The organism is Martinezella rhizogenes (assembly GCF_007002745.1).
In the GTDB taxonomy this organism is placed as follows: Bacteria; Pseudomonadota; Alphaproteobacteria; order Rhizobiales; family Rhizobiaceae; genus Agrobacterium; species Agrobacterium cucumeris.
Window position 1 is genome coordinate 1 of record NZ_SGNY01000012.1, and the last position, 57,671, is coordinate 57,671.

Sequence of the window (57,671 nt, forward strand, 5' to 3'; positions counted from 1 at the left end):
ATCTACATCAACGCGCCGATTGGCATAGAGCATGCGGACCTTTTCGGGATCTGCCTTGATATCCCTTTCGTAAGCATCCGCCATTGCTTTCAGCGCCGACCCGGCGTCCGCCTTCTCGACAAGGGAGCCGGTTGCGGCGAGCGTTTCCACGAGCTTCTTGTGATCGCCAGCCTGCAGGGCTTCCACAATGGAAGTCTGCGAAAAATGACGCTCGCTGCCTGCAGAGTCAGCGCCTTGCATTTTCTGGTCATTCGAAGCCATATTTTTTTCTCCTGAGTCTTTGGTCGATCGTTTCTCTGAGACGTTTGAGGGGGCGTTCGTTGACGACAATTCCCAATTTGATCCCGGATCATCTTCCCGGTGCGGTATTGGACCCACTCGGCCATCAGTACCGATGATATGATCGACGTCCGCATACGTCGGTTGAACTGTGTTGGTGACCGAGGTTGCCAGTTTCAATCGTTCGAACAGGGAAGTGATATCTTCAACTTCCTCGGCAGAACTAACTGAGTGACGGGCCATTTTTTTGCGAGAATCGATTTCTTCCTTTGCCGCCGCTCGTTTCCGTTTCTCGATCGCTATCCCCAGGTTTGTTACCGTTGCGATCGTGACTTGGTGGCTTTCGTGGGCTGAGGTGTTAGCCGTCGATTCCGACCCGCAGAATTCCGGTTGCATTTGCTCTTCAGTCGTGATGACAGAAGACTGGAAAACTTCGAAGTCAATGGCGCTCGGGTAAAGGTCCGCGCTTTCCGGCATTTCCACATCCGATGTGGATGGTTCGTGCAGCTGGTTCTCCCCGAAGGAGCTTTCTTGTCTGCCTTGGAAGGAAAGCGGCGTCGTTGGAGAGATTTCCATCTGGTCGAGCGGCCTTAGCAAGTGCGCGTTCGAAACCGACGAGCGCTCTTGGAAGGCAGCAGGTTCGAGCGCTGGGAATTGAATGGAATTATTTGGCGCGCTTTGCTGAGTGAGCTTTGCACTGAGAGCCTCAACATTGTTTGCCACGAGGGGAGAAGCAATGACGTCGAGACGACTGCGATGCCTCGTCAGGCCGACATAGGTCAGCTTATCTGAAAGAGCACCATCACAGAGGAGAATGGCGTGATCAACTGTGGCCCCCTGACTCTTATAAATTGTAGCAGCATAGCCGTAGGTAAAACCCTTAAACTCGCTATCGGTCCAAGTGACGGTTCGTCCAGATCCGTCTAACCTTGCAGTAATGCGAACCCCAGCAGATGTGCCATTCTCAGCTCGGGAAGCTTCTGTGCTATTAAGTCCGACTACAGTTGCAAAAGTACCATTGCGGATGTCCGCTTGCAGACGGTTTTCGCTGAATATAATCCTGTCTCCCAAGACGAGATTAATCCTTTGCTGAACGCGTCTCGACGAACCCTCATCTATTCCAGATTCCGAACTTCCACTATCTATTACGCTTGACCACACACTCATTTGCTGGTCTTGCAATCCGGATTTGTCAACAAACCTCTGATGAAGAGCGATATTGGCGCGATTAACGCTCCTGTTGGAGTGTGCCATCACAAGACGATCATACACCGGATATCGGTCGCAAACTCTATTCATCTCCTCCAGCATGCGGTCAGTGATCTGGTCTGACGCCCTGACGTTTGAGCCGCTAGGAGGAGCATATACGAAATGGACGAGGCCCATTTGTTCGAGCGCTGTGAGATAGTGCCCGACGGCGCTCTTGGCATCGCGTCGTATGTCACGTCCGAGCTTTTCTGTTTCTATTCGCGACCGCGCGTCGAGCTGTCGAAGCGGCTGGACGAGTTCATAGCAGCCGGCTTGCTCCATAATAATCGGAAGCAGATCACCAGGTCCAACAGGGGGCAGTTGCCGATCGTCTCCCACACATATCAGTTTCGGCCTTTCGGTTGGGTGATAGGAAGTGGCATTTGCAACTGTCTCGATTAGTTGCGCGATCTCCTGCGTCTTGGCCATCGACATTTCGTCGATCACGACGATGGTATTTTTTCCGATGGTGCGGTCTTTCGCCTTGAAAGTCGTCGCGACGTCGCGAAGACCTTTCTCACGAAGCTCCTGGGCCGCCCGGTTGGTGGGTACGAAGGCAATCAACTTTATTTTCTCGGTCGGGAGCGCTTCCTCGTTGAACCTGTCCACCGCTTCGTTCAGGGCTCCAAGTACACTTGTTTTTGCGGAACCCGCTACGCCCACCATAGTGGAAGCTCGATTTCGCCTAGACAGATAATGTAATGCTCCTCTGAGCTCCGGTGTGAAAATGCCTCTATCGGCGACCATATCAACAATGGTTCCCGGAACGCCGAAGCTTTCTTCTGCGGAAAGATTGGTGACATGACGTACAGTATTCTGTTCCGCAGCTCTCAGCTCTGTAGAGGTGTAGAGAGGTTGGCCATCTGGAGAATCAAGCCGGGTCAGTTTGTCGCTTGCGACGACCTGTTGGAATAGCAGGTCGATTTCTTGTACCGGCCGTTTGTAGTGCGTGAGTGCCCGAGCCGCCGAAATCTTAAGTTGGTCTTGTCCGAAGCACGCATTGCGATTTGCGGCGTGGTTTACGACCCATTCCACAATATTGCTCTCGTCCAGCAGGTTACTGAACTGGCGAAGATCTGTCTGGAAGCGCGTAGGGACAGACGTGTCAACAGCAGCCATTCCGGGATCGGACATTACAATGTCGTCGGTTGGCATGCTTGCCACTCCTATTCCCCTCGCTTTCCAATCGTGTGTGATCAGCCAGCCAGGATGGAAAGTTCGGTAACGGTGCTGATTTCAAAACTCAATGAGCATCCGGTGCGGTCTCAAAGCCATTGAGGGGACATGGTGTTCATCAAAACCTAGAAGTCAGTTAGATGGCCCGCGTGGCTCCAAGTATATCTGAGGAAGAATTGAATTCCTTAAGCTCAGATGAGCAATCTTTCTATGGTGGATCGATTGCGAGGACTATAACTTGATATCAGGAACGCTTCTACACATGAAAAATTCAAAATCGCTACAAATGAAACTTTGGAAATGTTTACCTTTAAGGGTTACGGTTTGCAGTTTGTAATCATTAACGTTGGGTCGCTGGTTCGATCGAGCCTGTTCGTTGAAACGCGACTTTCATGCCTTTAGGCGAAGCGCGACAACAGTCCGCCGACGTCTGCGTGCTGAACCGTATGCTTCGAGATCTTCTCACCGCCACCTACCGACAATGATGTGACCAACCATGTCGCTCGGCTTAACTCAAGGAACACGAATATTGCACCTCTGTGCGGATTTCGGTCTTATTGTCGTAATGACTCTGGGAAGCTTCATGATCGTCTCCTGGAGCTTGATTGCACCCCGTGCGACCACACTCTCGCAGAGCGCTGGGCGCAGTTCACGCCTGCGGAAGTCCAGAGTGGCGTCAAGCTGGCGAGCGAAACCGGTCAGGTGCTGAAGACCATCGAAGGCTATATCGTCACGGTAAATCATGACGCGGACTCGAGCGCGACGTCGGCACGCGAACAGTCGGTCCGCCTTGCCGAGGTCAATACGGCAGTCAACCTGATAGACCAAATCATCAGCAGAATGCAGCGATGGCAAAGCGAGCAACGCGGCGAGCGCCTCGCGCGCGGGGTGAGGCCGCACGGCTTTGCGATCTCGTCGGCCGGTCGGACCTCTCGCCCGGTTTGCCTCCCCAGCACCGCGGATGGCGTCGGGTGTGACCAAGGCCATTGCCGACAAAGCTGCCGTCAAGCAGGTGGCTAGGCAAGAGTTCCGAGTTGCCCTCCCCGATCCGAACGGTGAACCTTTCGCACTCGGGGTGATTCCAAGAGGCTCGCCCACCGAACGAGAGGGGAGCGTCAGGACAGCCCTCGGTGATCGCGCCTCAGGCTTCATTCTTGCCCAGGGTTCGAAGAGATTTTTGCCGAACTCTCGGCACCCTCCTTAAGCGCCACACCGCTCAACTGCAAGCGCAGCGCCTCCCGGACGATCCAGGCGATCTTATCCGCGGCAATCTCGTAGCCGAGCCCGTCGGCGTGAATATTCGAAATGCAGTTACGCTCGCTGTCGCGCCGTCCTGCCTGGGGGCGGAAGGTGATGTAGGCACCCAGACTGTCAGGCACGCTTAACCCCGGTCTCTCGCCGATCAGGACGATTGCAACCTCCGCACCGAACGCCGCCGCCGCCTCGTCGCCGAATGCTACCCGCGCCTGTTCGCCCAAAATCACCGGGGCGACACTGAAGCCGCCAAGACGCTTCATGCATGCCTTGAAAAGCGGAACGGCATGACGCTCGACCGCCGAGGCGGAAAGCCCGTCCGCGATGACGAACGCGATGTCATGGCTATCCCCTGGCATTGGAAGATCGGCTGCAAGCGGCTGGCGACCCAGATCCGGGCGCGACAAGTAGATGGTACGATCCGTGGCGCAGGACCTGATCCGGATCGTTGATACCGGTGCAAGCTGCTTGGCGAGGGCGACAAAATCCACTTGACCGTGCACGGCGTCCCTGGCCTTCGCATGGGCCAGCTGGAAATCCAGAATTGCCGAGGTCGGCAACGCGTCGCCCGCTCTACCGAGTCCAATCCGGGCGCGTGTCGAATGGCGGAAGCGCTCAAACGGGTCTCGACCCCAACTCATGCGGACACCCCGTAGCTCAAGAGATTGCGAGAGAATTGGCCCGAGGCGCTGGCGGGCGCCAGCCGGCCCGAGTGATCAAGCATGCCCATGCGATTGAGCCAAGCCTCAAATTCGGGCGCCGGCGGACGATTGAACTGATGCCTGAGGCCGACAATATCGTGATAAGACAGGCTCTGGTAGTTAAGCATGACGTCATCAGCGCCGGGCACGGCAATCATGAAACTGACGCCCGCGACAGTCAATAGCACCATCAGATTGTCCATGTCGTCCTGGTCTGCCTCGGCATGGTTGGTATAGCAGACATCGACCCCCATCGGCACACCGAGCAGTTTTCCGCAGAAATGATCCTCTAGCCCGGCGCGAATGATCTGTTTGGCGTCGAACAGATATTCCGGTCCGATGAAACCGACCACGGTGTTGACGAGCAGCGGGCGGAGTTCACGTGCGACTGCGTAAGCCCGCACCTCGACCGTCTGTTCATCCACGCCGTGATGTGCATCTGCCGAAAGAGCGCTGCCCTGACCGGTCTCCAGATACATCACGTTGTTTCCGACGCTGCCGCGCTTCATCGACAGCGCGGCGTCATTGCCTTCCCTGAGAACGGCGAGATCGACGCCGAAACCATTGTTGGCAGCCTCAGTGCCGGCAATCGACTGGAACACAAGATCGAGCGGCGCCCCGGCCTCGATCGCCTTGATGGAAGTGGTGACATGAGTCAGCACGCAGGATTGGGTGGGAATCTCGAACCGCTCGCGCAGCCGGTCGAAAAGGACCATCAACCTGGTGCAGGCATCGAGGTTGTCGGTGGCGGGATTTATGCCGATCACCGCATCGCCGATTCCGTAGAGAAGGCCGTCGAGTGTCGAACCGGCGACGCCTTCTGGATCGTCGGTCGGGTGGTTGGGCTGGAGCCGGCTCGACAGCCTGCCCGGCAGGCCGATGGTGGAGCGGAAGGCAGTGACCACGTTACATTTACCGGCAACGGTGATCAGATCGTGATTGCGCATGATCTTGGAGACCGCCGCGACCATTTCCGGCGTGAGGCCCGTCGCAAGTGCTGCCAGCCTTTCGGTTGTCGCGTCGTAGGAGAGAAGCCAATTGCGAAACTCGCCGACCGTCATATGTGAAACTGGCGCGAAGGCAATTGGGTCGTGGCGATCGATGATCAACCGGCTGACCTCGTCGACTTCGTAGGGGATCAACAGATCCTCCAGGAATGTCTTGAGCGGCATGTCGGCAAGCAGGCAGCGGGCAGCGACCCGCCGCTCGTTGCTTGACGCTGCAACCCCCGCAAGCACATCGCCTGACTTGAGTGGCGAGGCACAGGCCATGACCGATTTCAGGTCGGCGAAGACATGGCGCTCGCGTCCAAGTATGATCGAATACATTTTATCTCCGCTCGTGGGTATCAGGCAGCCCATTTCTTGCGCAAGGGCGAAGCTACCTTCAAGATTGTAAGTCCAGCCCGAACTGGGCAGTGCGGGCGCCATGCCTCCTGAAAGCTATGCACGATCCATGCCACTCCTGGCTTGGGCGCGCGCGGTCCATTCATCGAAGGGCTTGTGCTCCTAAGGTGCCTCCGGACGATGCAAGCCGTGACCGAAGCATTTCGGATCCGCCATGGATCATGAGGCGTTCGGAACTCGATTGCCCGAGGCGGCTTCAACTGACCGTTTGCCCGGCCTTCACTGTCGAGGCTGCCTTTCCAATGAGCCTGGAGAGATAGCTGCCAACCGCAGCTTGGTCATCCGCGGCCACCAGGAGGTCATTTCTCACCTCTATCATGACATTTGGAATACCGTTCGCGATGCCGTGCTCGACGAGCGTGTGCGTGACCCCATCGGCTGGACCGTATGGCTGGTTGCGCATGACGACATACTTGCGATCGGCCCCTTCGAATTCCGCGAGAATTGCATCTGCGAGCGTCGTGTCGCTGTCGTGCAATATCCCGATCTCGACCTCGCGCTTCTTGCCGAAATAGACGGGGGTGAAACTATGGACTGTGACGAGCATCGTCCCGCGCCCCTGGGCCTTGCGAGAGGCGAGAATTTCGGACAGTCCATCACGAAAGGGTAGATAAATCTCGTTGATCCGCGTCAGGCGATCTGCTTCCGGCATGCTCTGATTTCCCGGAACGTCATAGATCTCGCTTTTGCCAACAATTGCAGACACTGCCTCCGGCGGGCGATTGCAGTCGTAAACGAGCCGCGAAAAGCGCTGGTAATAGAGGACCGCATCGAGAGATGACGAAAGATATCGTGCGAGTTCCAGGGCGCCCGGATCCCAGGCGATATGACTTGAACGCGCAGACGCATCAAGGCCGAGGTCGCCGAGTGAAGGCGGGATCAGGTGTGAAGCATGCTCGCATACGATTACAAACTTGCCGAGCGCGGCCTTGTTTTCGATCGCGATTGCAGACTCGCCAGGGGCGAGCAACGACAATTTACCCATAACAGTCTCCGTTGATATCCACACAATAACAACGAAAACAATAAAAGCAACATGATATCAACATTGCATAAAGTAGCCCTCTGTCGCGGTGGAGGTTTCGCCACGTCACGGCCCCTCGTTCGCTACGCCGATTTCTAACTGTTGCCGAAAACATGGGCAAAATGCCTGCAAAATATGCCTTTTTGTAAGGCAGATCCTCAGAGCATTTTATCCAATTCCCATCCTGTGCCGACGCTTGTGCTGTCAGCCGCGATCACTCTCATGGCGATTTTCTTAGCTACGGAAATTGAAAAACCCTCATCGGGTGTGTTGACAAACGCAAAATATCCACATAAATCCACATTCCAAGGAGATCGCAATCGTGGATTTTTCAGTTCTTTCGCTCAGCTCAGCAATTGTTTCCGGCAAGCTCACATCCGAAGCGCTCGTTCAGGAATGCCTGGCGCGCATTGCGCGGCTGAACCCCATCGTCAATGCCTTCAGCCAGGTGTTTGAAGAACAGGCCCTCAAAGAAGCGAGGGCCTGCGATCGCGAGGCAGCCGAAGGTCGGTTCCGTGGTCCTCTTCATGGTATCCCGATGGGCGTGAAGGACCTCTTCTTCGTGGAAGGGCAGCTATGCCAGCGCGGATCTCGTGCCTATAAGGATTTCGCTCCCAAGATGACGGCGCCGATCGTCCAGAGGATGATTGACGCCGGATCTATCATCATCGGCAAGACGACAACTACCGAAATGGGGTGGTCCGGTTCCGGCTTTTCCGAATTCTATGGCCCGACGCGCAATCCATGGGACCCCAAGCTCACAAGTGGTGGTTCGAGCTCGGGTTCGGGTGCTGCGCTCGCGGCCCGAATGGTTCCCTTCACATTGGGGTCCGATGGTGGCGGTTCCGTGCGCATCCCGGCAGCTTTCTGCGGTGTGTTTGCCATGAAGGGCTCGCTGGGGCGCGTTCCGGCTTGGCCCTGGAGCGCGACGGAGATGCTGTCCCACGCCGGTCCGATGAGCGTCACGGCAAAGGATAGCGCTTTCTTGTTCAATATTGCCAAGGGGCCCGATCCGCGAGACCATCAGGCGCTGCCGGACGACGGAGCAGATTACACTGAAACGCGATCGACAAAGTCCCTCCGGATTGGTTTTGCACCAAGCCTCTTCGGGTTCAAAGTCGCGCCGGAAATCGACCGGGTCGTGCGCGAAGCGGTCGATGCGCTCACCAAGGCGCTCACTATCGATGTTCGTTCGGTTTCCCCGGACTGGGAAGATCCGATCCGTATCTTCGAGACACTCTGGGTTGCCGGCCGGGGCGTCGCCTATGGGTCCCAGTCGGATCTTTCCGATTTTGGCAGCGGTTTCCGTGCGCTCGTCGAAGCGTCGGCACGCTACGATCTTAAGGATTATCTCTCGGCTGCGAAAGCGCGCGCGGAATTTGCTGGTCGCGTGCACGCACTCTTTGAGGACGTCGACCTGCTCCTCTTGCCAACCATCCCGGTCGAGCCGTTTGCGGCGGATCGGGAGGCGCCCGAAGGGTTCCAATCGCCCTCGGAAGTCCTCGCGTGGACGGGCTGGACGCCCTTTACATATCCCTTCAATCTTTCCGGCAACCCGGCAGCCTCGTTGCCTTGCGGCCTGACCGTCAACGGGTTGCCCGTTGGCCTGCAGGTCGTCGGCCGTCGCCACGCCGATGCGCTTGTCATGGCATTCTGCCAGCAGGCCGAGGACCATCTTTTCAAAAACAACAATCCTCCACTTGTCGTTGCTGGCGACAAGATGGGGTGGGGAACGCCCAGCAAATCAACTGTGGAGATGTCGTCATGGAGTTCAATAGAAGATCGCTCTTAAAGAGTTCGGCGCTTGCGGGCATCGCACTTGGCATGCCTATCCTCAATACTAAGTTCCTGGTCAACCCGGCCAATGCCGCGGAAAACAAGGTCCTTAAATTTCTCTCGGCCGAAACTCTGACCGGCAACTGGGATCCGTCTTCTCACACGACGCTGGCGCAGATCAACCTTGAGAGCTTTGTGTTCGGTTATCTAACCCGCGCACCGATGACGCCGGAAAAGCCTGACGAGCTCGTCATGGAACTGGCGACCGAGATGAAGCTGATCGACGAGCACACGCTCGAATTCAAGCTGCGCGAAGGCGTCACCTTCCACGACGGCAAGCCGTTCAGGGCCGAAGACGTCAAGGCGACATTCGAGTATGCAAGTCGCCCCGACCGACCGGCCGCCTGGTATCCCGGTCCCTGTGAAGTCGAAGTCGTCAGCGATTACGTCGCGCGCGTCAAGACCGACAAGGCCGGCTACCCCGCAAGCCTTTTCTGGTTCCTGTCCTCCTTCCTGCCGATCATGTCGGCAAAGGACGTCGCCGACCCGAAGACGCTCTCTGCCCGGCCGAACGGCACCGGTGGTTTCAAGTTCGTCAAGCAGGACGGCAACACGACCGTTCTCGAGGCCTTCGACAATTTCTACCTCGGCAAGCCGACGATTCCCGGACTGCATTTCAGCTTCGTCGGCGATGCGACGACCCGGACACTGGCGCTTCTGAATGGCGAGGCCGACCTTATCGAACGCCTTGAAGCCGAACAGGTCGAAACGATCGAAAAGACCGGCGGCTTCCAGCTTCACAAGGCGATCTCGGTCGAGAACAAGTATCTTTGGTTCCGTTGCTCGAAGCCGCCCTTCAACGACTGGAGACTGCGTCGCGCCGTGTGCCACGCGATCGACCGGTCGGTGATCGACGATATTCTCGGCGTTTCCGGTCACGCGTCGAACTGCTACGTGTCTCCGGTCAAGTTCGGCTATGTCGATATCCCGAACTATCCGAAGTTCGATCCGGACCAGTGCCAGAAGCTTTTGGCGGAAGCCGGCTTCCCGAAGGGCGAAGGTCTGCCCGAACTCGAATACATCACGTCGGTCGGCTTCTACCCGAAGACCAAGGAATATGCCGAGGCCATCACGGCGATGCTTCAGGAACAGGGCTTCCCCGTCAAGCTCAACGTCATGGAAGTCGCGGCCTGGGGTGACGCGCTCTACGATCGTCCCGGCGGCGGGCCCGGTCATATGATCGACTGCGGCTGGTCGACGGGTTCGCCGGAACCCGATCTGGTGCTGAGGACCCATTTCCACTCGACGACGCACCGCATCTGCGGCATCCAGGATCCGGAAATCGATGCTGCCCTCGACAAAGAGCGCAACGCCTCAAAGCCCGAGGAACGCAAGAAGGTCATTCAGACCGAGCTGATGCCGTTGCTGGCGGAGAAGACGCCATCATTTTCTCTCTTCACGTCCGTTTTCATCCACGGCATGCGTGATGGCCTGAGTGGTCTCTACATCTACCCGAATGGTATGATGGACGCCAACAAGGCGACATTGGCCTGATCCAGCGCTGCGGCCACTGCCTGGCAGTGGCCGCCTTGGCCCCGACAGACTAGGGTAAGTACATGTTCCTTCTATCATTCCTGATGAGACGGCTTCTGCAGGGGGGCCTGATCATCCTTCTCGTCATATTCATCATCTTCACGCTGTTGCGTGTGGTGCCGGGTGACCCCGCGCGCCTTATCGTCGGCGGCATGGCCCCTGATGCGGTCGTGGCGATGAAGGCAAAGGAACTTGGTCTCGATCGGGCCATCCCGCTGCAATTCGTCTCCTATCTTGGCCATTTGGCGACCGGCGATCTTGGCACGTCGTTCGTCAGGCCGAAGAGCGGGGCGAGCCTGGCCGGCTCGGCCTATAACGACCCGACACGCGAAGAGCGGGCGAAGGTCCTAGATCTCATTCTCGATACACTCCCGATGACCCTGCAGCTCGCAGCCGTCGCACTGGTCATCGCGTTGCTCGTTGCTGTTCCGCTCGGCCTTGCCGGCGGGCTCTATCAGGGTCGCTGGCCCGACAAACTCGCGCTCGCATTGGGGTCGATCTTCGTCTCGACCCCGAACTTCTGGCTGGGCATCGTGCTGACGCTCTTTCTGTCGGTGAAGCTCAGGCTTCTGCCCGCGATCGGCTACAACGGCTTCGAATACACCATTCTGCCCGCGATCGTGCTCGCGGTGGAGATTGCGCCGTTCATCCTGCGTACGTTGACCGTTTCTGTCGCTCAGGTGTTGCGCGAAGACTTCATTCAGCTTGCTGCTGTTAGAGGCCTGAGCCGCGGGCGCACGATCTTCTCGCATGTGCTGGGCAATTCCGCGGTCCCGTTGATCAACTTGCTGGGTGTGCAACTCGGCATGCTTCTGGGCGGCGTCCTCGTGGTCGAGTTCATCTTCGACTATCCGGGCCTTGGGCTCCTGACGATCAATGCCGTTCAACAGCGCGACTTTCCGCTCATCCAGGGCGTCGCGATCTTCATTTCCGTGATGTTCGTGGTGATCAACATCCTGGTCGATCTTATCGCGATGACCATCGATCCGAGACTGGAATACTGAGATGACCGATATCGTAGAATTGAGCGCCACCGAGCGCACCGTCGTCAAGCGCGGCACCACACCGACCAGACGCATGTTGCAAATTGCCGTGGGGCGCCTCGACTTTCGCATTGGCCTCATCGGCTTCGGATTGCTGCTTGGACTTGCGATTCTCCTGCCATTTGTCAGTTCGGTTGATCCGCTCAAGATGGCCTACAGCCACAAGTTTATTCCGCCATTCCCTTCCGAGGGCTGGCAATGGCCTTATGTGCTCGGTACCGATCAACTCGGCCGTGACGTTCTGATGCGCTGTCTCGTCGGACTGTGTTATTCGCTGTTCATCGGCGTGACGACCGTGGTTCTGATGTTCATCGTCGGCTGCAGTCTCGGTCTTCTTGCCGGTTTTCGTGGTGGTTGGCTCGATACGGTCATCATGCGGCTGACCGATGCTCAGCTGTCAATTCCGATGATCATTCTTGCCATCACCATTCTCGGCGTGTCACGCCCGACCGTGCCTGCGATCATCCTCGTGCTTGGCCTCTCCGGCTGGCCGCTCTATGCCCGCGTCGCGAGATCCGTGGCGCTCGGCGAACGCAATCGCGGCTATGTTCTCGGTGAGAGGGTTCTCGGTGCCTCGGACCTTCGCATCATGCTGTTGTTTGTGGCGCCTGTCGTTCTGCCTCCGATCGCCTTCGTCGCTGTGCTCGATATCGCCCGCATGATGATCTTCGAGTCGATCCTCGGCTTTCTCGGTCTCGGGGTTCAGCCGCCGACACCGACATTCGGCAACGTGATCGCGGATTCACGAAAGTATCTGCTGAACGCATGGTGGATCGCGACGATGCCCGGTCTGTTCCTGCTGATATCGCTGACCTGCCTCAATCTGATGGGTTCGGCGTTGGAGCGCGCGCGCAATGCGGTTCTGAGAGGGGATGCGTAAATGAGTGATCCAATCCTAGCTGTCTCCAATCTCTCGGTCGATCTCCTGCGGGATGGCGGCAAACGGCGCATCGTCGACAATGTGGACTTTGCGCTCCAGCCAGGCGAAGTTCTCGGCCTCGTCGGCGAAGCCGGATCGGGCAAGTCGGTGCTGGCGCGTGCCATGGTGAACGCCATTCAAGCACCGCTGGAAATCTCTTCCGGTCAGGTGATTTTTGAAGGAAAGGACGTCCTCTCCCTCGATGCGCGGGGTCTTCGGTCGATCAGAGGAAACCGCATTGGCTTCATCGGTGCAAACCCCATGGGTTCGCTTGATCCGAGGCTGCCGATCGGCCATCAGATCGTCGAGAAGCTTCGATCTGTCCGGCCTGATATCGGTAAGGCGGAAGCGAAGGAAAAAGTTCTCGATCTCCTTGGCCGGGTGCATATTCCCTCACCGCGCTCTCGCTTCCACGAGGCGCCCTTCCAATTCTCCGGCGGTATGATGCAGCGCGTGATGATTGTCGATGCGCTCGTTTCCGAGCCATCGCTTGTTATCGCCGACAATATTACGCAGCCGCTCGATGTAACGGTCGCAGCCCAGATTATCCGGCTTATCGACAGCCTCAGGCAAAGCCTCGACACGGCGTTCCTGTTTATCTCTTCGTCGTTACCGGTGGTGTCACAGATTGCCGAGCGAACGCTCGTCATGCAAGGCGGCCGCATCGTCGAACGGGGCAAGACTGCCGATATTGCTGCCAACCCGCAGCAAGCCTATACGCGCGCCCTCCTCTCGCGCATTCCATCGATCTGGAAGAACGTGTCGGCGCCGGAAGCAAAAGACGGTGAGGCTGTCCTGACCGTCGAAAATGCAACCCGAACCTATAGCGTGCGCCGGCGCGATGCGTTCAATGCCTTCAACGAAGTCAAGGCGGTTCGGGACGTGTCCTTTACCGTCAAGGCGGGTGAAAATTTTGGCATCGTCGGGGAAAGCGGTTGCGGCAAATCCACGCTTACGCGCCTGCTTGCCTGGCTCGAACAGCCAAATGCCGGTCGCATTGCGTTCCTCGGGAAGAACCTCTCGAGTCTCTCTGCTCGTTCGTTGACGGAGATGCGCAAATCGTTCCAGCTTCTGCTGCAGGACCCCTATGGATCGCTGCCGGCGGGCATGTCGATCATACGCATGATCGAGGAGCCGCTTCTGATCCACGGCGTCGGCCGGCGTGATGCCGAGCAGCGCGCGCAGGAGGCCATGCGCGAAGTCGGCCTTCATGCGGACCTCGCCGAACGATTGCCTGTGGGGCTTAGCGCCGGGCAGCGCCAGCGCATCAACATTGCTCGAGCCCTGGTGCTGAAGCCGCGCCTCTTGATCCTTGACGAGACCTTGTCGGCGCTCGACCAGGTCGAGCAGGCCGAGCTCCTCGATCTCTTCAAACGGCTCCAGGCGGCACACGGGTTTTCCTACATTTTCATATCTCACGACCTGGCGCTGGTCCGTCGTATCTGTCACCGCGTGGCGGTCATGTATCTAGGGCGCATCGTCGAACTGGCTGACAACACGACGCTTTTTGAACATCCGCACCACCCGTATACGCGGGCGCTGCTGAGCGCCATGCCGACGCTGGAGGAAAACCGTTTCCCGGGCGCGCAATATCTGCTCGATGGCGAGCCCCCGAGCCCCATTCATCTTCCGGTCGGCTGCTCGTTCCGTTCGCGCTGCCCGCGCGCGCAGAGCGACTGCGAAAAGACCGATCCGATGCTTGTGGGTTCTGATGGCGGGAATTACGCAGCCTGCCTGCATCGGCATGAGGACGAGGCGGTCCATGTCCAGTGAGATCCGCAAGGAGATCATCCTGGAGCGTCTCGGCCGTGATCAGCGCGTCAGCGTTGTCGAGCTTTCAGCAGAGTTCGGCGTTTCGGGCGAAACCATTCGCCGCGATCTGAAGAACCTCGAAGCAGAAGGTGCTGTGCGCCGCGTGCATGGCGGCGCAATTCCAGCCGGCCGCACAGCCGACACGCCGATTACCGAGCGCATCAAGCTCAACTCGACTGAGAAGGATGCGGTTGCCGGCGTGGCGCGCAACCTGATCAATGACGACTGTGTGATCTTCCTCGATACCGGCACGACGACGCTTGCGCTCGCGCGCCGGCTGATCGGCTTCAAGAAGCTTCGGCTCTACACGAATTCCCTGATGATTGCACAAGCCGCCTGCCAGCATTTCGGCGTCAGCGTGCACGTGACGCCTGGAAATCTGCGACCGGTCGAGCAGGACCTGGTCGGCTATGACACGCTATCCTACATCCAGCAGTTCCACTTCGACATGGTCTTCATGGGTGCCGCGGCAGTCAATGTCGAATATGGCTTCATGGACTATGAAGAAGACGAGGCGCGAATCCGTCAGATCCTCATAAAGCGGTCCTCGCGAAGCGTCATGCTGGCCGATCATTCGAAGTTTGGAAGGGTCGGCAATGTGATCACCGCTCCCTTCGGGCAAATCGGTGCGCTTGTGACCGACCGGCGTCCGCCGGAAGACATCCTCGGCGCCGTTCGGGCAGAAGAACTGGAGATCATCCATGCTTGACGCGGCGACGACACGGCGGACGGATTTCGATGCGATCTTCGACCGAATTTCTGCCATCGGTGCTCATCCCGGAGCGGGAGTGACGCGCCTCGCGGCGAGCGCCGAGGACGGCATGGCGCGAGGTGTTTTTGCCGTGTGGATGGAACAGGCAGCCGTCCAGATCGCGAATGATGCGATCGGCAATCAGTTTGCCTGCTTCGATTGGGCCGGTCAGGATGCGCCCTGGATTTTTGCGGGCTCGCATCTGGACACCCAACCCCGAGGCGGTCGTTTCGACGGCACCTTGGGTGTCCTGACTGCCGGACAGGCCGCGCTCGCTATTCACGCCGAGGTGCAACGCGGACTGTGCAAACCGCGCTACAACCTCGCGGTGGTCAACTGGACGAATGAGGAAGGCGCCCGCTACCAGCCGAGCCTGACCGGCAGCACGGTCTTCTCCGGCGCATTGGCGCTTGGCGATGCATTGGAACTACGCGACGGAGACGGCGTATCCCTCAAGCGCGCGCTCGAGGCCATAGGCGTCAGCGGCAGTTCGGGAATTGTTCCCCCTCCCCCGAAAGCCTATGTCGAGCTGCATGTCGAGCAGGGACGGAAACTTCTCGAAGCGGGCCGAAAGATCGGCGTCGTCGAAGGAACCTGGGCGGCGCGCAAGAAGACCGTCCGCTGGATCGGCCGGGCAGCGCATACGGGTCCGACGCCGATGGCCGATCGCCGAGATGCGCTTCTCGCCGCAGCAAGAGGAATTGCCGCCTTCGAAGCAGTCGTCGCGGCCAGCCATCCCCTCCTCCACCGCTCCGCTGCGCGCCTCGTGGTCGAGCCCAACTCGCCGAACGTTGTCGTCGACCGGGCGACTGTGTGGTTCGAGCTCAGGGGGCCTGACGTGGCCGAACTCGACATGGCAGGTGAGCTCGCCCTTGCCGCGCTCGAAAAGGCGGCAGCCGAAACCGGCACGCAGCTGGAAATCGTCGCCGATACTTTGCGCGATCCCGCCAGCATGGACAGGCGGTTAATGGCACTCGTCGATCGCACGGCACGTTCTTGCGGTTTCGAGCCATTGACCATGCGTTCGGTTGCAGGCCACGATGCTGTCGCCTTGCAAAACAGTGGTATCCCGTCGGCGCTGATCTTCATTCCGAGCGTCGATGGCATCGCCCATCATCCCGACGAACTGACCGAGCCACAGGACGTGCAGGCGGGGCTGGCGGTGCTGACCGCCACGCTTCGCAACATCATTGAGGGAGAGTTCCATGCAGGATGATGCTGCAGTTCAGGCTGCGCTCGACGCGGTCGGCCTTTCCGGCGCCACCCTCTCAGCTCCGATTGGCGGAGTGGTGTCGCCCATTCACCGCGGCGTCGAAAATCTCTGCTTTTTCGCAAGCAAGGCGGATCAGCCGCGGGTTTTCGTCAAACGTCTCCACGATGACATGTCTCGGTTTGTTGCCCTGAACCATGTGGCGGAGGCCAGCCGCAAGGCAGGCGAACTGGGCATTGCCCCGCGGCTCATCCATGCCGCTCCCGAGGGCGGCGTCCTGGTATTCGAAGCGCTTGGCGAGGAATGGGCGTGGGGGCATGCCGATGTCCTTCGCCGCCCGCGGGTTCTCGAAAATCTTCTGACGGCAAAACGCAGCTTCCATCAGGCTGAGAGGCTTGGCGAAACGCGCAGCGTTTTCGAGCTCGTTGCCGCCTACCGGCAGCTTGCCGAAGGAGCGGATGTGATCTTGCCAGCACCGGTATTCACCGTCTCTGCTGCCGTCGAGCGCATTGCCGGCGCCATCGGCGCCGCAGGTGTCGATACGGTCCCGTGCCACGCGGACGGCATCTCGTCGAACGTCATGGTCGGACCGGACGACGGAGTTCGGCTGGTCGATTTCGAGTGGGCGCGCCAGGCGGACCCCGCGTACGATATCGGAACCGTGCTGGCCGAACTCCTCCCATTCGATGGCGAGGCGCTGCTGGCCATTGAAATCGCAACCGGAAAGCCGGATGCGAGCGTGCTCGCGCGGGCACGCCTTTATGGAGCGGCCGACGATCTCATGTGGGCGCTTTGGGGCTTCATCAATGCCGCACGCTCGCCGCGCAAGCATGTTGAATTCTTCAAATACGCCGAATGGCGGCTTCTGAGAGCCCGCACGGTCATCGAAGGACCACGCTTTGAAACATGGCTGAAACAGGTCTGATGGAGAGAGCGATGAGACTGAGATTGGGTGAAGGCGCATCGCAGGCCGAGCAGGCGATCGAGCAGGCCATCATAGCCGTGGCGGACTGGCGAGGCCTCGAGGTTTCCTACGAACCAGTACCCGGGGGCATCAGCAATCCCAACTGGCGGGTTTACGTCGAAGGTGCGCCGCACAGCTTCTTCGTGAAGATACCCGGCGCTGGGACCGAAATGTTCATCGACCGGAGAACTGCCAACGAAGCCGGCCGCAGGGCGCACGAGGCGGGCGTCGGCGCCCGGATCATCGAGTTCTTCCCCGAAACGGGGGTCGAGGTGAGTGAATTCGTCGAGGGGCTCAGAACATCGACAAACGCCGATTTTCTTGATCCTGTCATCCGCCTCAACGGTCTTCGTGCGCTGAAGGCCTTCAACGACACCGCACCGCTTTCGCAGCGAAAGACCACCTTCGACATGATCGACGAACATTTCCAGCAGGTCCTGGAGCTTGGCGGCGATTTCCCGAGCGACTTCGGCTGGATGAATGCGCGCTATCGCGAGGCGCGAGCTGCGCTCGAGGCATCGGGTCTCGATCTCGCGCCCTGCATGAACGACACACTGGCCGGCAATTTCCTCCTTCATTCCGATCGCCGGGTCATGCTTGTCGATTTCGAATACGCCTCCACCAATGATCGGGCGGCGGAACTCGCGCTTTGGTTCTGCGAGATGTGCTTCTCGCCGGAGACCGAAAAGGAACTGATCGAGGAATATTATGGCCGGGCGGATCCGGGCGTTCTGGCGCGGATCGCTTTGTTCAAGGCTCTCGTCGACCTCAAATGGTCGACCTGGGCGATGGTGCAGAACGAAGTCTCGCGTCTTGACTTCGACTTCTTCAAATATGGGTTCTGGAAACATATGCGCGCGCGTTTCGCAATGAGCAATTCGCTGTGGCCGCAATGGCTGAAGGCGGTCTGACACATGCAAAGCACTGAAGAGGTGATCTCTCCCGATTTTCTTCGCCGCCTCGCGGCAGTTGCCGCCCGCGAGACATTGCCCCGGTTCCGGTTGCCGGGAGCCGTCGTCAACAAGATTGCCGGCGGGTTCGATCCGGTCACCGAAGCCGACCGCGAAACGGAGAAAGCGCTTCGAGCGCTTATCCGTTCGGAATATCCCGATCACGGCATCCTGGGCGAAGAGTTCGGCAATGAAGGCGCGGATGCGGGCCTGGTCTGGGTCATCGATCCGATCGACGGAACCAGGTCGTTCATATCAGGTATCCCGCTCTGGGGCACGCTTGTCGGGCTGACCAGGGATGGTGATGCGGTGGCCGGCATGATGGCGCAGCCTTTTATCGGGGAATTGTTTTATGCGACGGGCAACGGCGCATACTACGAGGGCCAGCACGGACAAACGCGGCTCGCAACCAGCGCGACGAAGAACCTTGCCGACGCGACGCTCTTCACAACGACGCCGGCGATCTTCGAAGCCGACCGGAGAGCAAGCTACGACCGGCTCGAAAAACAAGTGCGGCTCGCGCGTTACGGGACCGATTGCTATGCCTATTGCATGCTTGCGGCAGGGCAGATCGACTGCGTCGTGGAAGCGGGCCTCTATCCCTACGACATCGTTGCCCTCATTCCGATCATCGAGCAGGCCGGCGGCGTCGTGACGGACTGGGACGGGGGACCGGCAGAAAATGGCGGCGGTATCGTGGCGGCGGCAAATTCCTCCCTGCATGCGCAAATCATGGCTTTCCTGCACGGGGATTGACCACGGGGCTTCCTCAGACGGCGGACACCGGTCTGACGCTTTCGGTATGGTCAACCGTGGATGATTTCGAGGTCGCCCCTTTTGGCGGCCGCCAATATATTTGCCGGGGGACGTTGATCGGTGACCAATGTGTTAACGCTGGAAAATGCGGCGGTAATGACATTGCCCGTCTTGCCGCACTTGGAATGATCGGCCAGCATGATGCTTCTGGCCGTCTGCTTCAGCAGAGCCTGGCGAATTCGCGCTTCATCCTCTTCATAGTCCATGAAGCCATACTCCGCCGCGATTGCCGCCGCACCCATAAAGACCATGTCAAAGTGGAATTGCTGGATGTAGGACAGCGTATCATAGCCGACCAGATCCTGCTCAATCGGGCGGAGATTTCCCGGCGTCATTTGGACCCGGACGCCGAAATGCTGGCAGGCGGCTTGCGCGATCATCAGGGAATTGGTGTAGAGCCGCAGCTTCTTGAAGCCAGTCAGGTGGCGCGCAAGGGACAGGGTGGTGGTGCCTGTGTCGAGGAAAATGGCGCAGTCGTCGGTTATGAGGTTGCGCGCCATCTGCGCGACCGCGTCCTTTTCGAGCGCATTGAATCTGATGCGGTCGGTAATCGGCACATCCGCGGTTCGGCCGGCCGGTATAGCGCCTCCGTGAACGCGCCGAACGGCTCCCTCGGCCTCCAGATCCTTCAGGTCGCGCCGAATGGTTTCACCCGAAACACCGAACTCTGTCGAAAGCTCCAGAACGCTGACGCGTTGATCACGATCGAGTCGTTCGAGAATGACTTCTTTGCGAACTTCACTCGACATTGACAGCTTCGTCCTCGGGTCGGTGCGGGGGTCGACAGCAACGCTGATGCTGACAATCCCTTAAAGCGGCAGATCTATCTCGCAAGCCTTCGGAAAAGGTTGCGAGATGCTTGTAAGGATGACGGTGAACCGGGAAGTCGACGACGTTGTCCTTGGATTTGTGTATTTATGTGGTGTTTGCGGATCTTTCAAACAAATTACGCGATCTTCCACCGCGCAATGACCATCCCGCCCGCGCGAGAATCGCTGCCTATGTGATCAGCAACGCGCTTGCCTTCCATACAAAATGAACCCTTCGATCGAAATCCTGGTCCGGAGTGAATGCGATTCTGTCCCTGCTCCATGTGGGAATGTTGGAATATTGAGGGCATATCACCGGAGAATTGAGCTAAAATCCACAAAAGCAACATCTGAAAACCTCAAGGTTCTTGAGGGCGTGCCTAAGCAACATATTGAAAATAGAAAGAAAGTTATGACCCGTAACGGATTTTTCAGAACTGTCGTCGATGATGATTAGCAACTGTTTGACTCGAAATGGATTCAAAATGCAGATTTTCCACAATGCTTTGCAATTGTCCCACCGCATGCGATCCATTAAGGCCAAGTTTGCCGTGGTGATCATAGGGACAGCGATCGTCTCTTGCGCGTCTGTCGGAGCATTGAGCTACCAGATCGGAAAGAACGGTTTGATCGAGGCGAGCAAGATCCGCCTTGAAGCGATTGCAGCCAATCAATCGAAGGCGCTCCGGGCCTATGATGAACGGGTCGAGCAGACGCTGACCGAGATCGCGCAGAGCCAGTCGCTCGGAGAGATGACGGAGCAGGCCGGAAAGGCCATCGCAATGTCTGATGCCAAGATAAGGGAGGCGTTCCAGGACATGTCGAAGAGCCCCGCACAAAGAGCGGCTTTCGACGGATCGACCGTCAAGATGCTCTATGCCGTCAAGCATAGCTCGGTGCATGGGCCACTCTTCAGCGCCTGGAAGAATGCCGATCTCAGCGATATCTTCGTCATCGATAACAATGGCCAGGTGGTCTATACGGTCACCAAGGGACCCGAGTTCATGGCGGCCGTCCAGGATTCGCAGAATGCCGCCCTGAAGTCCCTGTTTGCCTCATCCATCGCCGGACCGGCCGACCAAGTGTATCGGACGGGGTTCGTTTCGTTCAAAAGCGAGGAAAGCGATGTTTCGGCTTTTCTTGCCAAACCCCTTGCCAACGTTGTCTGGGGCTCTGTCGTCAAGCGCGGCACCGTCGTGATCCGTATCGCGCCGGCAAAGCTTTTGGCGCTCATTTCGCCCGAGGGCTTGGGACGGAGCGTCGACGAGGCGTTTCTGATTGCCGCCGACGGCACCTTGAGAGCAGGCAACGTCGCAGCGGAAAATGGAGTGCCGCCGGAGCTGCTCAAGGCCGCGAACGAGCAGAAGAATGGCTCCGTCTTCGCTGATGGGGCCCATGGTTCAAATTTTTACTCCTACGTCCCTGTCACCCTCTTTGGTCAGCCGCACCTTCTCGTCATCGGCCAGAGCAAGGCTAATGTCGTCTCCTCGGCAAACGAGCTTGCAAAGTGGGCCGCGCTGACCGCTCTCGCCGTCCTTTTCGGAATGGGTATCGTCGGGTACATCTTCTCCTCCCGTCTTACGAAGCCGCTCGCGGACATCACAGGCCTGATGAACCGCCTGAACAATGGCGATCAGGCAATCGAGATCCGGTCCGTCTCGCGTTCTGACGAAATCGGCATCATGGCGCGGGCGCTCGAATCCTTCCGCCAGGGGGCAGTCGACAAGGTGCGAATGGAGGAGGAGGCGATCCAGCGTAACCGTCAGATCGAAGAGGAAAGGCAACTCCGCGAGACGGACAGGGAAAAAAGCGCGGCCGAGCTGGAACATGCGGTCTCGGCACTCGCCGCCGGCCTGAAGAACCTGGCCGACGGGCGGCTCGATCATCGCATTGCGACTCCTTTCGCGCCCTCCCTCGACCAACTGCGGAAGGATTTCAACGGCTCGATGATGCGGCTGCAGGCGACGATGCGCCAGATCCGCGACAATGTCGAAATGATCCAGGGCAATGGCAACCAGATGGCCGAGGCGGCCGAGGATCTTGCCAAACGGACTGAGCAGCAGGCTGCTTCGCTCGAAGAAACGGCAGCCGCCGTCGACGAGATCACCGTCACGGTTCGCTCGTCGGCGGAACGTGCCAAGGATGCCGACCAGATCGTCCGCCAGGCCAAGCAGAGCGCCGACGATTCAGCCATCGTCGTCAACAATGCGATCGATGCGATGGGCCGGATCGAAGAAGCCTCCCGCCAGATCGAGCAGATCACCGGCGTCATCGACGAGATCGCCTTCCAGACCAATCTGCTGGCGTTGAATGCCGGCGTCGAGGCGGCACGCGCCGGCGATGCGGGCAAAGGCTTTGCCGTCGTTGCCCAGGAGGTGCGTGAACTGGCGCAGCGCTCCGCCAAGGCGGCCAAGGAGATCAAGGTCCTCATCAACAAGTCGACGGCCGAGGTCAATACCGGCTCGCATCTGGTCCAGGAAACCGGTTCGGTCCTTGCGAAGATCAGCTCGCAGATCGTCACGATCAGTCAGCATGTCGAGACGATCGCCCGCGGCAGCCACGATCAGTCGAGTGCGCTGCAGGGGGTCAACTCGACCGTCAATCAGATGGACCAGATGACACAGCACAATGCGGCGATGGTCGAGGAGACGACGGCCGCGAGCCGCGAACTCGCCTCCCAGGCTGACGGCCTGTTGGCGCTGGTCCAGCACTTTCAAATCGGAGGCGAAGATGAAGCGGCGTTGGCCCACAGTCGGGCGGCGTGATTTGCCGCAGTTGACATCGATTGACGCGGCGTCCCGTTCTTTCAAGGCCTCTTCTACGGCCGGTCCCGCGCATGTCGGGCTGGGATGGTGGCGGTGAACCCAGCCGCCACCACGGTCTTCAACTTTCCACCATGAAACGGGAGATGAATGGCAGGCTTGCAGCACCGACGGCCTTCGGCGTGTTCAATATGCCGCTCGGCATCACGGTCACTTCGGGAACCAGCTTTTGCAGCGAGACGCAGATGTTCCGATAGACGACATTCGGCACGAATGAAGAAACGATCACCGCTTCGAGCTCGACAAATTGCGCGAGCGACTTGACGATGCCCTGCATCTTTTCCGCCAGTTTGCCTTCCCATTCGAGAACCAGACTGTTCTCCGGCCATGGTGCGAGCGGCTGCCACAGGTGATCCGTTGGCGCGCCCACGGCGGTCAATACGGATTCCAAAGATGCCACGCCGACATCGAAACTGACCACCGAATTGCCGTGGTGGATCTGGTGGTTCAAGACCAGGCGGCTGTGGAGGTTCGCGCCGATATAAAAGTAGAGATAATCGGAAAACGGCTTGGCGACACCGAACATGCTTTCGCCGCTGGCCGCAGCCGTAATGTCGTTCTGCACGAACACCGAGTAGCCGGTAAGCTCCTCGACTTCCTTCTGGAGCGAGTCGAAGTAGGCCTTTTCCTCACGCCCCTCCGAAGCGCTCGACGGAAGCGCAAGGCCAATGCCGGCTAGACGCTTTTGAGCATTCTTGGGGACGATGTTCACCGCCTGACGAATGGTCTCGATGAACATTGTCTGGTTGCTGTCGCGTTCGGGCTGCGGATTAGGCAATTGCATATGATAGCGAACGGCGCCGGCAAAATCGATCAGAACGACGTCGGTACGCTTCAGGCCGACACTGATGCCGATCGAAAAGGCCCCTTCCGGATTGAGGGCAACCGGAACGGTCGGAGGCCCGACCCGTCCCTTCTGGGCTTCCCCCTTCGCAACCAGTCCTTCCTGCTCCAGCGACCTGACCAGCACCGAAATAGTCTGGGCTGAAAGGCCCGTCCGTTCGCCGATCTCCAATCGGGTGATCTCGCTGTTCTGAAGCAACAGCGACAGCAGCAGGCGCTCATTGTAACTGCGCACGCTGACCGCATTCAGGCCGGTTGCCCGATCGGCAATACGCAAGGGATTGGGTGGTGCAAAACGCATATCAGGCATCAATGCAATCCTCTTGGAGTAAGGCATAAAGATGTACTGGCATCCATTCGTAACGTCGCTGCGGCAATATCATCATCTCCAACCGATCGCCTCGACTTCCCTGGCGAGCGCCGTTCCCAAGGCTTCATGCGCTTCCCGATTGATGTGAAAGCCATCGCGCGGATCGCAAGCCGCGACGGTGGCGGCGTCAAAAAAATGTACTTCGAGCGAATCGGCAATGATTTCGAATTCGAGGGCGAGACGCCGGGATTTCTCCTGGGCGCCGAAAAATATGGGTTCCCATTCCTTGATATCGTCCAGCATCGGCGGTGGAGCAACCACCATGATTTCGGGGGGCTTGCCGGCCGGACCGGGCGCCAGCTCCCGGATATCGTAGACCAGGCAGCCAATCCCCATCGCCACTTCGGAGGGAGGCTGGTGGAAACGGGCTTTCAGGTCGTTCGTCCCGAGCATGATGATGACGAGATCGAGGATTGCGTGGCTCATGAGGCATGGCCGGAGGTAGGTTCGGCCATTCTTCATCGGGCCTTCGATCGGATCGTCTCGAACCGTCGTACGGCCGCTCAAGCCCTCCTCGACCACATACCACTTGCTTCCAAGCTCCCGTCTCAAAACGCCTGGCCAGCGCTCGTCCGGCCCATATCGATCGAGCGGCGAGCCGCCCGGAATCTGGCCATGCGTATTCGAGTCGCCGTAACATAAGACTGACCGCATTTCCTCCCCACCTTTATGGCAAATCATAAAGACGCATGAACATTCAACGGCGATTATGGCCTTTGTCGATCCATGGTGCAAGTTTATTGATATTCATTCAGTCTGAATAATTATTGACAGCCGTTTATCCGTGTGGCATTTCTATGAATGGGAGAGCAAGATTTTCCAGGAACTGAACATAGCCAGCCCAGTCATCCAATGGCTTTGGCCCGCGATTAAAGCCGCTTCAGCGGCCTGGATAAATGTGTCTCCGTGGCAATGGAGATCCGACGTCGAGAGGACGACGGTGTTTGAGCAAGGGAGGAAATCTCGTGAACGGCTATGTGAAATCTATCCTCGGGGCTACGCTTTTGATGGCGTCGACCGCGGGCCCGCTATGGGCGGATGAAGTCAAGTTTATGGACGGCATCACGCCGAAGGCTGGCGACAATCCGCAGACGGAAGCCGGGAAGTACAAGAAGGACTGCGGCTGGGTTATCGGCATGAGCGATTTTGGCGTCAACGCCAACACTTGGACCGTTCAGGTTGCTCACGAATCGGAAGCGGCGGCCGCAGCCAACAAGTGCATCAAGAAGTTCATCCTGCTCGACGCCGGCTTTGACCAGAAGAAGCAGGTTGCCGACATCGAAGACCTGATCGCCCAGAAGGTCGACGCGATCATCGTGCAGCCGGTCACCTCCACCTCCGCAAACGCCTCCATGAAGAAGGCGATTGCCGCCGGCATCCCGGTCATCGTTCATACCGGTCGCGTCGAAACAGAAGACTACACGACCGAGATCCAGGGCGGCGCCGAGCACTTCGGCAAGGTCATGGGCGACTGGCTCGTCAAGACCGTCGGCGATAACGGCAAGATCTGGGTTCTGCGCGGTCTCGCCGGTCATCCGGAAGACACCAACCGCTATAATGGCCTTCTGGAATCCCTCAAGGGCACGAACGTGAAGATCGTCGCCGAAGAGCACGGTGACTGGCAGTACGACAAGGGCAAGAGCGTTTGCGAAACGCTTTACCTGAACAGCCCCGATGTCGATGGCATCTGGTCGTCGGGTGCCGACATGACGCGCGCCTGCGTCGACGTCTTCAAGCAGTTCGGCGCCAAGATCCCGCCGATCTCCGGAGAAGGCAACAACGGCTTCTTCGGCCAGTGGATCCATGACGGCTTCCAGTCGATCTCGGCTGAATATTCGCCGGCCCAGGGCGCCGAAGGCGTGCATGCCGCTGTCGCACTGCTGGAGGGCAAGCAGCTCTACAAGCACTACGACTACAATCCTCCGGGCTGGGACCTGGAGAAGGTCAAGAAGTATTACCGCGACGATCTCTCGGCGAACGTCTGGTGGCCTTCCCAGCTCTCCGAGGACGACCTGAAGAAGTATTATACCAAGAACTAAAATAGCCTCCCAAGGCGCATCCGCCGGTTTCATTCCGGAACCGGCGGATGGTGACCGAGCGGAGCTGCATGGATTGGGAGGAACGAATGGCCAACCTTATAGAAATGTCGAACATTTCAAAGTCGTTTGGCGGAAGTCTGGCACTGGATAGAGTGTCGCTGGAGCTCTTGCCGGGTTCCGTCCATGCCCTGATGGGCGAGAATGGCGCTGGCAAATCGACGCTCATGAAGATCCTCGCGGGCGTTCACCAGCCTGATAGCGGCGAGATCTTCAAGAACGGACACAAGATCGCCTTCCTCAATCCGAAAGAGGCGCTCGACTTCGGCATATCGACGGTCTTCCAGGAGATGACGCTTCTGGCGAACCTGACGATCGCCGAAAACATGTTTCTCGGGCGCGAGCCCGTAACGCGCTTCGGCACCGTCGACTACAAACGGATGAATGCCGAAACCGGAAAGGCGCTGAAAGAGCTGTCGCTCGATCTTGATCCGCGGACGCTGGTTTCGAACCTCACGATTGCCGAACGGCAATTCGTCGAAATCGCCCATGGCATCAAAGCCGATGCCTCGATCTTCATTCTCGACGAGCCGACCGCCGCACTCAACGCCGCTGACGTCGAGATCCTCAACAAGCATATCCGCCGACTGCGCGATGCGGGCAAGGCCCTCGTCTACATCTCGCACCGCATGGATGAAATTTTCCAGATATGCGACACGGTCACGGTTCTGAAAGACGGCAAGCTGATCGGCACGCGCCCGCTTTCGGAAATGACGCCGACATCGCTGATCGCAATGATGGTCGGCCGGGAATTGAAGGACCTTTTCCCGGCAAGGAACGCCTCGGCAGCCTGCGAACCGATGCTCGACATCAAGCACTTCAAGATCGGCGCTTCGTCAAAGCCGTTCTCACTGCATGTTTGCAAGGGTGAGATCGTCGCACTTGCCGGGCTCGAAGGACAGGGTCAGCAAAAACTCCTCCGCTCGCTGGTCGGCAAATTCCAGCCGTTTTCCGGCACGATCACACTGAACGGAAAATCGCTGGCCTTGCCCGTGCCGAACGAGAACGGTGTGCGCAAGCTGCAGCAGATGGGCGTGGGCTTCATTCCTGAGGACCGCAAGGAGGAAGGCTTGTTCCTCAACCTCCCGATCGCGCACAATATCGAGATCGCGCTCCATTCGGCACGAGCAGGATTTTCCCCCGCGAAGAACTATCGCAAGCTCGTTGCCGACACGATCAAGCGGCTCAACGTTCGCACGATCAATGCGTCCGCGCCCGTCGGCGCGCTCTCCGGCGGCAATCAGCAGAAGGTCCTGCTTGGCCGCTATATCGCCGCCAATCTCGACATCCTCCTGATCGAGGAGCCGACGCGCGGTGTCGATATCGGCGCCAAGTCTGAAATCTACAAGCTGCTTCGCGACTTCACGCAGAACGGTGGGGCCGTGCTGGTCCTGTCGAGAGAAACTGTCGAGCTCATCGGCCTTTGCGATCGCATCTATGTCGTCCATGGCGACACGGTCGTTGCCGACATGCCCGCCGCCAAGGCGACCGAGCACGACATCCTCGACGCCGCCTTGAGCGCGTGAACGCCAACAGAGAACCAATCCGATGACCAAGACCCTCACAAGACTATTCAAGGGAAATCAGAGCCGCCAAGGTCTCTGGATCGTTCCCCTGCTGATCACGATCGTTCTCAGCATCGCTCTGATCATTCAGACGGACCAGTTCCTGAACCGGGAAAATCTGTTCAACCTGGTCGCGCAGGCAATGCCGCTCGTCATCACCGCGGTCGGTCAGCTGTTCGTCATCCTCGTCGGCGGCCTCGACCTGTCCGTCGGCTCGCTGATCAGCTTCACGACGGCCATCCTCGCGCTGGACGCTCCGGGCTACATCACGATCCCGGCAGTCTTCCTGCTGGCGGCCCTGCTCGGCCTGACCAACGGCATCGTGATCACTCGTCTCAACGTCCATCCGATCATCGCGACACTGGCGATGCAGTACATCGTCCTCGGCGCTGCGCGCATCTTGCGTCCGGTCTCCGGCGGGACCATTCCGGATGTCGTCATCAGCTCGGTCTCGGGGTCGTTCCTCGGCATCCCCATGCCGATATTCTGGGGCATTTGTGTCGCCCTGGTCGCCTGGAAACTGCTCTACGGCTCGCGGTTCGGCCTGCATCTCTTCGCGATCGGCGGCGGTATTGCCAGCGGCGTCGAAGACGCGACGCGCAACTTCGGTGTTGCCGACAAGCGCAACGTCATCCTCGCCTATGTTGCCTGCTCGTGCTTCGCAGCCCTTGCTGGCGTGTTCCTGGCCGGCCGCATCGTTTCCGGCGATCCAAATGTCGGGCTTCTCTTCGAACTCGACGCGATCACCGCCGTCGCCATTGGCGGCACGCAACTCTCCGGCGGCGTCGGCAGCCTGCAGGGAACGATTATCGGAGCCCTGGTACTGGCGCTCCTCTCCAACGGCATGAACCTGGTCAACGTTTCGCCGTTCATTCAGACGGCGATCAAGGGCGGCATCCTGCTCCTTGTCGTCGGTTTCCAGACACGCAAGAAGATGGGGCTCTAAGATGTCAGCCTTCGCAAAAAATCCCGCAATTCAGCGAATGCTTAAGATTGCGCCCGCCTATTATGTCTTTGCATTGCTGCTGATCGTCCTGTGGGTCTCGCGCCCGCAGATGCTGAACGCAAATGTCATGGGCATCTTCATTCGCCAGGTCGCCCCGCTCGGCGTCCTCGTTCTCGGGCAGTTGCTCGTCATGCGGGTCAAAAGTATCGACCTCGCCGGCGGCGGCGTCATCCTGCTCGTCAACTACTTCATCTCGTCCGGCCAGTTTCCCGGAATGTCGGCGACCGGTTTCGTGCTGCTCGCGCTCTTCACGGGCACCGCGATCGGGCTGTTCAACGGTTTCATGGTGGGCAAGCGCCGCGTCTCGGCTGTTATCGTGACGCTTGCGGTCAGCATCATCCTCGTTGGTGCCGTGCAGTTCCTGTCGAGCGGCAAGCCGCCGGGTAACGTGCCGAGCTACTTCAACGATATCTATAACGTCAAACTCGGCCCGCTGCCCCTCCCGGTCCTGTTCTGGGTGGTGCTGACCACGCTGCTGTCCCTGCTTCTGTCGAGAACGGTGTTCGGCCGTTACGTGACCTCGGTCGGCGCAAACGCGGAAGCAGCGCATTTCTCAGGCGTACCCGTCGAACGCACCGTCGTCGTGGCGCATACGCTGGCAGGCCTGATCGCCGGCATCGCGGCTCTCGTTCAAACGGCTTCGATCGCAGTCGGAAGCGTTCGCGTCGGCCTGGATCTGCCGATCCTTTCTGTTGCCGCAACCATTCTCGGCGGCGTGGTCTTCGGCCGCGGCGAAGGCGGCGTCTGGGGACCGTTCTTTGGTGTCCTTTCGTTCGCGCTCCTCTTTGTCGTGATGACGTCGTTCGGCGTCAGCGACTCCGGGAAGCTCATCGCGCAAGGCCTCATCATTCTCCTTGCGGCCATTTTCTACGGCCTCAAGGCGCGTACCAACTAGTCGTCATCGGAGGAGTAATGACATGGCAGAAAGCCGCTCGATATTGTGTTTTGGGGACTCACTGACATGGGGATGGATTCCGGTACCCGAGTCGTCGCCGACACTCAGATACCCCTTTGAACAACGCTGGACCGGCGCAATGGCCGCAGCACTCGGTGACGGCTATACGATCATCGAGGAAGGCTTAAGCGCCCGCACCACGAGCGTCGAGGATCCGAACGATCCCAGGCTGAACGGCAGCGCCTATCTGCCGATGGCGCTCGCCAGCCACCTGCCGCTCGATCTCGTCATCATCCTGCTCGGCACCAACGACACCAAGTCGTATTTCCGCCGCACGCCTTACGAGATCGCCAACGGCATGGGCAAGCTTGCGGGACAGGTTCTGACTTCGGCCGGCGGCATCGGCACGCCCTATCCTGCCCCGAAGCTTCTGATCGTCTCGCCGCCGCCGCTCGCTCCCATGCCTGACCCATGGTTCGAAGGCATGTTCGGCGGTGGCTACGAAAAGTCCGTCGAACTTTCAAAGCAGTACAAGGCGCTCGCCAACTTCCTGAAGGTCGACTTTCTCGACGCCGGCGAGTTCGTCAAGACCGATGGCTGCGATGGCATCCATTTCTCGGCTGACACGAATATCACGCTCGGCCAGGCAATCGCAGAAAAGGTCAAGGCGATTTTCTCTCAAGAGGCGAAGAAAGCTGTGGCCTAGCAGCGTTCCGTCGCCGGCCGCCAGGCGCCATCCTCCCAGGCGGCTGGCGGTCCTTTTCCGCAAACAAGATTTGAGGCTCCCATGACCGGCTATGTTCTGGCGATCGACCAGGGGACGACGTCCTCCCGAGCCATCGTTTACGGCCCCGATGCCCAGCCGATCGCGATCGATCAAAAAGAGATATCACAGTCGTTTCCGAAGTCGGGTTGGGTCGAGCACGACGCCACCGAAATCTGGGATTCTGTTGTTGAGACCTCCCGTACCGCTCTCGCGCGAGCCGGCATCGAGGCGCGCGACGTTGCGGCGATCGGCATCACCAATCAGCGCGAAACCTGCCTCATCTGGGAGCGGTCGACGGGCAAGCCGATCCATCCGGCGATCGTCTGGCAGGATCGCCGCACCTTCGGCGCATGCGAGGTCCTTCGCGCAGACGGGTTTGGCCCGCTGATACAGGAAAAGACCGGCCTTCTGCTCGATCCCTATTTCTCCGCCACCAAGATCGCCTGGATCCTCGACAATGTCGACGGCGCGCGGCGTGCGGCCGAGAATGGCCAGCTGCTGTGCGGCACGATCGACACTTATCTCACCTGGATGCTCACCGGCGGCGCCGTGCACGCGACGGACGCCACCAACGCGTCGCGCACCTCGCTGTTCGATATTCGTCAGAATCGCTGGGACGACGAATTGCTGGGCGCCTTCAGAGTCCCGCGGGCTCTCTTGCCCGAGGTCAAGGATTGTGCCGACGATTTCGGCCAGACGGTTGCCGCCCATTTCGGCGCTCAAATTCCAATCCGGGCGCTCGCGGGCGACCAGCAGGCGGCTCTGCTTGGTCAGGCCTGCCTGAAGCCCGGAATGCTCAAATCGACCTATGGCACGGGCTGCTTCGTGGTCCTGAACACCGGCGATCAGATCGTCAGATCGTCCAATCGTCTGCTGTCGACCATTGGCTATCGCCTCAATGGCAAAACGACTTATGCACTTGAGGGTTCGATCTTCATGGCGGGTGCCGCGGTTCAATGGCTGCGCGACTCCCTGAAGCTCATCAAGGCGGCCGACGAGACGGGCCGTCTCGCGCATCTGGCCGACGAACAGGAAGACGTTTACCTGGTGCCGGCATTCACCGGGCTCGGCGCGCCGCACTGGAATTCGCAAGCCCGTGGCGCGATTTTCGGCCTAACGAGAGGCACGGGGATCGCCGAGCTTTCGCGGGCGACGCTGGAATCCGTCTGCTACCAGACGCGCGATCTCCTCGAGGCGATGGCCTCCGATTACCCGATGGACGTCAGGGGTGCGACCCTGCGCGTCGATGGCGGCCTGTCGGGCAGCGATTGGGCCATGCAGGCGCTGGCCGATTGCCTCGGAAGCGTCATCGAGCGGTCGCAAAGCCAGGAAGCGACAGCTTACGGAGTTGCGGCACTCGCCGGCGCGCAAGCGGGCGTCTGGCCCGATCTTCAGACCTTTGCCGCGAACTGGAAGGCAAAGCGCAGCTTCACCCCCAACCTCAACACTGACGAGCGGGCGCGACGCTATCGGAAATGGCGCGCCGCCGTTGCAAGCACGCTTTCCTATGCGGCAACGGCGTGACGTTACGGGAGACCGACATGGCAGATAAGATCCACGACCTGTTCGTAATCGGCGGCGGCATCAACGGTTGCGGGATCGCGCGCGACGCGGTCGGTCGCGGCTATTCGGTCGCGTTGGCGGAGATGAACGACTTTGCATCCGGCACATCATCGGGTGCCACCAAGCTCATCCATGGGGGCCTGCGTTATCTCGAACATTACGAGTTCCGGCTGGTGCGTGAATCGCTGATGGAGCGCGAAGTGCTCTGGGCGATGGCGCCGCACATCATCTGGCCGATGCGCTTCGTGCTGCCCTACCAGAAAGGCGGCATCCGCCCCGCGTGGCTGATCCGGCTCGGGCTCTTCCTTTACGACCATCTCGGCGGCCGCAAGCTGCTGCCGCCGACGGCGGTACTCGACATGCGCCGCGACGAGGCGGCCAAACCGCTGAAGGCGCTCTTCTCCAAGGCGTTTGAATATTCCGACGGCTGGGTCGACGATGCCCGCCTCGTGGTGCTCAATGCCCGCGACGCCAGCGACAAGGGCGCGCTGATCATGCCGCGCACCAAGGTTGTCTCGGCGCGGCGCGAGAACGGGCTCTGGACGATCGAGACGGTGGATACGGTCTCCGGGATCGCGGCGGTTCACCGCGCACGCATGCTCGTCAATGCGGCCGGTCCCTGGGTCGACCATGTGATCCGCGGCGCCTTCGGCAAGAATGAGGCGCGCAACGTCCGTCTCGTCCAAGGCAGCCATATCGTGGTCAAGAAGAAGTTCGAGGGGCCGCGGGCCTATTTCTTCCAGAACCCCGACAATCGCATCATCTTTGCCATTCCCTATGAGGACGAGTTCACGCTGATCGGCACCACCGATCGCGACTTCAGCGGCGATCCGAAGGACGTCAGGATCTCGCAGGAGGAGACGGAATACCTCTGCAAGGCGGCGAGCGAATATTTCAAGGAGCCGGTCAGGCAGGACGATATCGTCTGGACCTATGCAGGGATCCGCCCGCTTTTCGACGACGGCGCCACCAAGGCGCAGGAGGCAACCCGCGACTATGTGCTGAAGCTTGACGGCTTCGTCGGCAGCGAGGTCAACAGGGCTCCGCTCCTCAACGTCTTCGGCGGCAAGCTCACCACCTACCGGCGTCTGGCAGAGCACGCGTTGGAGAAGATCGGTGAGGCGATCGGCACCAAGGGGGCTCCCTGGACGGCCAAGAGCCATCTGCCGGGCGGCGACTTTCCGGTTCAAGGCTACGAGGCGGAGGTCACCAAGCTTCACAAGGCCTATCCATTCCTCGCCGCTTCGCATGCGCGCCGGCTTGTCCGCCGCTATGGCACAAGAGCATCCGTCCTTCTCGGCACTGCCGGGAAAATCGAGGATCTCGGCCGGTTGTTCGGGTCCGATCTCTACGAAGCCGAAGTGCTCTACCTGATGGCGCACGAATGGGCGCGCACGACGAATGACATTCTCTGGAGACGCTCGAAGAAGGGACTGCATCTCAGCCACAGCGAAGTGGCCCTTCTCGACCAATTCATTTCTGAGATCATCCAGCGGCAGGTTGCCGCGCAGTGAGATTTTTCGGCGGGCCGTAGCGCATCGATCATGCCGGCCGGCCGCCTGACATTTGAGGAGTTTTGATGTCGGACAAGATTTATCCGGTCACCAAACCGGTGGAGAGCCATGCGCTGATCAATAAGGCCGAGTACCAGGAATGGTACGAGGAGAGTGTCGCTAGCCCCGAGCAGTTCTGGGGCAAACACGGCAAGCGCATCGACTGGTTCAAGCCTTACACCCGCGTAAAGGACACCTCTTTTACCGGGGATGTCTCGATCAAATGGTTCGAGGACGGTGAGACCAATGTCTCCTACAACTGCATCGACCGGCACCTCGCAACAAACGGTGATCAGGTCGCCATCATATGGGAAGGTGACGATCCATCGCTCGACAGGAAGGTCACCTACCGCGAGCTTTACGAGCACGTCTGTCGTATGGCGAACGTCTTGAAGAAGCACGGGGTCAAGAAGGGCGATCGTGTCACTATCTACATGCCGATGGTGCCGGAAGCGGCCTATGCGATGCTCGCCTGCGCCCGCATCGGCGCAATCCATTCCGTGGTGTTTGGCGGCTTCAGTCCCGAGGCGCTGGGTGGCCGCATCGTCGATTGTGAATCGACCTTCGTCATCACCTGCGATGAGGGCCTGCGCGGCGGCAAGCCGGTTCCGTTGAAAGCCAATGTCGACAAGGCGATCGACATCGCCGCGCGCGGTCATGTCATGGTCAAGAACGTGCTCGTCATCCGCCGCACCGGCAGCCCGCTCAGTTGGGCGCCGGGCCGCGACCTCTGGCATCACGAGGAAGCAGCCACTGTTTCGGCCGACTGCCCGCCCGAGCCAATGAACGCCGAGGATCCACTGTTCATCCTCTATACTTCAGGCTCGACCGGCAAACCGAAGGGCGTTCTCCACACCACCGGCGGCTATCTCGTCTACGCCTCGATGACCCACGAATATGTCTTCGATTACCAGCACGGCGATATCTACTGGTGCACTGCCGACGTCGGCTGGGTCACGGGACACTCCTATATCGTCTACGGACCGCTCGCCAACTGCGCAACGACGCTGATGTTCGAGGGGATCCCGACATTCCCCGATGCCGGCCGGTTCTGGGATGTGATCGATAAGCACAAGGTCAACATCTTCTATACCGCCCCGACCGCAATCCGTTCGCTGATGGGCGCCGGCGATGATTTCGTCAAACGATCCAGCCGATCCAGCCTGTGGTTGCTTGGCTCGGTCGGCGAGCCGATCAACCCCGAAGCCTGGGAATGGTACTATCACACGGTCGGCGACGGGCGCTGCCCTGTTGTCGATACCTGGTGGCAGACGGAAACCGGCGGCATCATGATCACGCCGCTGCCGGGTGCGACCGACCTGAAGCCAGGCTCGGCCACTCGGCCCTTCTTCGGCATCAGGCCGGAGCTCGTCGATGCCGAAGGCAAGCTCATCGAAGGGGCCGCCGACGGCAATCTCTGCATCGCCGACAGCTGGCCAGGTCAGGCGCGTTCCGTCTATGGCGATCACAAGCGCTTCATCCAGACCTACTTCTCCACCTACGAGGGCAAGTATTTCACCGGCGACGGCTGTCGCCGTGATGCCGACGGCTATTATTGGATCACAGGTCGCGTCGACGACGTCCTCAATGTCTCCGGCCACCGGCTGGGGACGGCGGAAGTCGAGTCCGCCCTGGTTTCGCATCACCTCGTGTCCGAAGCCGCTGTCGTCGGCTATCCACACAACATCAAGGGCCAGGGCATCTATTGCTATGTCACGCTGATGGCGGGCAGCGAAGGGTCCGAGGAGTTGCGCCAGCAGCTGGTCAAGCATGTCCGCGCGGAAATCGGCCCGATCGCGTCGCCTGATAAGATCCAGTTCGCGCCGGGCCTGCCGAAGACCCGCTCGGGAAAGATCATGCGCCGCATTCTGCGCAAGATCGCCGAGGACGATTTCGGGTCGCTCGGCGACACCTCGACGCTTGCCGATCCCGCTGTCGTCGACGATCTGATCGTCAACCGCCAGAACAGGGCCGAGGCGGCCTAGACCGAAGGAAAGGACTATCCCATGAGACTGATCCTGATGGGCCCGCCCGGGTCCGGCAAGGGGACCCAAGCCAAGCGCATCTGCGAAAAGCTCGGCATCCCGCATCTATCGACCGGCGATATCCTCCGGGCCGAGGTCAAGGCGGGAACGCCCCTCGGTTTGGCGGTCGCGGCCACCATGGCAGCCGGCGGGCTCGTTTCCGACGATACCGTCTCGGCGATCGTCGCCAACCGGATTGCCAGTCCGGAAGCTCAGCGCGGATTCGTACTCGACGGGTTTCCGCGCACGATTTCGCAGGCGGCGTCGTTGGATCAATCGCTCGGGGAGCATTCCCTGACTGCTGTCATCGAGCTCGTCGTCCCGGAGGAAGAACTTTACGACCGCATCTGCCGAAGGGCGGCAGAGTCTGCCGGCGCACAACGCGCCGATGACAATGCGGCGACATTGGAACTGCGCCTCAAGGCGTATCGGGCCGAGACCCTTTCGGTGAGCGAGTTCTACAAGGGTCGGTCGCCCTACTTTCAGGTCGACGGCCTCGCCGTTCCCGAGGAAGTGACCGCCCGGATTCTGGAGATCCTGGAGTCGGCCGCGGCCGAATATTCCTGAGACATTACTAATTCGAGATCAATTTTACCGGATATTCATTCACTCAGAATAATTATTATGGGACCTCGTTATCTTGGGTGGAGAATCATGAGCATTCATTTTGACTTCCTGCTGTTGCGCGGACCGATCCGGACTAAAATCTTTTGTCTGCTGACGCCGATACTGATCGGCATCGCAGGCTTGAGCCTCGTCAACTATCTCTCAGGCAACATGCTGAATACCCAGCTCGCGAGCAGTTCGAGCGGGATGGTCACGCTGTCTGCGATCAAACAAGCCCAGGACGGGATGAACTCCTTCCTGCTCGAGGCGACCGAGGCCAAGCGCGATGCGCTGAAGGCGCTGCTCGCAGACCAGAGCGCTAAGATATCGACGAGCCTGTCCTTCGCTCAAGAGCAGGATGAACGGCAGAGCCTGGTTGCCGCCGGGACGATTGCCGAAGAGGTCTCCAGGACGATCGACGGCCTCTGGGACATGCACAGCGACGAGAGGAAACTGCGGGAAGGGATTTCCAGCGATCTCGCAACCCTGTCGGATGTGCAGTCCAAACTGCAGACCTATCTGAACATTCCCGCCGATCAGGCGGCAGCACAAGCGGCGACCGCCGAAACGCTGAACAAGATCAATTCCATGAACTACGAACTTCGGATCGCCGCTTCCGACTTTCTGGGTGGAATGAACGACGATACCCTCAAGAAGGTGAAGGGCCGTCTCAAGGGCCTGGGCTTCTATCTGGGCAAGGTCAAGGAACAGCATGCCGCCAACGGTCCTATCCAGGAACTGGCCAGCAAAGCCATCGACGTGATCGGCGGGACCTCGGAGAGGTTCGACCAGCTCCTCGTCAAGGTCGGAGAACGTGACGCCGCCTTCAAGGCTGCGAGCGCCAGCATGAATGACGCCTGGAACAAGATCCTTCTATTCGCCGACATCCAGCGCGGCCATGCCTCCGCGGCCCAAGACCAGGCGCAAACCATATCCTTAGTGACGACCGTGATCGCCCTGCTCTTCGGCTGCGTCGCCGGCTATCTGCTGCTCAGAACCATCAAGTCTCCGATCGAAGCGCTCACGGCCTCCATGAAGGCGGTTGCATCAGGCAAGCTCGATGAAAAGATCGGCAGCGTCGAAACGCGCGACGAGATCGGCGAGATGGCAAGGGCGCTTGATGTCTTTCGCCACAACGCGCTCGAAAAGATCCGCGTGGAAAATGAGGCGGAACAGTCGAGGTCACTCGCGCGCCAACAGCGCCAGGAAGACGACCTCCGCAAGACCCGCGATGCGGCTGCCATCAGTAACGCTGTCGAGGCGGTTGCATCCGGCCTGCACAAGCTGGCGAGCGGCGATCTGACCGTGACCATCGGCCGTCCCCTCGATGGTGAGCTCGATCAGCTTCGGCAGGACTTCAATGCCTCGATGCTGCACCTGCAGGCGACGATGCGCCAGATCCGCGACAATGTCGAAATGATCCAGGGCAACGGCAACCAGATGGCCGAGGCGGCCGAGGATCTTGCCAAACGGACTGAGCAGCAGGCTGCTTCGCTCGAAGAAACGGCAGCCGCCGTCGACGAGATCACCGTCACGGTTCGCTCGTCGGCGGAACGTGCCAAGGATGCCGACCAGATCGTCCGCCAGGCCAAGCAGAGCGCCGACGATTCAGCCATCGTCGTCAACAATGCGATCGATGCGATGGGCCGGATCGAAGAAGCCTCCCGCCAGATCGAGCAGATCACCGGCGTCATCGACGAGATCGCCTTCCAGACCAATCTGCTGGCGTTGAATGCCGGCGTCGAGGCGGCACGCGCCGGCGATGCGGGCAAAGGCTTTGCCGTCGTTGCCCAGGAGGTGCGTGAACTGGCGCAGCGCTCCGCCAAGGCGGCCAAGGAGATCAAGGTCCTCATCAACAAGTCGACGGCCGAGGTCAATACCGGCTCGCATCTGGTCCAGGAAACCGGTTCGGTCCTTGCGAAGATCAGCTCGCAGATCGTCACGATCAGTCAGCATGTCGAGACGATCGCCCGCGGCAGCCACGATCAGTCGAGTGCGCTGCAGGGGGTCAACTCGACCGTCAATCAGATGGACCAGATGACACAGCACAATGCGGCTATGGTCGAGGAAACGACGGCCGCGAGCCGCGAACTCGCCTCTCAGGCCGACAGCCTGCTGGCCCTGGTTCAGCAATTCAGGATCGAAGGAAATGCACGAGAATTTGGGTTCTCAAACGCCGAGGAGTTGTCGCACCAAAGACCGGCCAGCCAGAGCGCGGCGTGAGGTCGCCACCGAATTACATTGGCCGGACAGAACTGCGTCTGAAGCGGAGTAACGAAATCGGATCTCACTGGATTTACGAGACAGGTTGAAACATCGACATGACAATCACACCGGACATAGAACTTGGCGCTTATCTCCACGAGACGAAAGTCGATCCTGCCCTGGCAAGCTTGGTTGAAAGCATAGCAGCCTCAGCGATCGTTGTTGCCGATCACCTGAAGGAAGCAGCCTTTCAGAACCATATAGGCAGCTCCGGCACGACGAATGTCCAGGGTGAAGATCAGAAGCTCCTCGATGTCCTGGCCGATCGTGTGTTTCGCGAAACATGCGGCGAGGCGGTCTCGCTTGCTGCCTATGTTTCCGAGGAGGCGGAGGAGGTCACGTGGTTGAAACCTCCAGCCGCTGGCGACCTCATCCTTTACGTCGATCCGCTGGACGGCTCATCGAACCTTGAAGTCAACCTTTCCGTCGGTTCGATCTTTGCGGTGAGTCAGGTCCAGGCGGACGGCGACACCAATGTTCTACGCAAGGGGCGAGAGTATCTCTGCGCCGGCTATGCCATCTATGGCCCCTCGACGCTCTTCGTTATCACATTCGGCCTCGGCGTGGTCGGCTTCACGCTGGATCCGTCTGACGGGCAATTCAAACTGACCAACGCGCGCATGCGCGTGCCGACGGAAACGACCGAGTTTGCCGTGAATTCGTCGCGCCAGCGTTTCTGGGATGAGCCGATCCGACGCTATGTCGACGAATGCCTTGCGGGATCGGCAGGGCCGCGCGGACAGGACTTCAACATGCGCTGGACCGCCTCGATGGTGGCCGACGTCCATCGCATTCTGACCCGCGGAGGGGTGTTTCTCTATCCGGCGGACGAGTCCAATCGCCGCGCCGGCGGCAAGCTGCGCCTGATGTATGAAGCCAATCCCATGGCGTTCCTCGTCGAGGCGGCCGGCGGTGCAGCATCCACCGGAACCGAAGACATCCTTCGCATCCAACCACAGGCTCATCATCAGCGCGTGTCGGTGTTGCTCGGCTCGAGCAACGAAATCCAACGCCTGGTGCAATTTCACCAAATCCATCACTCGCAAGAGGAGATCGGCTCTTAAATGGCTCTCGTCACCCTTCGTCAATTGCTCGACCACGCCGCCGAGAACGGCTACGCCATCCCGGCTTTCAACGTGAACAACATGGAGCAGATGCTCGCCATCATGAAGGCTGCTGATCGTACCGACAGCCCGGTCATCATGCAGGCAAGCCGCGGCGCCCGAGCTTTTGCAGGCGACGCGACGCTGTCGCATCTGATCCGTGCGGCGATCGAGATGTATCCGCATATCCCGGTGTGCATGCATCAGGACCACGGCAATTCGGCGTCGACCTGCATGTCGGCAATTCTTGCCGGCTTCTCCTCGGTGATGATGGACGGTTCCCTCTCTGAAGATGGGCGCACGCCTCTCAGCTTCGAAAATAATGTCGCCGTCACGGCCAAGGTTTCGGAGATGGCGCATCTGGTCGGCGTCTCCGTCGAAGGAGAAATCGGCCATCTCGGCTCGTTGGAAAGCGGCCGCGGCGAAGCAGAAGATGGGCACGGCTTTGACGGCGAGCTCAGCCGCGACATGCTTTTGACCGATCCGGAAGAGGCTGCCGAGTTCGTGCGCTTGACGAAGGTGGATGCGCTCGCCATCGCCATCGGCACGTCTCATGGCGCTTACAAATTCTCCCGGAAGCCGGACGGCGACATCCTTTCCATCAAGCGCCTGAAGGAGATCCACGCCCGCCTGCCCGATACCCATCTCGTCATGCATGGGTCGTCGTCCGTGCCCCAGGAATTGCAGGAACTGATCAACGCGCATGGCGGCGAGGTCAAACCGACCTATGGTGTTCCGGTCGAGGAAATCCAGGAAGGCATCCGCCACGGCGTTCGCAAGGTGAATGTCGACACCGACCTTCGATTGGCGTTCACGGGGGCGATCCGCCGCGTCTTTGCCCTTCATCCCGGGGAGTTCGATCCACGCAAATACCTCGCCCCGGGCATCGAGGCGATGGCAGCGGTCTGCGGCGACCGATACGAGCAGTTCGGCGCCGCCGGACATGCCTCCGCCATCAAGCCCTTGCCGCTTGCCGAGATGGCGAAGCGATATAGCCACTAACCGGGGGCAAGAACTTGAGTAACACTCCCCGCCGGCTCATCGTCGGCAACTGGAAAATGAACGGGCTTACGGCCGATCTCGCCGAGATCGAAAAGGTCGCCTGGAACATCGGCGAGCTGAATGCGGATGTGGCTATATGTCCTCCGGCAACGCTCCTGCAATCCGCCGTGAGGATAATCGCCGGAAGCCGGCTTCTTCTCGGTGCCCAGGATTGCAGCGCTCAGGAAGCTGGCGCCCATACCGGCGACATATCCGCCAGGATGATCGCCGATTCCCGCGCCCGCGTCGTCATACTCGGTCATTCCGAGAGGCGGCAATATCAGGGCGAGACGGACGCGATGGTCAGGCGCAAGGCCGAGATTGCGGTGAGCGCCGGCTTGATGCCAGTAATTTGCGTCGGTGAGACAGAAGCGGAGCATCTCCGCCAGGAGACGCTTACTGTCCTCAAAAACCAGCTGCAGGGTTGCCTGCCCGCCGAAATGAACGAGCTCGCCTTGGTCATAGCTTATGAGCCGGTCTGGTCGATTGGGACCGGTCGGCTGCCCGAACAAAGCGAAATTCTCGCCGCCCATGCCTGCATCCGATCCAGTCTGATCGATGCCTATGGATCGATCGGTGCACAGCTCAGGATCCTCTATGGTGGATCCGTCAAACCTGAGAATTCGGCCGAGATTCTTGCTCTTGAAAATGTCGACGGTGTTCTGGTCGGCGGCGCCAGTCTGCGCGCGGAAAGCTTTCTTCGGATCTGCGAGGCAACCGGGAGGTAGGTCACCAGTCGTTCCGCTGCGGAAGTCAGGGGCAAACCCATCGGGCGGATCGTTCGCCCTGTTGCTCGAGGATGAAAATAAACACCAACGAAAGCAGGTTGGTCATGGAACATTGGATGCTTTCGCCCATCGAAAAGACCTGCCTTCGATGGGTGTCGATGGGAAAGACTGTTGATGAAATCGCCCTGCTCCAAGGCAGAAGCGTCATTGAAATCGAAAGCTATCTCGAGCAAGCGCTTGCTGCACTCGAGGCGAGTTCGATGCAGGAGGCTCTCGAGAAGGCAAGCCTTTCGGAGCCCGACTGATGTTGGCCGCAGGGCGGCGAGCAGCAAACCCACGACCTTTCAACGACAGGGATGGCGATGAAATGACCAATCATGTGAACAATCAGAGCAAGGCCAAAGCGCCGAGCCCGATCGATGTCGAGGTGGGAGCAAGCGTGCGCGGAATGAGCCAAAGCACACTCGCCGAGGCTTTGGGCGTGACGTTCCAGCAAGTCCAGAAATACGAGAAGGGCACGAACCGCGTCGGCGCGAGCCGTTTGCTCAATGTCGCCACTCTGCTCGGTGTGCCGGTGTCGTATTTCTTCGACAGCCAGAGCCGTGATGGAAAACCCGATGGGCTGACAGGCACCGGCGCCGAGATGGAGCTCAGCGCCTTCCTCGATACCGACGAGGGGCGAGACCTCAACGTCGCCTTCGCCAGGATAGCAAGGCCGGCACTGCGCCGTCAGGTCCTATCCCTCGTCAAGGCCATGGCCGCGACGGATGTAAAGGGTTCCCGCGGGAACGCCTAGTTTGGTGCCGCTCCGGTTATGCGGCGAAACTCAACTCCTGGAGATGCCCATTGCAGCATGCTGCACTCCGACATGGCAACATCGCGCAGGCCGGCCCGGTTGGTCAGCTGGATCGCGATCACGTGTCTTGCGTCGGGGACAGCCATTACATCGTCGGCCGGTTCCACGCCTGGAAAGGAAAGTGCCATTCAGCCCTGAAGCTGGCGTTCGATGGCGCGCCAGACGCTTATTTGCTTTACCTGCCCCTATCCACCACGCCTGGGACACGTTCGGGGGCACTGCGCCTTTCGACGGCACAGGCAGTTGGTTTTCTGGAGGATCTCGCTCAGTTCGATGAGCTGACCCCTCATGAACATTCCAGCTATATCGGCCTCTCCTTCGCAAAGTCGGCGATGGTGCAACAGGTCAGTGAACTCTTGGATGGGCCTGTCACGGCAGACCTTCATTTCGACCGCATCGTCGATCTGACCACCGAGAAGGGTCTGCGGCTGGCCGCACTCGGCCATCTCGTATGGAGCTGTCTTAATCTTTCCGACGCGGATCGATTGGCGCCGGCTGCCATCGAGCGGCTGTTTGAGTCGACGATGATCGCACTTCTGGAGGTTGTTCCCAATAGCTACATGCCGCGGCTCGAGCGGCCGGTCTCGCCGGCGGTGCCCCGGCAGGTGAAACGGGCGATCGAGTATATGCATGCCAACCTGTCGCAACCTCTCACTGTTGCGTCGATAGCCAGCGAGACCGGTACGAGCGTCAGAGCATTGCAGGTCGCCTTCCAGCGGTTCAAGGGCACAACGCCTTTGGGCTATCTCAAAACGATCCGCCTCGAAGCAGCGCGCCGAGCGCTGGTCGACGATACCGGCTCGCGGTCGATCGCCGACGCGGCACGCAGTGCAGGGTTCACCCATATGGGGCGGTTTGCGGCCGTCTACTATCAGGCTTTTGGCGAAACGCCGTCGGAAACGATCCGGACGAGATAGATTGCCAGTCAACGGCAATGTCGAAAGCGGAAACCATCTTCGTGTTGCGGAAGTCAGCCGCGAAACTGGCATGGTATGAAATGCGTGCGCGAACCGTTCATCTCCCCCGGAAGCAGCCCAATCCCGCTCTTTTGTGATGGCGTCCTGGCCCGGCGCCGGATCTTCCACGATCAACCCGTTAAGGGTCCGCTAGCAAGCTGCGGCCGCTTCGGCTTCGCCTCGCGGTGATCGCGCCCGTCGCCGGGCCTTTTGAGGAGCCATCGAGCGGGATTGGCCCGCTCCCGCAGGAGCCTCTTATATGTCGCACGATCTTTCCCTCGCTCAGTCCCACGCCTTCCAGCTTTCCCGCGACCTGATGGTCCCGGTCACCGTCTTCGAAGTCGACGGCGAATATGGCGTCCTCCCTTCTGACGAGATCGACGCCGGTGACGCCCTTGAGATCGTCAATGAGTTCTTCCCCTGGCCGGCTCATTGAGCCGGCCGCCAGTGCCTTCGGCGTGCCGCTTGCGCGCGGCAGGCCGCAAGGGAGGCTGCGCCGCGGCCGGGTATTGCATGATCCGACAATTGTCAGCCGCGCCCTTGCGGCCTTTGCTCTTCGCGGCGGGTGGAGCGCGCCTGCGAAGCGACGGGCAAGAAAGGCAATGAGGAAAAGCATGGACAGAAAGGAAATAGAGGCGCTGCGCGACCAGGTGAGCTGCGCGGCTGTTCTTGAGCAGGCGGGCTTCGCCATCGATCTAAAGGAGAGTACCCGGCGGGCGGTGAAGTTCCGCCGGTCGGGCGAAATTATCATCGTCACCCATGACGGTCGCGGATGGTTCGATCCGCTCGGCGATGCGAAAGGCGATGTGTTCGGACTTGTCGAACATCTCGATCATGTTGGCTTTCTCGAAGGCGCCGGAAGGGTCGCCGGCCTTGTTGGTTTTGCGATCACGGAGCCGGAATGGCAGGCGCCGAGGCCTGACCGAGACCTCGATCTTTCTTTACCCGAGCGTTGGCAGGCACGCCGCCGGCCGTGGCCCAGCTCGTCGACATGGGCTTATCTGAACGGTGAGCGCTTCCTTCCTGCCACTCTGCTCCGAGCCACGATCGGGCAAGACCGTCTGCGGGAAGGCCCGCAAGGCAGCATGTGGGCAGCGCACACCGACAATGCCGGAGTTGTGACCGGCTGGGAGGCGCGCGGTCCTGAATATCGGGGATTTGCCTCCGGTGGAACGAAGGTCCTCTTCCGTCTGGGACCGGACCCAGCGTTGCGCCTGGCCGTGACGGAAGCTGCGATCGACGCCATGAGCCTTGCCGCCATCGAGGGGCTGCGCGATGGAACCGTGTATCTCAGTACCGGGGGCGGATGGTCGCCGTCGACGGAGGCGGCGCTTCGGCAGATGGCCTCGCGAGCAGATAGTCTCCTCGTCGCCGCGACAGACGGCAATCCGCAAGGAGAGATGTTTGCCGAGCGCTTGCGGGCGCTCGCGGATACCGTCGGCTGCGACTGGTCGCGGCTCCGCCCGCCCGAGGAGGATTGGAACGAAACCCTGAAAATCAGGGAGAAAGAAAAGAGGGAAAGGAAGGAAGGCGGCGTGCCGCATTCGCGCCGCCCGCGTCAAGGGAAGCTTCGCCCGGGCGAGCCGGCCCTTGACCCGGCCGGTCGCGATGCCGGCGGCCCGGGAGGTGTCATGAAGGACTGAAGAGGATGGCAAGGTCGGAAGGACAGTGCCGCACTTCGGTCCGGAACCATCTCCAAGGAGCCGCAGATGTATCCCTCTCCCGCAATCCGCAAGGTCTTCCACGGCGTTGCCTCACGCCAGCAAATGTTCCGGATGTTCGATCGGCACGCTCAACGTCCGAACCGTTGGGACGGTGACGCCTCGCTCCTCTATTCCGGCGAATGGTTCGAGATCGCCGAGACCGAGCACGACTATATGTTCGAGATCCTGCCACCGCTCTGGATCCGCGGGTCGATGTTCGCCATGCGCGAGTATCTGACGGGTTCGGTGACATCAGTGTTCTTCGCATTGCGCATCGATGGTGTCATCCGACATTTCCACGGCTATTGCGATCTATCGGACAAAGGCGCCGTCGAGCGCATGCGCGTGGCAATCATCGAGCGTGAGAGCCGGCCGGTGCGCGCCATGACGCGCGAGGAACGCCTGGAGCATATCTGGAGCATCACGGCGGACGACTATCGTGGCTATGCCGGCGATCGCTGGGACGAAGCTGCGCGCGGCAAGCGCACGATCATGCTCTACGGCGGCGCAGTGGGCAGCACTCTGAAACTGCTCGACGAGCTGACCGACGACGAGATCGCGGCGAAGCTGCCGGTGCAGCTGCGCCACCTCCCCTCGCCGATTGCCGCATGAGGGAGGCACACTATGCTTTCCTTCCCGCTTACATCCGTCCGCGAGGTCGTCGCCCGCAGTCGTGCCGACGCCGAAGCCAATGGCGGCTTTCGTAACCCCTACTACGGCCTGCGCCCTGGCAAGGACGAGAAGCCCGGCCTCTGGCTCGTCGGCGACCAAGGAGTCTACCTCCTGTCGAACGGCAAGCTGCCCGATGGCGCCAAGCCTTTGGTCGTTTATGCCGAGGAATGCGATCCCCGCACCAATGACGACTGGTTCGCAGTCAAACGCCGGACATTCGGCGGCGATGACGGAGTCGATTTCGTCGATGCGGAACAGCTCGAAGCGATGATGGCGGCCGCGCCGGAGGCGACGCACCTGCGTATCGCATTCCTTCAGGACTCGATGCAGCTCTTCCTGGTCGCGAAGCCCTAGGCAATTCGCGACCAGTCCGGCCCGTTTGGCCACCTATCCCAAACCCTTGAGCTCCCTTTAATCCCCGCAAGTGCTTCCCGCGGGGTGATGACGCTCGCCATTTTCCGAGGAAACCTCCATGAGCAACGATCCCTTCACTCTCGACATGTTCGGCAGCAGCGCGCTGTCATCAGGCCTCGGCCTGGGCGTCACACCGTTCGGCGGCTTCGATACGGTCGCGGCCAACGACGATGACCCGGAACCGACGCCGCCCTCTCCCTCCCCGGCCTTGCCGGCCGCGGCGATAGAACGTCCGGCGCCCCGGCGCCAGGGCAACCGGTGCAACTTCTACCTCGACGATGCGGATCGGGGCTTGGCCGGATCCTGGAAGGATCGCGCTCGCGCCAATGTTGCGGCGATCCTGATCGCGAACAACATCGAGAAGCAGGATCGGCCAGCCAACGCGAAGGAGCAGGCGCAACTCATCCGCTTCACCGGCTTCGGCGCCAGCGAACTGGCGAACGGTATGTTCCGCCGCCCCGGCGAAGTCGATTTCCGGGCCGGGTGGGGCGAGCTCGGTGGCTCGCTCGAAAGTGCCGTTTCAGATGCCGACTACGCGTCGCTCGCCCGCTGCACGCAATATGCCCATTTCACGCCGGAGTTCATCATCCGGGCAATCTGGTCGGGCTTGCAGCGCCTGGGCTGGTGTGGCGGCCGCATGCTCGAGCCGGGTATCGGTACGGGCCTGTTTCCGGCTCTGATGCCGGCGGCCTTTCGCGACAGGACCTTCGTCACCGGCGTCGAACTCGATCCCGTCACGGCCCGGATCGTCAAGCTGCTGCAGCCTAAGGCCCGCATCATCAATGGCGATTTTGCGCGCGCCGATCTGGCGCCGATCTACGATCTCGCCATTGGCAATCCACCCTTCTCCGATCGCACCGTCCGGTCTGACCGGACCTATCGCTCACTCGGTCTCAGGCTGCACGACTACTTCATCACCCGTTCGATCGACCTGCTGAAGCCCGGCGCGCTCGCCGCGTTCGTCACCAGTTCCGGCACGATGGACAAGGCCGACGCGACCGCGCGTGAGTACATCGCCAAAACCGCCGACCTGATTGCCGCGATCCGATTGCCGGAGGGGAGTTTCCGCCGCGATGCTGGCACGGATGTCGTGGTCGACCTTCTGTTCTTCCGCAAGCGCAAGGTCGGCGAACCGACAAGCGATCTGTCATGGCTCGATCTCGAGGAGGTGCGGCCCGAAAGCCAAGACGAGGGCGCAGTTCGCGTGAACCGCTGGTTTGCAGAGCATCCTAATTTCGTCCTCGGCGATCATGCCCTGACCTCCGGACCGTTCGGCGAGACCTATACATGCCAGCCACGCGCTGGCGAGGACCTGCAGGCGGCTCTAAAGAACGTCGTTCGCCTGCTGCCTGAAGGCCGCTATGACGGTGAGCCGACCGCAATCGACGTCGACCTCGAGGACGAGCTCGGCGAGATCATCGATCTTCGCCCCGGTGACGCCAAGGTCCGTGAGGGTAGCTTCTTCATCGATAACAGGCACGGCCTGATGCAGATGGTGGACGGCGCACCCGTGGAGGTCAAAGTCCGCAAGGGGCGCACCGGGGACGGCATCCCGGAAAAGCACGTCGGGATCATCAAGAAGCTGATCCCAATCCGCGACGCGGTGCGTGAGGTGCTGAGGGCCCAGGAGCAGGATCGGCCGTGGCGTGATCTGCAGGTTCGCTTGCGCATCGCCTGGTCGAGCTTCGTGCGTGATTTCGGTCCGATCAACCACACCACCGTCTCGATCAGCGAGGACGAGGAATCCGGCGAGGTGCGCGAAACGCACCGCCGTCCAAACCTGCAGCCTTTCCTCGACGATCCCGATTGCTGGCTGGTCGCCTCGATCGAGGACTACGACCTCGACACCGATACCGCAAAACCGCGCCCGATCTTTTCCGAACGGGTCATCGCGCCGCCTGCGCCGCCCGAAATCACCAGTGCGGCGGATGCGTTGGCCGTGGTGCTCAACGAACGTGGCCGCGTCGATGTCGAGCATATCGCCGAACTGCTGCACAGACATGCCGATGCCGTCGTCGACGAGCTCGGCGATGCGATTTTCCAGGATCCCGCCGATGGCTCCTGGCAGACGTCGGATGCCTACCTCTCCGGTGCGGTCCGCACCAAGCTTGGTGTCGCCGAAGCTGCCGCGGCACTCGATCCAGCCTACGAGCGTAACGTCCGCGCGCTTCAGGCAGTCCAACCCGCCGATCTTCGCCCGTCCGACATCACCGCACGTCTCGGTGCGCCCTGGATTCCGGCCAGCGACGTCGTCGCCTTCGTGAAGGAGATGATGGGTGCCGAGATCAGGATCCACCATATGCCGGAATTGGGCAGCTGGACGGTGGAAGCACGGCAGCTTGGCTACTGCGCCGCCGGCACATCGGAGTGGGGCACCAGCCGCCGTGATGCCGGCGAGTTGCTCGGCGACGCGCTGAACAGCCGTGTTCCCCAGATTTTCGATATCTACAAGGATGCCGGTGGCGAGCGGAGGGTCCTGAACGTCGTCGATACCGAGGCGGCGCGCGACAAGCTGCAGAAAATCAAGGAAGCCTTCCAAAACTGGGTTTGGACCGATCCGGATCGCACCGACCGGCTGGCGCGGGTCTATAACGACCGGTTCAACAACATCGCGCCTCGAAAATTCGACGGATCGCATCTGAAACTTCCCGGCGCCTCTGGCGCCTTTGTTCTTTATGGGCACCAGAAACGCGGCATCTGGCGGATCATCTCCTCCGGATCGACCTATCTCGCCCACGCCGTCGGCGCGGGCAAGACGATGACGATGGCGGCCGCGATCATGGAACAACGACGTCTCGGCCTGATCGCCAAGGCGATGCTGGTCGTCCCTGGTCATTGCCTGGCGCAGGCGGCGCGGGAATTTCTGGCACTCTATCCCAATGCCCGGATCCTCGTCGCCGACGAGACCAACTTCACCAAGGACAAACGGCTTCGCTTTTTGAGCCGGGCAGCGACCGCGACCTGGGATGCGATCATTATCACGCACTCGGCCTTCAGGTTCATCGCCGTGCCGTCCGCCTTCGAACAACAGATGATCCACGATGAGTTGGAGCTCTACGAGGATCTGCTGACCAAGGTGGACAGCGAGGACCGCGTGTCGCGCAAGCGCCTCGAGCGACTGAAGGAAAGCTTGCAGGAACGGCTGGAAGGGCTCGCGACCCGCAAGGACGATCTGCTCACAATCTCCGAGATCGGTGTCGACCAGATCATCGTCGACGAGGCGCAAGAGTTCCGCAAGCTTTCCTTCGCGACCAACATGTCGACGCTGAAGGGTATCGACCCGAACGGCTCGCAGCGCGCCTGGGACCTCTATGTGAAGTCCCGGTTCCTCGAAACGAAGAACCCGGGCCGCGCGCTGGTGCTCGCCTCCGGCACGCCGATCACCAACACACTCGGTGAGATGTTCTCGATCCAGCGCCTGCTCGGCCACGAGGCTCTCGCCGAGCGCGGCTTACACGAATTCGATGCCTGGGCGTCCTGCTTCGGCGATACGACGACCGAGCTGGAGATCCAGCCGTCCGGCAAATACAAGCCGGTCAGCCGCTTCGCGAGCTTCGTCAATGTGCCCGAACTGATCGCCATGTTCCGGGCTTTCGCCGACGTCGTCATGCCGGCGGATCTCCGCGAATACGTCAAGGTGCCTGATATCTCCACCGGCCGACGGCAGATCCTGACCGTCAAGCCGACGCCGGCGTTCAAGGCCTATCAGCAGATCCTCGATGCCCGCATCAAGGCGATCGAGATGCGCGAGGGACCGGCTGAGCCCGGCGACGATATCCTGCTCTCGGTCATTACCGACGGTCGCCATGCGGCGATCGATCTCCGCCTCGTGATACCGGCCAACGACAATGAGGAGGACAACAAGCTCAACCTCCTCGTCCGCAATGCCTTCCGCATCTGGCAAGAGACGAGCGACGATACCTACGTCCGGCCGGACGGCAAACCCTTTGACCTGCCCGGCGCCGCGCAGATGATCTTCAGCGATCTCGGCACGATCAACGTCGAGAAGACCCGCGGCTTTTCCGCCTACCGCTGGATTCGCGACGAGTTTGTGCGGCTGGGCGTTCCCCCGTCCGAAATCGCCTTCATGCAGGACTACAAGAAGACCGAGGCCAAGCAACGGCTCTTCGCCGACGTGCGCGCCGGCCGAATTCGGTTCCTGATCGGATCGTCGGAGACGATGGGAACGGGCGTGAACGCTCAAGCGCGGCTGAAAGCGCTGCATCACCTCGATGTGCCGTGGCTGCCGTCGCACATCGAGCAGCGCGAAGGCCGCATCGTCCGGCAGGGTAATCAGCACGATGTCGTCGACATTTTCGCCTATGCGACCGAGGGCAGCCTCGACGCTTCCATGTGGCAGAACAACGAGCGCAAGGCCCGCTTCATCGCCGCCGCGCTCAGCGGAGATACTTCGATCCGCCGGCTCGAAGACTTCGGTGAAGGGCAGGCGAACCAGTTCGCCATGGCCAAGGCAATCGCCTCCGGCGACGAGCGGCTGATGCAGAAAGCGGGTCTCGAAGCCGATATCGCGCGACTGGAACGGTTGCGCGCCGCCCATGACGATGACCAGTATGCGGTGCGCCGGCAGATGCGCGATGCCGAGCGTGACATCGAGACGTCGACCCGCCGCATCGGCGAGATCGGCCAGGATATCGGTCGGCTCGTTCCGACCGCCGGCGATGCCTTCGCGATGACCGTGCTGGGCAAGCTTCACCATGAGCGCAAGGAAGCCGGTCGCGCGCTGATGAAGGAGGTTCTCACGCTCCTCCAGCTCCAACAGGAGGGCGAGGTTCACCTCGCATCTATCGGCGGTTTCGATCTTGTCTATGAGGGAGAGCGCTTCGGAAAGGGCGACGGCTATCGCTACGCCACCACGCTCCAGCGCACAGGCGCCGCCTACGAGATTGACCTTGCGGTCACAGTGACACCGCTCGGCGCCATCTCCCGCCTCGAGCATGCGCTCGACGGGTTCGAGGAGGAACGCGAGCGTTATCGCCATCGCCTCGATGATGCGCACCGGCGGCTCGTCTCCTATCGCTCGCGCGAAGGCGGCACTTTCGCCTTCGCCGACGAACTTGCCGAAAAGCGCCGACAGCTTCGTGACGTCGAGGACGCTCTTGCCGCCGCGTCAGTTCAGAACGACGCCGCCTCGGCGGAGTCTGCTTGAATGGAATCGCGGTTTTGATGCGACGCAGCATTTGCATAGCTGCATTGCACAATATTTGCTTTCCTTCCGACCGAAATTTGAGCATAGTGCTCACAGCTGATGCACATGGCGGTTTTCCTCCCAGTGCCGCCGCAGCAGCTGTTCCCCTCTGGAGGTTTAAATTACCTTCATACCTATAGGGCCCGAGTTTTCTCGTGGCCCTCTTTTTTTGTCCTGATTTCCGTTCATCGAAGCGACCCCTACGACGGTCATCCTCGTCGCGGTTTTCCCCCGCTCAGGTAATCACCTCGACGCGCTCCATCTTTTCGATCAGCCGCCCGCTCATATCCTCCGGGTCGTTCAGGACGGTCACGAAGTCGGAGAGGCTCGGATTCTTCAAACCGACTTTGTAGATCGCAACCCCGCTTCGACATTCTCGTCCATGGCCTTCAGCCCCTCGAAATGTCGGGAGGCCTCCTGCCAGGCGAGCCCCAAAGTCTCGGTGAACGCAAGGATCTCGTCTGTTCCCGGAACGACCTGATAGGCAAATATCTCTTTTGTATCGTGCATCGAAACCTCCTTGAGCTGCGACAGCCTAAGGCGCGTTTCCGGTTGCTGTGAACTATCAAAAGTGTGAGCGGCAGTTTCCGGAAGGAGGGAGGACAAAAAGAAGGAAGAGGGAAAAGAAACCGGTCGCAGATCGGTCTTCCAGTCGCCGCTTGCGCTCAACCGCCGCCTGCGCATCCCGGCCACTCGTCCCGCGCAGGGCTGTTAGCCCCGCTCGGACATCGCAGCAGGGACGCTCGGCCGCAGTTGCGCCGGGCCGCCCGCCCCGCGGTCCGGGAGGTGTCTTCGAAAGAAACGAAGACAGGAAGGACCGGCAAGCGAGCCGTGTCCCGCATCTCGGAAGAGGAAAATCCCATGCACATCATGAAGGTCGATCCGCGCTCGTTGAAGGACAACCCGGACAATACTCGTCAGTCGAAATCCACCCCGCAGGCTGATGCGCTGCTGCTCGCGACCATCAAAGCCGTCGGCATCATCCAGCCGCCCGTCATCTTTCCGCAAAGCGATGGCGGAAACGGCTACGTCATCGAAGCCGGCCATCGGCGGACCCGCATGGCGATCGCCGCGGGCCTTGAGGAAATCGAGGTTCTCGTGGTCGAAGCCGCTAACGATAATGGCGCCATGCGGTCCATGGTCGAGAACATCGCCAGGGAGCCGCTCAACCCCGTCGACCAGTGGCGCGGCATCGAACGCCTGATCGCACTCGACTGGACCGAGGAAGCGATTGCGGTCGCACTTGCCCTCCCCGTCCGGCAGATTCGCAAGTTGCGGCTGCTCGCCAATGTCTTTCCGGCGATGCTCGACCAAATGGCGCTCGGCGACATGCCGAACGAGCAGCAGCTTCGAACGATCGCGGCGGCACACCTCGATGAGCAGAAGGAAGTCTGGAAGGCGCAGAAGCCGAAGAAGGGCCAGCCTGCCACGTGGTTCCAGATCGCCAACGCGCTGAGCAAGACCCGCATGTACGCAAAGGATGCGAGCTTCGGCGACGATCTCAGGGAAGCCTATGGCATCGAATGGATCGAGGATCTGTTTGCCCCTGCCGATGAGGACAGCCGCTACACCACCAACGTCGAAGCCTATCTCGGCGCCCAGCAGGAGTGGATGACCAACAATCTGCCGAAGAAGGGCGTGATCGCCGAGGTCACGCAATGGGGTGACGTAAAGCTGCCGCAGAAGGCCAGCCGCGTTTATGGCAAGCCAGGCAAGGGCGACCACACCGCAATGTACCTGGATCGGAACGGCAAGGTTCAGACCGTGCATTACCGGATGCCGGAGGAGAAGAAGACGGCGGGCAAGAGAGCGGTCGTTGGAGGTGGTGCCACCGCTGGCGACGATGTGATCGACGCGCCGAAACAGCGTCCGGATGTCACGCAAAAGGGCCACGACATGATCGGTGACCTCAGGACCGACGCGCTGCACGAAGCGCTCGCTCGCGCGCCGATCGAGGACGACACGCTGACGGCGCTCCTCGTGCTCGCCTTCGCCGGCTTGAATGTACGGGTCGACTCCGGGGCAAACGACACCGTCTTCGGCACGAAGCGGTTCGCTCGCCATGCGGTTCGGTTGCTCGACTCTGACGGTAAGCTGTCCTTCGAGATCGACACGTTGCGGGTTGCCGCCCGCTCGATGCTGGTCGATGTGCTCTCTTGCCGCCGCGGCATGTCGAACAGCGGGATCGTGTCACGTATCGCCGGCGAGGCCATCGGCGCCGATGGATATCTCCCGAACATGGGCACCGAAGATTTCCTGCTTTGCCTGTCGCGGGCGGCGCTTGAGGCGTCGTGCAAGGACACCCCGGTTCTGCCGCGCCCGAAGGTCCGCGAGACCCGCGCAGCACTCGTCGAGCACTTCAAGGAAGGGCACTTCGTCCACCCGGCAGCCCTGTTCGCGCCCGATCCGAAGGAACTTGCCGACCTGATCAAGAAAGGCGAGATCGTCGAAGAGGAGGACAGCGTCACCACTGAAGAAACGAGCGATGGTCTTGGCGAACTCGCGGACGACAGCGCCGCCGGCGAGGCCGCCGAACTTGACGCCCCCGATCCGGAGGCCGACGACGGGGCTCCTGACGAGGACGAAACCGCCTACGGCATTGCGGCCGAATAGCCTCCCTTCCCTTCTCATCCGATCGACAACCGCCGCCGGCCATCACCGGCGGCGGCTTCGTTTCCATGAACCGCAGAATTCCAAGGAGATGTCTTATGTCTGCGTCCCTGATCTACGACCTCGCCCCGATCGGCTCCATCGTCGCCTGGTCCGACGGCAGCCCTCGGCCGCCCGAGCGTTTCAAGAAGAAGCTGGCGGCCTGGCAAACCCGCAACAGCAAAGGCCGCCTGATCCGCAAGGAGGGTCCGCGCCAATCCGGAAATTACGCCTCGCCCGGGCATTTCACGCTGCATGAGGCTGATTTCGGCGGAAAGAATACCGTCGTCATGCGCATTCACCGAACCTTCGGTCTCGATTCCGATCTCGCCTTCAAGGTTCTCGAACGCCCCGCACTCGGTTCTATCCGCCTCTTCGATCGCGCCGGTGCGAACGCGGAGCTTGTCCATCTCGCCGGCAATCACGAGGCGGCGGTGGCCTGGCTGAAAGAGCATGGATACCCGAATGCCATCCTCGAAGAGGTGACCGCCGACGAGGTCGCGGCGGCTCATGTCGAAGGGAGGGTTGCCGCATGAGCACGCCCGATCTTCAACACGACAGGGTTCCTACCGCCGACGACTCCGCGGTGAAATTCGGCGTCAGCGCGGACGGCTTTCCGGTCGCCCGGATCGCCGATACCTTCCTGGCAATGGTGCCGGCGCGCGATGGCGCCAGCTTCCTCGCGAGCGCCTGGCGCCTCACTCGCCCGCTGTCAGAGCTGACGCGGGAGGATTTCCACGGTCACGAAGGGCGCCTCGAAGATGAGACAGCGTTCCGCGCGCGCGTGTTCGAGACCGCGCGGCACAGCCATGAACTATCCGCGCTCGGGCGGATCCAGAGCCGCATGGCAGCGACTACGCCATGGGGTCTGTCGCAGCTCGCGACGATCTACGCCGAGGGGATCGTCTCCCATATGACCGCCGGTCATGGCGGGTTTCATCTGTCGGCCGAACGGAATGCCCGCGTCCTTCCGATGCTGCGAAAGTCCTTGCCCTGGTACGAGGAGGACGCAGAATGGGCGATTGTCGCCCTCACCTTCCCAGATCTCTTCACGTCCTACGAGCGCAAATGTGCCGATGAGACGATCCGCAATAGCTGGCCGTCCGCCTGGGAGGCGATCCACGGCCGCGAACTCCAGCCCGGCCAATCCTGGACAAAGGACCGGGAAGCCTTCGAGCGCAAGCATGCCGGCGACTGGATCGTGATCTCCGCGATCTTTTCCAGCCGCCATGCCGACATGACGGAGGTCATCGCCACGCGAGGCGGCCGGCGCGATGGGCGGGTGGAGGAGATGCGCTTTCTCGTGCCCCGCGCCGAGTATGCCGCGCGCGACCGCTTCGGTTTCGTCATCGATCCTGACCGTCATAATCCCTGTGACGGTCCTTCCAGTTTTGTGGGGTGGCAAGGGAGGGATGCGTGATGGCTGCAATGCCAATCCACCATGCGCAACTGGCGCGTATGGAAGAAGCGCGGCGGCAGACGCAGCGCCAGCTCGAACTGATCGATCGCCAGGTCTTGCGCCGGATAACATCGATCCTGCCACAGCTCGCGCGCCGGCAAACCGGATATCGGCGCGGAAAGGCGCCGGATACGGGCTTCTTCCTCGAACGTTATCGCAACAATCTCGCCGCCCTGACAGCGGAGCGTCAGCCGGAAGTTGACGCGCTGACACGAAAGTTGGCTCGGCAGGATGCAGCGATAGCCGCCTTTCGCAAACGGTTCGAACCCGTTGGCGACGCGGCTCAGCCACGAGCGGAGGTCTAGCGACATGGGTACGATCGGAGACCTCGAACGGAGCGCCGGCATTGGGCCATCGTCCGCGGAACGCACCGCGTTCTGGCAGCAGTTCCACCACCTCAACGGAAAGGCGTGCCTCGACGCGGGCGTTGCGGAGCTTAAACGAATGATCGCCGCGAGGGAGGAACAGGCTGACGTTGCCTCGAGTAAGCAGCGCGCTGTTCCGAAGCGCGAAAGACTTCCTCCTTTGAGCGGTGAACAGGAAGCCGCGCTCCAGGCCTATGCCGCAAGACACGGGCGTCGCTGGAAGAGCATCCTGAACAACGTCTGGATGGGTGGCGCGCCCTATGACGATGGCGGGACACTCCGCGGTCTTCGAAACACGCACGGTCCGAGCTGGCTGCAATATTATCGGCTGCCCAAGCCGAAACCCTCGGCCGAGACCATCATCGCGCCAATTGAGCGTGCGGCGAGTTCGGGAAGTGACGACGTATAGCGTCCCGGCAGCCATCTTCCTTTCAGTACCTGGTTGGACCAGACCCCGTGCCGATTTGCCCTTCGGTTTTGCTGCGGTCTGAACCAGCGGCCGTTCGCTTCAAGGCCGCTATCCGCGCCGCCCGGCGGCCGGAGGCGCCGTCCCTCACGGAGCAGGCTTGCGGGCCTCGCAGGGCAGGATGCCCCGCTTGCCCGCAAACCGGCTCCGCTCAGCCTGTCGTCTCCGGACCTTGAAGCGCCCGTCTTCCGCCGGTTCGGGGCGACCGCACCGAAGGGCAAATCGGCACGGGGCCGGAGCCGCTTCGAGGTTGAAAGGAAGAAATCATGGCAAAGCCCGCTACCTCCCCTCGTCAATCCGCTCGCGTCGTGGCTCTGCGCAAAGGCGCAACCGTCGAAATGGTCCGGCTCACATGCCCCGACAGTGCCCAGGCGCTGAAGATCGCCGAGAGCTTCGGAACCGCGATCGTCGACAGCGACGGAATCCGCGATCTCCATGAGCGTCTGATCTCCGAGACGGCCGATGCTCTGAGCGATGGTCTCGGCGAAAAGGCCATGCAGATCCATCTGCAGCGGATCGTCGGCGCCTTCGTCGGCTCGGCGCACGGCGCAGGCCAATTCTATAGCCGCGCCGTCACCGAGGCACGCGATGCCACGGCCAAGGCTGCCAACGACGCCCGCGACGAGGACCTCGACGGCCCTGTCGGCTACGACAGTGCTGCCCAGCGCAGACGCGAGTTTGCCGCCGACATGGGCGTGCAGGCTCATGCGCTTCGGGTGGCCGCGGAGGGCGCCGTTGCAGCCTACAAGCAAATCGTCGGTGAGGCCTGGAAACCCTTCGATCGGCCCGTCGAAAACCCAGGTCACTCTCTTGATCGCAAGGCGGCCGAAGCACAGATGTCGGCCTTCGACTGAGCGCTTTCGGGCGGGGCTCCGGCCCCGCCTTTTTCCATGTCGGGAAGCAAGCGTGCCTACGGCCTTGGAAAAGGTCGCCCGATGATCTACATTATTTTCGAGATTTATCTACATGGAGACGACCCATGCCGATCAACGTCAACAATCCGGAAGCGGACGCGCTGACGCGCAAGTTCGCCGAAATGGCCGGCGTCGGCATTACCGACGCCATCGTCATTGCCATGCGGGAGGCGATCGAGCGTCGCAATCGCGCGGAGACGCCACTGCAGACTGCTGCGCGGCTGCGGGAAAAGCATGGGGTCGCGATGAGCGACGACGTCCGCAAGCCTCTTCCTCCTGAAGCCTTCGACGAAATGTGGGATGACGCCTGATGTTCGTCGATGCCTGCGCCATCATCGCGCTTCTCTCTGATGAGCCGGAAGCGGCGCGCGTCTCCGACGCCGTTGCTTCTGCCAGACATCCCTTCACATCTCCGGTCGCCATTCTCGAAACAGTCCTCGGCCTTGCACGGCCCGACAAGTTCAATCTTCCAGTGCCCGCGGTCGAAACGATCGTGATGGAATTCCTCGAAGCGCGGGAAATCGAGATTCGCGATCTTCCGCCCGCATCCGAGACGACGAGGCTCGCCCTTGTCGCTGCTCACCGCTATCGCAGCGGCCGCCATGGCCTGAACCTCGGCGATTGCCTGCATTATGCCTGTGCCAAATTCCATGGCGTGCCGATCCTCGCCACTGCGGATGAGTTCAGGTCGACCGACCTCGAAACAATTCCTTGAATCTCCTGAAGCAGTGACGCCGAGATCGGCCCGTCGCGAACCCGTCCGGCTTTTGGTCCTGGCGGAGCGAGGCGTTCGGGCAACGGCTTCGCCGTCCTCCACGTCCGTTCCGGCCTTTCGGTGCCCTCACCCCTTTCCGCTCCGCACTTTGGACCGCCGTGACGGGGTCGCGATCGGCGCGACCTCCTTGAATTGGAGGTTTGAAATGAGCAGGAAGGACGAAGGCCAGCGGGCCGACATCTACACGCGGATCACTGACAAGATCATCGAGGATCTGGAGAAAGGAGTTCGCCCATGGATGAAGCCATGGAACGCCGCG

47 protein-coding genes and 3 pseudogenes (1 of these 50 running past the window's edge) are annotated in these 57,671 nt (G+C 60.4%); 41 read left to right on the forward strand and 9 right to left on the reverse strand.

Features of this window, described 5'->3' with window-relative positions:
* From EXN68_RS24820 to EXN68_RS24845, 5 genes and pseudogenes are all read right to left on the reverse strand, one after another.
* A partial coding sequence (locus tag EXN68_RS24820) for an ATP-dependent DNA helicase (RefSeq protein WP_142843415.1) occupies nt 1-2,682 on the reverse strand: 2,682 nt, incomplete at its 3' end.
* A 422-nt stretch (nt 2,683-3,104) separates the two neighbouring features.
* A pseudogene (locus EXN68_RS27970) lies at nt 3,105-3,233 on the reverse strand (IS110 family transposase); the annotation flags it as partial.
* A gap of 618 nt (nt 3,234-3,851) precedes the next feature.
* The gene (gene eutC, locus EXN68_RS24835; protein WP_012475942.1) at nt 3,852-4,598 is read right to left on the reverse strand and encodes an ethanolamine ammonia-lyase subunit EutC; all 747 of its coding nucleotides are present in this window, start codon (nt 4,596-4,598) and stop codon (nt 3,852-3,854) included.
* Nucleotides 4,595-6,019, reverse strand: a complete 1,425-nt coding sequence (locus EXN68_RS24840) for an ethanolamine ammonia-lyase subunit EutB (protein WP_077768183.1) — start codon at nt 6,017-6,019, stop codon at nt 4,595-4,597. The genes eutC and EXN68_RS24840 overlap by 4 nt, the downstream gene beginning before the upstream one ends.
* Nucleotides 6,020-6,260: 241 nt before the next feature.
* The gene (locus tag EXN68_RS24845) at nt 6,261-7,049 is read right to left on the reverse strand and encodes an N-formylglutamate amidohydrolase (RefSeq protein ID WP_012475944.1); all 789 of its coding nucleotides are present in this window, start codon (nt 7,047-7,049) and stop codon (nt 6,261-6,263) included.
* 361 nt (nt 7,050-7,410) lie between these two features.
* On the opposite strand from EXN68_RS24845, the gene EXN68_RS24850 reads away from it, so the two are divergent.
* The 10 genes from EXN68_RS24850 (at nt 7,411) to hisN (ending at nt 18,862) form a co-directional block, all read left to right on the forward strand.
* Nucleotides 7,411-8,880, forward strand: coding sequence for an amidase (locus EXN68_RS24850; protein WP_202048391.1), 1,470 nt, complete (start codon nt 7,411-7,413; stop codon nt 8,878-8,880).
* Nucleotides 8,853-10,418, forward strand: coding sequence for an ABC transporter substrate-binding protein (locus EXN68_RS24855; RefSeq protein WP_012475946.1), 1,566 nt, complete (start codon nt 8,853-8,855; stop codon nt 10,416-10,418). The genes EXN68_RS24850 and EXN68_RS24855 overlap by 28 nt, the downstream gene beginning before the upstream one ends.
* Nucleotides 10,419-10,480: 62 nt before the next feature.
* Nucleotides 10,481-11,461, forward strand: coding sequence for an ABC transporter permease (locus EXN68_RS24860; protein WP_077768150.1), 981 nt, complete (start codon nt 10,481-10,483; stop codon nt 11,459-11,461).
* Between the two features lies 1 nt (nt 11,462).
* Nucleotides 11,463-12,380, forward strand: a complete 918-nt coding sequence (locus EXN68_RS24865; RefSeq protein ID WP_012475948.1) for an ABC transporter permease — start codon at nt 11,463-11,465, stop codon at nt 12,378-12,380.
* The gene (locus EXN68_RS24870; RefSeq protein WP_077768149.1) at nt 12,381-14,192 is read left to right on the forward strand and encodes a dipeptide ABC transporter ATP-binding protein; all 1,812 of its coding nucleotides are present in this window, start codon (nt 12,381-12,383) and stop codon (nt 14,190-14,192) included. It begins immediately after the preceding gene.
* Complete coding sequence (locus tag EXN68_RS24875) at nt 14,182-14,940, forward strand: DeoR/GlpR family DNA-binding transcription regulator (protein WP_161596387.1); 759 nt, start codon at nt 14,182-14,184, stop codon at nt 14,938-14,940. Before EXN68_RS24870 ends, EXN68_RS24875 begins: the two co-directional genes overlap by 11 nt.
* Nucleotides 14,933-16,198 carry a Zn-dependent hydrolase gene (locus tag EXN68_RS24880; RefSeq protein WP_012475950.1) on the forward strand — a complete coding sequence of 422 codons (1,266 nt, stop codon included), beginning with the start codon at nt 14,933-14,935 and terminating at the stop codon, nt 16,196-16,198. Before EXN68_RS24875 ends, EXN68_RS24880 begins: the two co-directional genes overlap by 8 nt.
* Nucleotides 16,188-17,117 carry a phosphotransferase gene (locus EXN68_RS24885; RefSeq protein ID WP_012475951.1) on the forward strand — a complete coding sequence of 310 codons (930 nt, stop codon included), beginning with the start codon at nt 16,188-16,190 and terminating at the stop codon, nt 17,115-17,117. Before EXN68_RS24880 ends, EXN68_RS24885 begins: the two co-directional genes overlap by 11 nt.
* A gap of 11 nt (nt 17,118-17,128) precedes the next feature.
* A complete protein-coding gene (locus EXN68_RS24890; protein ID WP_077768147.1) occupies nt 17,129-18,067 on the forward strand; it encodes a choline/ethanolamine kinase family protein in 939 nt (312 codons plus the stop codon).
* Nucleotides 18,068-18,070: 3 nt separating this feature from the next.
* Entirely contained in the window at nt 18,071-18,862 is a 792-nt protein-coding gene (hisN, locus tag EXN68_RS24895) for a histidinol-phosphatase (RefSeq protein ID WP_012475953.1), read from the forward strand.
* Nucleotides 18,863-18,912: 50 nt separating this feature from the next.
* On the opposite strand, the gene EXN68_RS24900 is transcribed toward hisN, so the two are convergent.
* Nucleotides 18,913-19,671: a DeoR/GlpR family DNA-binding transcription regulator gene (locus EXN68_RS24900; protein WP_077768146.1), complete on the reverse strand. Its 759-nt coding sequence runs from the start codon at nt 19,669-19,671 to the stop codon at nt 18,913-18,915.
* Between the two features lie 1,586 nt (nt 19,672-21,257).
* Between EXN68_RS24900 and EXN68_RS27975 the strand changes: the two are divergent.
* Nucleotides 21,258-22,496, forward strand: a pseudogene (locus EXN68_RS27975) (methyl-accepting chemotaxis protein); the annotation flags it as partial.
* A 118-nt stretch (nt 22,497-22,614) separates the two neighbouring features.
* Here the strand turns inward: EXN68_RS27975 and EXN68_RS24910 are convergent.
* Together EXN68_RS24910 and EXN68_RS24915 are read right to left on the reverse strand one after the other, a co-directional pair.
* Complete coding sequence (locus tag EXN68_RS24910) at nt 22,615-23,706, reverse strand: ROK family transcriptional regulator (RefSeq protein ID WP_234888140.1); 1,092 nt, start codon at nt 23,704-23,706, stop codon at nt 22,615-22,617.
* A 72-nt stretch (nt 23,707-23,778) separates the two neighbouring features.
* On the reverse strand, nt 23,779-24,447 hold the full coding sequence (locus tag EXN68_RS24915) for an SGNH/GDSL hydrolase family protein (protein WP_012475956.1): 669 nt from the start codon (nt 24,445-24,447) through the stop codon (nt 23,779-23,781).
* Nucleotides 24,448-24,773: 326 nt separating this feature from the next.
* Between EXN68_RS24915 and EXN68_RS24920 the strand changes: the two genes are divergently transcribed.
* The 21 genes and pseudogenes from EXN68_RS24920 to EXN68_RS25015 all read left to right on the forward strand — a co-directional run bounded on the left by EXN68_RS24920 (nt 24,774) and on the right by EXN68_RS25015 (nt 50,745).
* Complete coding sequence (locus tag EXN68_RS24920; protein WP_161991478.1) at nt 24,774-25,805, forward strand: ABC transporter substrate-binding protein; 1,032 nt, start codon at nt 24,774-24,776, stop codon at nt 25,803-25,805.
* Nucleotides 25,806-25,891: 86 nt separating this feature from the next.
* Nucleotides 25,892-27,388, forward strand: a complete 1,497-nt coding sequence (locus EXN68_RS24925) for a sugar ABC transporter ATP-binding protein (protein WP_077768141.1) — start codon at nt 25,892-25,894, stop codon at nt 27,386-27,388.
* 22 nt (nt 27,389-27,410) lie between these two features.
* A complete protein-coding gene (locus tag EXN68_RS24930; RefSeq protein WP_012475959.1) occupies nt 27,411-28,373 on the forward strand; it encodes an ABC transporter permease in 963 nt (320 codons plus the stop codon).
* A 1-nt stretch (nt 28,374) separates the two neighbouring features.
* Nucleotides 28,375-29,328, forward strand: coding sequence for an ABC transporter permease (locus EXN68_RS24935; protein WP_012475960.1), 954 nt, complete (start codon nt 28,375-28,377; stop codon nt 29,326-29,328).
* Nucleotides 29,329-29,350: 22 nt separating this feature from the next.
* A complete protein-coding gene (locus EXN68_RS24940) occupies nt 29,351-30,034 on the forward strand; it encodes an SGNH/GDSL hydrolase family protein (protein WP_012475961.1) in 684 nt (227 codons plus the stop codon).
* Between the two features lie 81 nt (nt 30,035-30,115).
* Nucleotides 30,116-31,618 carry a glycerol kinase GlpK gene (gene glpK / locus EXN68_RS24945; RefSeq protein ID WP_012475962.1) on the forward strand — a complete coding sequence of 501 codons (1,503 nt, stop codon included), beginning with the start codon at nt 30,116-30,118 and terminating at the stop codon, nt 31,616-31,618.
* Between the two features lie 17 nt (nt 31,619-31,635).
* Nucleotides 31,636-33,171, forward strand: a complete 1,536-nt coding sequence (gene glpD / locus EXN68_RS24950; protein WP_077768140.1) for a glycerol-3-phosphate dehydrogenase — start codon at nt 31,636-31,638, stop codon at nt 33,169-33,171.
* A 65-nt stretch (nt 33,172-33,236) separates the two neighbouring features.
* The gene (gene acs / locus EXN68_RS24955) at nt 33,237-35,195 is read left to right on the forward strand and encodes an acetate--CoA ligase (protein ID WP_077768139.1); all 1,959 of its coding nucleotides are present in this window, start codon (nt 33,237-33,239) and stop codon (nt 35,193-35,195) included.
* 21 nt (nt 35,196-35,216) lie between these two features.
* Nucleotides 35,217-35,801 (forward strand): adenylate kinase, encoded by a 585-nt coding sequence (locus EXN68_RS24960; RefSeq protein ID WP_012475965.1) that lies wholly within the window; start codon nt 35,217-35,219, stop codon nt 35,799-35,801.
* Nucleotides 35,802-36,686: 885 nt separating this feature from the next.
* Nucleotides 36,687-38,063, forward strand: a pseudogene (locus EXN68_RS28215) (methyl-accepting chemotaxis protein); the annotation flags it as partial.
* 98 nt (nt 38,064-38,161) lie between these two features.
* Entirely contained in the window at nt 38,162-39,169 is a 1,008-nt protein-coding gene (locus EXN68_RS24970; RefSeq protein ID WP_012475967.1) for a class 1 fructose-bisphosphatase, read from the forward strand.
* Entirely contained in the window at nt 39,170-40,210 is a 1,041-nt protein-coding gene (gene fba / locus EXN68_RS24975; RefSeq protein WP_012475968.1) for a class II fructose-bisphosphate aldolase, read from the forward strand. It abuts the gene before it with no gap.
* 14 nt (nt 40,211-40,224) lie between these two features.
* The gene (gene tpiA, locus EXN68_RS24980; RefSeq protein WP_077768138.1) at nt 40,225-40,977 is read left to right on the forward strand and encodes a triose-phosphate isomerase; all 753 of its coding nucleotides are present in this window, start codon (nt 40,225-40,227) and stop codon (nt 40,975-40,977) included.
* A gap of 104 nt (nt 40,978-41,081) precedes the next feature.
* Complete coding sequence (locus tag EXN68_RS24985) at nt 41,082-41,282, forward strand: helix-turn-helix transcriptional regulator (protein ID WP_077768137.1); 201 nt, start codon at nt 41,082-41,084, stop codon at nt 41,280-41,282.
* A 62-nt stretch (nt 41,283-41,344) separates the two neighbouring features.
* On the forward strand, nt 41,345-41,773 hold the full coding sequence (locus EXN68_RS24990) for a helix-turn-helix domain-containing protein (RefSeq protein WP_077768182.1): 429 nt from the start codon (nt 41,345-41,347) through the stop codon (nt 41,771-41,773).
* A gap of 50 nt (nt 41,774-41,823) precedes the next feature.
* Nucleotides 41,824-42,750: a helix-turn-helix transcriptional regulator gene (locus EXN68_RS24995; protein ID WP_077768136.1), complete on the forward strand. Its 927-nt coding sequence runs from the start codon at nt 41,824-41,826 to the stop codon at nt 42,748-42,750.
* A gap of 298 nt (nt 42,751-43,048) precedes the next feature.
* A complete protein-coding gene (locus EXN68_RS27750; RefSeq protein ID WP_162854299.1) occupies nt 43,049-43,225 on the forward strand; it encodes a hypothetical protein in 177 nt (58 codons plus the stop codon).
* Between the two features lie 178 nt (nt 43,226-43,403).
* On the forward strand, nt 43,404-44,432 hold the full coding sequence (locus tag EXN68_RS25000) for a DUF3991 and toprim domain-containing protein (protein ID WP_077768135.1): 1,029 nt from the start codon (nt 43,404-43,406) through the stop codon (nt 44,430-44,432).
* A gap of 66 nt (nt 44,433-44,498) precedes the next feature.
* The gene (locus EXN68_RS25005) at nt 44,499-45,104 is read left to right on the forward strand and encodes a DUF1419 domain-containing protein (protein WP_012475973.1); all 606 of its coding nucleotides are present in this window, start codon (nt 44,499-44,501) and stop codon (nt 45,102-45,104) included.
* Nucleotides 45,105-45,116: 12 nt separating this feature from the next.
* The gene (locus EXN68_RS25010) at nt 45,117-45,518 is read left to right on the forward strand and encodes a DUF3085 domain-containing protein (protein ID WP_012475974.1); all 402 of its coding nucleotides are present in this window, start codon (nt 45,117-45,119) and stop codon (nt 45,516-45,518) included.
* 118 nt (nt 45,519-45,636) lie between these two features.
* Nucleotides 45,637-50,745 (forward strand): DEAD/DEAH box helicase family protein, encoded by a 5,109-nt coding sequence (locus EXN68_RS25015; protein ID WP_012475975.1) that lies wholly within the window; start codon nt 45,637-45,639, stop codon nt 50,743-50,745.
* A 375-nt stretch (nt 50,746-51,120) separates the two neighbouring features.
* Here the strand turns inward: EXN68_RS25015 and EXN68_RS27980 are convergent, their stop codons facing one another.
* Nucleotides 51,121-51,294 (reverse strand): hypothetical protein, encoded by a 174-nt coding sequence (locus tag EXN68_RS27980; RefSeq protein WP_236771566.1) that lies wholly within the window; start codon nt 51,292-51,294, stop codon nt 51,121-51,123.
* A 351-nt stretch (nt 51,295-51,645) separates the two neighbouring features.
* Between EXN68_RS27980 and EXN68_RS25030 the strand changes: the two genes are divergently transcribed.
* The 9 genes from EXN68_RS25030 to EXN68_RS25070 all read left to right on the forward strand — a co-directional run.
* The gene (locus tag EXN68_RS25030) at nt 51,646-53,397 is read left to right on the forward strand and encodes a ParB/RepB/Spo0J family partition protein (RefSeq protein WP_012475976.1); all 1,752 of its coding nucleotides are present in this window, start codon (nt 51,646-51,648) and stop codon (nt 53,395-53,397) included.
* A 95-nt stretch (nt 53,398-53,492) separates the two neighbouring features.
* Nucleotides 53,493-53,969, forward strand: coding sequence for a Nif11-like leader peptide family natural product precursor (locus EXN68_RS25035; RefSeq protein ID WP_077768134.1), 477 nt, complete (start codon nt 53,493-53,495; stop codon nt 53,967-53,969).
* The gene (locus EXN68_RS25040) at nt 53,966-54,853 is read left to right on the forward strand and encodes a DUF7007 domain-containing protein (protein ID WP_012475978.1); all 888 of its coding nucleotides are present in this window, start codon (nt 53,966-53,968) and stop codon (nt 54,851-54,853) included. The genes EXN68_RS25035 and EXN68_RS25040 overlap by 4 nt, the downstream gene beginning before the upstream one ends.
* On the forward strand, nt 54,853-55,197 hold the full coding sequence (locus tag EXN68_RS25045; protein ID WP_012475979.1) for a hypothetical protein: 345 nt from the start codon (nt 54,853-54,855) through the stop codon (nt 55,195-55,197). The genes EXN68_RS25040 and EXN68_RS25045 overlap by 1 nt, the downstream gene beginning before the upstream one ends.
* A 4-nt stretch (nt 55,198-55,201) precedes the next feature.
* Nucleotides 55,202-55,666 (forward strand): hypothetical protein, encoded by a 465-nt coding sequence (locus EXN68_RS25050; protein ID WP_012475980.1) that lies wholly within the window; start codon nt 55,202-55,204, stop codon nt 55,664-55,666.
* A gap of 323 nt (nt 55,667-55,989) precedes the next feature.
* A complete protein-coding gene (locus EXN68_RS25055) occupies nt 55,990-56,577 on the forward strand; it encodes a hypothetical protein (protein ID WP_012475981.1) in 588 nt (195 codons plus the stop codon).
* Nucleotides 56,578-56,702: 125 nt separating this feature from the next.
* Nucleotides 56,703-56,948 carry a type II toxin-antitoxin system VapB family antitoxin gene (locus EXN68_RS25060; protein ID WP_077768133.1) on the forward strand — a complete coding sequence of 82 codons (246 nt, stop codon included), beginning with the start codon at nt 56,703-56,705 and terminating at the stop codon, nt 56,946-56,948.
* Nucleotides 56,948-57,352, forward strand: coding sequence for a type II toxin-antitoxin system VapC family toxin (locus tag EXN68_RS25065; RefSeq protein WP_077768132.1), 405 nt, complete (start codon nt 56,948-56,950; stop codon nt 57,350-57,352). The genes EXN68_RS25060 and EXN68_RS25065 overlap by 1 nt, the downstream gene beginning before the upstream one ends.
* 205 nt (nt 57,353-57,557) lie before the next feature.
* Nucleotides 57,558-57,671 carry the 5' portion of an ArdC family protein gene (locus EXN68_RS25070; RefSeq protein ID WP_077768131.1) on the forward strand. It continues 816 nt past the right edge of the window, so only the first 114 of its 930 coding nucleotides appear in the window; its start codon is at nt 57,558-57,560; the stop codon falls past the right edge of the window.

Excerpts from the sequence above, each read along its gene's own strand:
- eutC (WP_012475942.1), bottom strand. The coding sequence starts at position 4,598 with ATGAGTTGGGGTCGAGACCCGTTTGAGCGCTTCCGCCATTCGACACGC.
- EXN68_RS24840 (WP_077768183.1), bottom strand. The coding sequence starts at position 6,019 with ATGGGCTGCCTGATACCCACGAGCGGAGATAAAATGTATTCGATCATA.
- EXN68_RS24845 (WP_012475944.1), bottom strand. The coding sequence starts at position 7,049 with ATGGGTAAATTGTCGTTGCTCGCCCCTGGCGAGTCTGCAATCGCGATC.
- EXN68_RS24855 (WP_012475946.1), top strand. The coding sequence starts at position 8,853 with ATGGAGTTCAATAGAAGATCGCTCTTAAAGAGTTCGGCGCTTGCGGGC.
- EXN68_RS24860 (WP_077768150.1), top strand. The coding sequence starts at position 10,481 with ATGTTCCTTCTATCATTCCTGATGAGACGGCTTCTGCAGGGGGGCCTG.
- EXN68_RS24865 (WP_012475948.1), top strand. The coding sequence starts at position 11,463 with ATGACCGATATCGTAGAATTGAGCGCCACCGAGCGCACCGTCGTCAAG.
- EXN68_RS24870 (WP_077768149.1), top strand. The coding sequence starts at position 12,381 with ATGAGTGATCCAATCCTAGCTGTCTCCAATCTCTCGGTCGATCTCCTG.
- EXN68_RS24875 (WP_161596387.1), top strand. The coding sequence starts at position 14,182 with ATGTCCAGTGAGATCCGCAAGGAGATCATCCTGGAGCGTCTCGGCCGT.
- EXN68_RS24880 (WP_012475950.1), top strand. The coding sequence starts at position 14,933 with ATGCTTGACGCGGCGACGACACGGCGGACGGATTTCGATGCGATCTTC.
- EXN68_RS24885 (WP_012475951.1), top strand. The coding sequence starts at position 16,188 with ATGCAGGATGATGCTGCAGTTCAGGCTGCGCTCGACGCGGTCGGCCTT.
- EXN68_RS24890 (WP_077768147.1), top strand. The coding sequence starts at position 17,129 with ATGAGACTGAGATTGGGTGAAGGCGCATCGCAGGCCGAGCAGGCGATC.
- hisN (WP_012475953.1), top strand. The coding sequence starts at position 18,071 with ATGCAAAGCACTGAAGAGGTGATCTCTCCCGATTTTCTTCGCCGCCTC.
- EXN68_RS24900 (WP_077768146.1), bottom strand. The coding sequence starts at position 19,671 with ATGTCGAGTGAAGTTCGCAAAGAAGTCATTCTCGAACGACTCGATCGT.
- EXN68_RS24910 (WP_234888140.1), bottom strand. The coding sequence starts at position 23,706 with ATGCCTGATATGCGTTTTGCACCACCCAATCCCTTGCGTATTGCCGAT.
- EXN68_RS24915 (WP_012475956.1), bottom strand. The coding sequence starts at position 24,447 with ATGATTTGCCATAAAGGTGGGGAGGAAATGCGGTCAGTCTTATGTTAC.
- EXN68_RS24920 (WP_161991478.1), top strand. The coding sequence starts at position 24,774 with ATGGCGTCGACCGCGGGCCCGCTATGGGCGGATGAAGTCAAGTTTATG.
- EXN68_RS24925 (WP_077768141.1), top strand. The coding sequence starts at position 25,892 with ATGGCCAACCTTATAGAAATGTCGAACATTTCAAAGTCGTTTGGCGGA.
- EXN68_RS24930 (WP_012475959.1), top strand. The coding sequence starts at position 27,411 with ATGACCAAGACCCTCACAAGACTATTCAAGGGAAATCAGAGCCGCCAA.
- EXN68_RS24935 (WP_012475960.1), top strand. The coding sequence starts at position 28,375 with ATGTCAGCCTTCGCAAAAAATCCCGCAATTCAGCGAATGCTTAAGATT.
- EXN68_RS24940 (WP_012475961.1), top strand. The coding sequence starts at position 29,351 with ATGGCAGAAAGCCGCTCGATATTGTGTTTTGGGGACTCACTGACATGG.
- glpK (WP_012475962.1), top strand. The coding sequence starts at position 30,116 with ATGACCGGCTATGTTCTGGCGATCGACCAGGGGACGACGTCCTCCCGA.
- glpD (WP_077768140.1), top strand. The coding sequence starts at position 31,636 with ATGGCAGATAAGATCCACGACCTGTTCGTAATCGGCGGCGGCATCAAC.
- acs (WP_077768139.1), top strand. The coding sequence starts at position 33,237 with ATGTCGGACAAGATTTATCCGGTCACCAAACCGGTGGAGAGCCATGCG.
- EXN68_RS24960 (WP_012475965.1), top strand. The coding sequence starts at position 35,217 with ATGAGACTGATCCTGATGGGCCCGCCCGGGTCCGGCAAGGGGACCCAA.
- EXN68_RS24970 (WP_012475967.1), top strand. The coding sequence starts at position 38,162 with ATGACAATCACACCGGACATAGAACTTGGCGCTTATCTCCACGAGACG.
- fba (WP_012475968.1), top strand. The coding sequence starts at position 39,170 with ATGGCTCTCGTCACCCTTCGTCAATTGCTCGACCACGCCGCCGAGAAC.
- EXN68_RS24985 (WP_077768137.1), top strand. The coding sequence starts at position 41,082 with ATGGAACATTGGATGCTTTCGCCCATCGAAAAGACCTGCCTTCGATGG.
- EXN68_RS24990 (WP_077768182.1), top strand. The coding sequence starts at position 41,345 with ATGACCAATCATGTGAACAATCAGAGCAAGGCCAAAGCGCCGAGCCCG.
- EXN68_RS27750 (WP_162854299.1), top strand. The coding sequence starts at position 43,049 with ATGTCGCACGATCTTTCCCTCGCTCAGTCCCACGCCTTCCAGCTTTCC.
- EXN68_RS25000 (WP_077768135.1), top strand. The coding sequence starts at position 43,404 with ATGGACAGAAAGGAAATAGAGGCGCTGCGCGACCAGGTGAGCTGCGCG.
- EXN68_RS25005 (WP_012475973.1), top strand. The coding sequence starts at position 44,499 with ATGTATCCCTCTCCCGCAATCCGCAAGGTCTTCCACGGCGTTGCCTCA.
- EXN68_RS25010 (WP_012475974.1), top strand. The coding sequence starts at position 45,117 with ATGCTTTCCTTCCCGCTTACATCCGTCCGCGAGGTCGTCGCCCGCAGT.
- EXN68_RS25015 (WP_012475975.1), top strand. The coding sequence starts at position 45,637 with ATGAGCAACGATCCCTTCACTCTCGACATGTTCGGCAGCAGCGCGCTG.
- EXN68_RS27980 (WP_236771566.1), bottom strand. The coding sequence starts at position 51,294 with ATGCACGATACAAAAGAGATATTTGCCTATCAGGTCGTTCCGGGAACA.
- EXN68_RS25030 (WP_012475976.1), top strand. The coding sequence starts at position 51,646 with ATGCACATCATGAAGGTCGATCCGCGCTCGTTGAAGGACAACCCGGAC.
- EXN68_RS25035 (WP_077768134.1), top strand. The coding sequence starts at position 53,493 with ATGTCTGCGTCCCTGATCTACGACCTCGCCCCGATCGGCTCCATCGTC.
- EXN68_RS25040 (WP_012475978.1), top strand. The coding sequence starts at position 53,966 with ATGAGCACGCCCGATCTTCAACACGACAGGGTTCCTACCGCCGACGAC.
- EXN68_RS25045 (WP_012475979.1), top strand. The coding sequence starts at position 54,853 with ATGGCTGCAATGCCAATCCACCATGCGCAACTGGCGCGTATGGAAGAA.
- EXN68_RS25050 (WP_012475980.1), top strand. The coding sequence starts at position 55,202 with ATGGGTACGATCGGAGACCTCGAACGGAGCGCCGGCATTGGGCCATCG.
- EXN68_RS25055 (WP_012475981.1), top strand. The coding sequence starts at position 55,990 with ATGGCAAAGCCCGCTACCTCCCCTCGTCAATCCGCTCGCGTCGTGGCT.
- EXN68_RS25060 (WP_077768133.1), top strand. The coding sequence starts at position 56,703 with ATGCCGATCAACGTCAACAATCCGGAAGCGGACGCGCTGACGCGCAAG.
- EXN68_RS25065 (WP_077768132.1), top strand. The coding sequence starts at position 56,948 with ATGTTCGTCGATGCCTGCGCCATCATCGCGCTTCTCTCTGATGAGCCG.